52 protein-coding genes and 1 pseudogene (1 of these 53 only partly in view) are annotated in these 56120 nt (G+C 70.9%); 30 read left to right on the top strand and 23 right to left on the bottom strand.

The genetic code is table 11. The features are described from left to right. Positions 1 to 857: the 3' portion of a MaoC/PaaZ C-terminal domain-containing protein gene (locus H343_RS32080; protein WP_051265741.1), read on the top strand. It extends 241 nt beyond the left edge of the window; the window shows 857 of its 1098 coding nt (coding positions 242-1098); the start codon falls outside the window, past its left edge; its stop codon occupies positions 855 to 857. On the opposite strand, the gene H343_RS0121900 is transcribed toward H343_RS32080, so the two are convergent. After that, positions 790 to 1413, bottom strand: a complete 624-nt coding sequence (locus H343_RS0121900) for a TetR/AcrR family transcriptional regulator (RefSeq protein WP_028432897.1) — start codon at positions 1411 to 1413, stop codon at positions 790 to 792. The two genes, H343_RS32080 and H343_RS0121900, sit on opposite strands and share 68 nt — an antisense overlap. Before the next feature lie 242 nt (positions 1414 to 1655). On the opposite strand from H343_RS0121900, the gene H343_RS32085 reads away from it, so the two are divergent. The 3 genes from H343_RS32085 (at position 1656) to H343_RS0121915 (ending at position 4440) form a co-directional block, all read left to right on the top strand. Then, complete coding sequence (locus H343_RS32085) at positions 1656 to 2321, top strand: TMEM175 family protein (RefSeq protein ID WP_051265717.1); 666 nt, start codon at positions 1656 to 1658, stop codon at positions 2319 to 2321. Between the two features lie 177 nt (positions 2322 to 2498). Further along, positions 2499 to 3410 carry an MIP/aquaporin family protein gene (locus H343_RS0121910; RefSeq protein WP_028432898.1) on the top strand — a complete coding sequence of 304 codons (912 nt, stop codon included), beginning with the start codon at positions 2499 to 2501 and terminating at the stop codon, positions 3408 to 3410. A 241-nt stretch (positions 3411 to 3651) separates the two neighbouring features. Beyond that, a complete protein-coding gene (locus H343_RS0121915; protein ID WP_028432899.1) occupies positions 3652 to 4440 on the top strand; it encodes an acetoacetate decarboxylase family protein in 789 nt (262 codons plus the stop codon). Between the two features lie 11 nt (positions 4441 to 4451). Here the strand turns inward: H343_RS0121915 and H343_RS0121920 are convergent, their stop codons facing one another. Further along, positions 4452 to 5438 carry an oxidoreductase gene (locus H343_RS0121920; RefSeq protein ID WP_028432900.1) on the bottom strand — a complete coding sequence of 329 codons (987 nt, stop codon included), beginning with the start codon at positions 5436 to 5438 and terminating at the stop codon, positions 4452 to 4454. A gap of 239 nt (positions 5439 to 5677) precedes the next feature. On the opposite strand from H343_RS0121920, the gene H343_RS0121925 reads away from it, so the two are divergent. Next, a complete protein-coding gene (locus H343_RS0121925; protein WP_028432901.1) occupies positions 5678 to 6106 on the top strand; it encodes a DUF1622 domain-containing protein in 429 nt (142 codons plus the stop codon). Position 6107: 1 nt separating this feature from the next. Further along, the gene (locus H343_RS32090; RefSeq protein WP_051265719.1) at positions 6108 to 6350 is read left to right on the top strand and encodes a hypothetical protein; all 243 of its coding nucleotides are present in this window, start codon (positions 6108 to 6110) and stop codon (positions 6348 to 6350) included. A gap of 118 nt (positions 6351 to 6468) precedes the next feature. Here H343_RS32090 and H343_RS32095 read toward each other — a convergent pair whose 3' ends face one another. The 3 genes from H343_RS32095 to H343_RS0121950 all read right to left on the bottom strand — a co-directional run bounded on the left by H343_RS32095 (position 6469) and on the right by H343_RS0121950 (position 8733). After that, positions 6469 to 7704, bottom strand: coding sequence for a multidrug effflux MFS transporter (locus tag H343_RS32095; RefSeq protein WP_037904658.1), 1236 nt, complete (start codon positions 7702 to 7704; stop codon positions 6469 to 6471). Then, on the bottom strand, positions 7701 to 8207 hold the full coding sequence (locus tag H343_RS32100; protein WP_486587004.1) for a MarR family transcriptional regulator: 507 nt from the start codon (positions 8205 to 8207) through the stop codon (positions 7701 to 7703). Before H343_RS32100 ends, H343_RS32095 begins: the two co-directional genes overlap by 4 nt. Before the next feature lie 331 nt (positions 8208 to 8538). Continuing rightward, positions 8539 to 8733 carry a hypothetical protein gene (locus tag H343_RS0121950; protein WP_028432903.1) on the bottom strand — a complete coding sequence of 65 codons (195 nt, stop codon included), beginning with the start codon at positions 8731 to 8733 and terminating at the stop codon, positions 8539 to 8541. A 426-nt stretch (positions 8734 to 9159) separates the two neighbouring features. On the opposite strand from H343_RS0121950, the gene H343_RS0121960 reads away from it, so the two are divergent. Both H343_RS0121960 and H343_RS0121965 read left to right on the top strand, forming a co-directional pair. After that, positions 9160 to 10401 (top strand): carboxylate--amine ligase, encoded by a 1242-nt coding sequence (locus tag H343_RS0121960; RefSeq protein ID WP_028432904.1) that lies wholly within the window; start codon positions 9160 to 9162, stop codon positions 10399 to 10401. A gap of 40 nt (positions 10402 to 10441) precedes the next feature. Further along, the gene (locus H343_RS0121965) at positions 10442 to 12484 is read left to right on the top strand and encodes a hypothetical protein (protein WP_028432905.1); all 2043 of its coding nucleotides are present in this window, start codon (positions 10442 to 10444) and stop codon (positions 12482 to 12484) included. A gap of 87 nt (positions 12485 to 12571) precedes the next feature. Here H343_RS0121965 and H343_RS35000 read toward each other — a convergent pair whose 3' ends face one another. After that, a complete protein-coding gene (locus tag H343_RS35000; RefSeq protein WP_486587005.1) occupies positions 12572 to 12736 on the bottom strand; it encodes a hypothetical protein in 165 nt (54 codons plus the stop codon). A 37-nt stretch (positions 12737 to 12773) separates the two neighbouring features. On the opposite strand from H343_RS35000, the gene H343_RS0121975 reads away from it, so the two are divergent. Both H343_RS0121975 and H343_RS0121980 read left to right on the top strand, forming a co-directional pair. Beyond that, positions 12774 to 12998 carry a recombinase family protein gene (locus H343_RS0121975; protein ID WP_028432906.1) on the top strand — a complete coding sequence of 75 codons (225 nt, stop codon included), beginning with the start codon at positions 12774 to 12776 and terminating at the stop codon, positions 12996 to 12998. A gap of 369 nt (positions 12999 to 13367) precedes the next feature. Continuing rightward, positions 13368 to 15092 (top strand): protein kinase domain-containing protein, encoded by a 1725-nt coding sequence (locus H343_RS0121980; RefSeq protein ID WP_028432907.1) that lies wholly within the window; start codon positions 13368 to 13370, stop codon positions 15090 to 15092. A gap of 101 nt (positions 15093 to 15193) precedes the next feature. Here the strand turns inward: H343_RS0121980 and H343_RS0121985 are convergent, their stop codons facing one another. The 3 genes from H343_RS0121985 to H343_RS0121995 all read right to left on the bottom strand — a co-directional run bounded on the left by H343_RS0121985 (position 15194) and on the right by H343_RS0121995 (position 17746). Next, positions 15194 to 16582, bottom strand: coding sequence for a dicarboxylate/amino acid:cation symporter (locus tag H343_RS0121985; protein ID WP_028432908.1), 1389 nt, complete (start codon positions 16580 to 16582; stop codon positions 15194 to 15196). Between the two features lie 184 nt (positions 16583 to 16766). Beyond that, complete coding sequence (locus H343_RS34440; RefSeq protein ID WP_028432909.1) at positions 16767 to 17057, bottom strand: DUF4229 domain-containing protein; 291 nt, start codon at positions 17055 to 17057, stop codon at positions 16767 to 16769. 164 nt (positions 17058 to 17221) lie between these two features. Continuing rightward, positions 17222 to 17746, bottom strand: coding sequence for a GNAT family N-acetyltransferase (locus H343_RS0121995; RefSeq protein WP_028432910.1), 525 nt, complete (start codon positions 17744 to 17746; stop codon positions 17222 to 17224). A gap of 181 nt (positions 17747 to 17927) precedes the next feature. Between H343_RS0121995 and H343_RS0122000 the strand changes: the two genes are divergently transcribed. From H343_RS0122000 to H343_RS32130, 9 genes and pseudogenes are all read left to right on the top strand, one after another. Then, positions 17928 to 19037, top strand: a complete 1110-nt coding sequence (locus H343_RS0122000) for a DUF3344 domain-containing protein (RefSeq protein WP_051265721.1) — start codon at positions 17928 to 17930, stop codon at positions 19035 to 19037. A gap of 51 nt (positions 19038 to 19088) precedes the next feature. Next, the gene (locus H343_RS0122005; protein ID WP_028432912.1) at positions 19089 to 20333 is read left to right on the top strand and encodes a glycosyltransferase family 4 protein; all 1245 of its coding nucleotides are present in this window, start codon (positions 19089 to 19091) and stop codon (positions 20331 to 20333) included. After that, on the top strand, positions 20330 to 21949 hold the full coding sequence (locus H343_RS32105; protein ID WP_078506011.1) for a sugar transferase: 1620 nt from the start codon (positions 20330 to 20332) through the stop codon (positions 21947 to 21949). Before H343_RS0122005 ends, H343_RS32105 begins: the two co-directional genes overlap by 4 nt. 167 nt (positions 21950 to 22116) lie before the next feature. Beyond that, entirely contained in the window at positions 22117 to 23550 is a 1434-nt protein-coding gene (locus tag H343_RS32110) for an O-antigen ligase family protein (RefSeq protein WP_051265723.1), read from the top strand. Further along, positions 23547 to 25223, top strand: a complete 1677-nt coding sequence (locus tag H343_RS0122020) for a lipid II flippase MurJ (RefSeq protein WP_037904660.1) — start codon at positions 23547 to 23549, stop codon at positions 25221 to 25223. Before H343_RS32110 ends, H343_RS0122020 begins: the two co-directional genes overlap by 4 nt. Positions 25224 to 25362: 139 nt before the next feature. Beyond that, positions 25363 to 26040 (top strand): annotated as a pseudogene (locus H343_RS32115) (polysaccharide deacetylase family protein); the annotation flags it as partial. Between the two features lie 152 nt (positions 26041 to 26192). After that, positions 26193 to 27386 carry a glycosyltransferase gene (locus tag H343_RS32120; RefSeq protein WP_037904662.1) on the top strand — a complete coding sequence of 398 codons (1194 nt, stop codon included), beginning with the start codon at positions 26193 to 26195 and terminating at the stop codon, positions 27384 to 27386. 8 nt (positions 27387 to 27394) lie between these two features. Further along, positions 27395 to 28486, top strand: a complete 1092-nt coding sequence (locus H343_RS35655; RefSeq protein WP_051265725.1) for a hypothetical protein — start codon at positions 27395 to 27397, stop codon at positions 28484 to 28486. Continuing rightward, complete coding sequence (locus H343_RS32130; protein ID WP_051265727.1) at positions 28483 to 29670, top strand: GNAT family N-acetyltransferase; 1188 nt, start codon at positions 28483 to 28485, stop codon at positions 29668 to 29670. The genes H343_RS35655 and H343_RS32130 overlap by 4 nt, the downstream gene beginning before the upstream one ends. Before the next feature lie 104 nt (positions 29671 to 29774). Here the strand turns inward: H343_RS32130 and H343_RS32135 are convergent, their stop codons facing one another. Next, positions 29775 to 30998 (bottom strand): glycosyl hydrolase, encoded by a 1224-nt coding sequence (locus H343_RS32135; RefSeq protein WP_051265730.1) that lies wholly within the window; start codon positions 30996 to 30998, stop codon positions 29775 to 29777. A 144-nt stretch (positions 30999 to 31142) separates the two neighbouring features. Between H343_RS32135 and H343_RS32140 the strand changes: the two genes are divergently transcribed. Beyond that, positions 31143 to 32531 (top strand): hypothetical protein, encoded by a 1389-nt coding sequence (locus H343_RS32140; protein WP_051265732.1) that lies wholly within the window; start codon positions 31143 to 31145, stop codon positions 32529 to 32531. After that, positions 32516 to 33862, top strand: a complete 1347-nt coding sequence (locus H343_RS32145; RefSeq protein ID WP_051265734.1) for an NAD(P)-binding domain-containing protein — start codon at positions 32516 to 32518, stop codon at positions 33860 to 33862. The genes H343_RS32140 and H343_RS32145 overlap by 16 nt, the downstream gene beginning before the upstream one ends. 63 nt (positions 33863 to 33925) lie before the next feature. Here the strand turns inward: H343_RS32145 and mqnE are convergent, their stop codons facing one another. Beyond that, positions 33926 to 35092 carry an aminofutalosine synthase MqnE gene (mqnE, locus tag H343_RS0122060; protein WP_028432914.1) on the bottom strand — a complete coding sequence of 389 codons (1167 nt, stop codon included), beginning with the start codon at positions 35090 to 35092 and terminating at the stop codon, positions 33926 to 33928. A gap of 85 nt (positions 35093 to 35177) precedes the next feature. After that, a complete protein-coding gene (locus tag H343_RS0122065; protein ID WP_028432915.1) occupies positions 35178 to 35633 on the bottom strand; it encodes an Lrp/AsnC family transcriptional regulator in 456 nt (151 codons plus the stop codon). Positions 35634 to 35863: 230 nt separating this feature from the next. Between H343_RS0122065 and H343_RS0122070 the strand changes: the two genes are divergently transcribed. The 3 genes from H343_RS0122070 (at position 35864) to H343_RS0122080 (ending at position 38581) form a co-directional block, all read left to right on the top strand. After that, positions 35864 to 36535: a UbiX family flavin prenyltransferase gene (locus H343_RS0122070; protein WP_028432916.1), complete on the top strand. Its 672-nt coding sequence runs from the start codon at positions 35864 to 35866 to the stop codon at positions 36533 to 36535. Between the two features lie 151 nt (positions 36536 to 36686). Then, the gene (locus tag H343_RS0122075; RefSeq protein WP_028432917.1) at positions 36687 to 37853 is read left to right on the top strand and encodes a hypothetical protein; all 1167 of its coding nucleotides are present in this window, start codon (positions 36687 to 36689) and stop codon (positions 37851 to 37853) included. 95 nt (positions 37854 to 37948) lie between these two features. Beyond that, on the top strand, positions 37949 to 38581 hold the full coding sequence (locus H343_RS0122080) for a rhomboid family protein (protein WP_078506012.1): 633 nt from the start codon (positions 37949 to 37951) through the stop codon (positions 38579 to 38581). 82 nt (positions 38582 to 38663) lie between these two features. Here H343_RS0122080 and mqnP read toward each other — a convergent pair whose 3' ends face one another. Beyond that, positions 38664 to 39590 carry a menaquinone biosynthesis prenyltransferase MqnP gene (gene mqnP / locus H343_RS0122085; protein ID WP_028432919.1) on the bottom strand — a complete coding sequence of 309 codons (927 nt, stop codon included), beginning with the start codon at positions 39588 to 39590 and terminating at the stop codon, positions 38664 to 38666. Beyond that, positions 39587 to 41038: a menaquinone biosynthesis decarboxylase gene (locus H343_RS0122090; RefSeq protein WP_028432920.1), complete on the bottom strand. Its 1452-nt coding sequence runs from the start codon at positions 41036 to 41038 to the stop codon at positions 39587 to 39589. Before H343_RS0122090 ends, mqnP begins: the two co-directional genes overlap by 4 nt. Positions 41039 to 41196: 158 nt before the next feature. On the opposite strand from H343_RS0122090, the gene H343_RS34445 reads away from it, so the two are divergent. Further along, positions 41197 to 41742 (top strand): PLD nuclease N-terminal domain-containing protein, encoded by a 546-nt coding sequence (locus H343_RS34445; RefSeq protein WP_078506014.1) that lies wholly within the window; start codon positions 41197 to 41199, stop codon positions 41740 to 41742. Positions 41743 to 41830: 88 nt separating this feature from the next. On the opposite strand, the gene ccsB is transcribed toward H343_RS34445, so the two are convergent. From ccsB to hemL, 6 genes are all read right to left on the bottom strand, one after another. Continuing rightward, the gene (gene ccsB, locus H343_RS0122100) at positions 41831 to 42937 is read right to left on the bottom strand and encodes a c-type cytochrome biogenesis protein CcsB (RefSeq protein ID WP_028432921.1); all 1107 of its coding nucleotides are present in this window, start codon (positions 42935 to 42937) and stop codon (positions 41831 to 41833) included. After that, positions 42934 to 44907: a cytochrome c biogenesis protein ResB gene (gene resB, locus H343_RS32155; protein ID WP_078506015.1), complete on the bottom strand. Its 1974-nt coding sequence runs from the start codon at positions 44905 to 44907 to the stop codon at positions 42934 to 42936. The genes ccsB and resB overlap by 4 nt, the downstream gene beginning before the upstream one ends. Before the next feature lies 1 nt (position 44908). Beyond that, a complete protein-coding gene (locus H343_RS0122110) occupies positions 44909 to 45709 on the bottom strand; it encodes a cytochrome c biogenesis protein CcdA (RefSeq protein ID WP_028432922.1) in 801 nt (266 codons plus the stop codon). 7 nt (positions 45710 to 45716) lie between these two features. Beyond that, on the bottom strand, positions 45717 to 46319 hold the full coding sequence (locus H343_RS0122115; protein ID WP_028432923.1) for a TlpA disulfide reductase family protein: 603 nt from the start codon (positions 46317 to 46319) through the stop codon (positions 45717 to 45719). Positions 46320 to 46396: 77 nt separating this feature from the next. Beyond that, on the bottom strand, positions 46397 to 47041 hold the full coding sequence (locus H343_RS0122120; RefSeq protein ID WP_051265749.1) for a histidine phosphatase family protein: 645 nt from the start codon (positions 47039 to 47041) through the stop codon (positions 46397 to 46399). A 113-nt stretch (positions 47042 to 47154) separates the two neighbouring features. After that, positions 47155 to 48471, bottom strand: coding sequence for a glutamate-1-semialdehyde 2,1-aminomutase (gene hemL, locus H343_RS0122125; protein WP_028432925.1), 1317 nt, complete (start codon positions 48469 to 48471; stop codon positions 47155 to 47157). A 195-nt stretch (positions 48472 to 48666) separates the two neighbouring features. Between hemL and H343_RS0122130 the strand changes: the two genes are divergently transcribed. Continuing rightward, positions 48667 to 49221 (top strand): hypothetical protein, encoded by a 555-nt coding sequence (locus tag H343_RS0122130; protein WP_078506016.1) that lies wholly within the window; start codon positions 48667 to 48669, stop codon positions 49219 to 49221. Between the two features lie 165 nt (positions 49222 to 49386). Here the strand turns inward: H343_RS0122130 and H343_RS0122135 are convergent, their stop codons facing one another. Both H343_RS0122135 and H343_RS0122140 read right to left on the bottom strand, forming a co-directional pair. Continuing rightward, entirely contained in the window at positions 49387 to 49824 is a 438-nt protein-coding gene (locus H343_RS0122135; protein WP_028432927.1) for an SRPBCC family protein, read from the bottom strand. A 192-nt stretch (positions 49825 to 50016) separates the two neighbouring features. Further along, entirely contained in the window at positions 50017 to 50688 is a 672-nt protein-coding gene (locus H343_RS0122140) for a TetR/AcrR family transcriptional regulator (RefSeq protein WP_028432928.1), read from the bottom strand. A 155-nt stretch (positions 50689 to 50843) separates the two neighbouring features. Here H343_RS0122140 and H343_RS32160 point away from each other — a divergent pair, with 155 nt between their 5' ends. Genes H343_RS32160 through H343_RS0122155 form a run of 3 tightly spaced genes read left to right on the top strand, consistent with a single transcriptional unit; the run spans position 50844 to position 53531 of the window. Continuing rightward, entirely contained in the window at positions 50844 to 52394 is a 1551-nt protein-coding gene (locus tag H343_RS32160; RefSeq protein ID WP_037904664.1) for an FAD-dependent oxidoreductase, read from the top strand. Positions 52395 to 52403: 9 nt separating this feature from the next. Next, complete coding sequence (locus tag H343_RS0122150) at positions 52404 to 52739, top strand: YnfA family protein (protein ID WP_028432929.1); 336 nt, start codon at positions 52404 to 52406, stop codon at positions 52737 to 52739. Between the two features lie 30 nt (positions 52740 to 52769). Then, positions 52770 to 53531 carry an SDR family NAD(P)-dependent oxidoreductase gene (locus tag H343_RS0122155; protein ID WP_028432930.1) on the top strand — a complete coding sequence of 254 codons (762 nt, stop codon included), beginning with the start codon at positions 52770 to 52772 and terminating at the stop codon, positions 53529 to 53531. A 222-nt stretch (positions 53532 to 53753) separates the two neighbouring features. Here H343_RS0122155 and H343_RS0122160 read toward each other — a convergent pair whose 3' ends face one another. After that, positions 53754 to 54947, bottom strand: a complete 1194-nt coding sequence (locus H343_RS0122160) for an RtcB family protein (RefSeq protein WP_028432931.1) — start codon at positions 54945 to 54947, stop codon at positions 53754 to 53756. Positions 54948 to 55146: 199 nt separating this feature from the next. On the opposite strand from H343_RS0122160, the gene H343_RS0122165 reads away from it, so the two are divergent. After that, a complete protein-coding gene (locus H343_RS0122165) occupies positions 55147 to 56112 on the top strand; it encodes a hypothetical protein (protein WP_028432932.1) in 966 nt (321 codons plus the stop codon). The last annotated feature ends 8 nt before the right edge of the window (positions 56113 to 56120 follow it).

Raw genomic sequence — 56120 nt, forward strand, 5'->3', positions numbered from 1 at the left:
TCCCGCTGGCCATGGAGCTGATGGCCGCCGCCGCTTTCCCCTTCCCGCTGCTCGGCCTCGTCCACACCGGCATCGAACTCACCCAGCACCGGGCGCTGCGGGCGGACGACGCGGACGAGCAGCCGGAGATGGCCGTACGCGCGGAAGGGCTCGCCCCGCACCGGCGCGGCAGCACGTTCGAGGTGGTGACCGAGGCACGGCTGAGCGGGCAGCTCGTGTGGCACTCGCGCAGCACCTACCTGTGCCGGCATCGCACCCGCACCGCGGACGGGACGGACGCCGGGGACGCGGCTCGGGACACCGACGGGACGGACAGCACCGAAGGGGCGGGCGGCACACGCGCAACGGACAACCCCGCACGCGCGGCCGGCGGGCGGGAACCGGCCCGGGAACCCGCACCGCTGCCGGTGCACGACCTGTGGGACCTGCCCTCCGGCCTCGGGCGCCGCTACGGCGCCGTCTCCGGCGACCGCAACCCCATCCATCTGCACCCGCTGACCGCGAAGCTCTTCGGCTTCCCCCGGCACATCGCCCACGGAATGTGGACCTTCGCCCGTGCCCTCGCCGCCACGGAAGCGGCCGCCGGCGGCGAGCAGATCAGCGCCCGCGCACAGTTCAGGGCGCCGGTGCCGCTGCCCTCGACCGTCGCCTTCGGCCTCGCGGAGGACCACGGAGCGGCCCGGCCGGGCACAGCGCCGGCTCCCGGCGGGGCACCCCGGCACGTCACCCGCTTCGAACTGCGCGGGGCCGGCCGGGGAGTCGACGGGAACGAGGGGCAACGGCTGCACCTCACCGGTGAGGTGTCCAGCGGACCCCCGTCACCATCCGCCCCAGACCGGTCCAGCAGAAGTTCATGAGCGTGGCCGCGGTCTCCTTCGCCGACGGGGCGTCCTGACCACGGTCGTTCGCCCACACGGCGAGGGACTCCGCGGCCCCCACCATCGCGTGCGCGAGCCCCGAGACCTCCCGCTCGGCGAACTCGCCGTCGCAGCCCGCGTCCACGGCGGCCCGGCTCAGCAGCAGCCTCACCAGCTCCGTGATCTCCGCCCGCATCCCGGCGACCTCACTCGCGAAGGGCTCCCCCTGGGTGTTCGCACGGTGCAGCACGGACCAGCCGTCCGGCCGGGCCGCCGTGTGCGCGAAGAAGGCGCACAGCCCCTTCCACAGCTGCCGCTCCGCGGCGGCGTCCGGCTCCTGCGTGCCCTCCCGTACGGCCTCGACCAGCGCCGCACGCTCGCGCCGCAGACACGCCGTGAAGAGGTCTTCCTTCGACTTCAGGTACAGATAGACCAGCGGCTTGGAGACCCCCGCCTCCTCGGCTATGTCGTCCATCGAGGCGGCCTGGTAACCGTGACGCGCGAAGCCGACGACCGCGGCGTCCAGCATCTGCCGCTCCCGCACCTCGCGCGGCATCCGCCGGCGGCCCGCGCCGCCCTTGCTCTTCGTGCCCACCGCTACGCCCTCCACACCGCATCTCCCCACGGGCTCCTCCCACGTAAGCGTACGCGGACCCTCCGTCACCGCACCTCCGAGCGGCCGGCTGCCACCGTCCAGCGAGGGCGCACGCTCGCGCCCTCAGCACTTCGTGTGCGGTTCGCGGGCGCGGCGGGCGCGTACGTCCCGGGGCACGCGGCCGCACGTCTACGATCCCGTGCGTGGATCACACGCCCGCCCCCGCCTCGGAAGGCAGGGGCCTCGAACGCCTGGAGAACCTCTCCGACGGGGTCTTCTCCATCGCGATGACACTGCTGGTCCTCGACATCACCGTCCGGCGGGGGCTCAGCAACGCCGGCTTCCTCGAAGCCCTGCACTCCACGCTGCCCCATCTCGCCGCCTACGCTCTGAGCTTCGCCGTCATCGCCGAGTTCTGGCGCGACCACCGCCGCATCCTGGCGGCCTTCCCGTCGATGGACGGCACGGTCACGGGTCTGACACTGATCGGACTCGGCTTCACGGCGGTACTTCCCTTCCCCACCGCGCTGCTCGCCGAGTACAGCTACGAGCCCCTGGCGGTGGCCGTCTACGGATTCAACGTCGCCGCGCTCAACGCCGTCCATCTGACACTGCTGCTCACCTCGCACCGCCGCCTCGGACCCCCGCCAGACGGCACCGCGTTGCGCGCCCGGCGCCTCGACGCCGCCGACCTGGCCGCCAGCGTCCTCGTCTTCGGTGTCACCGTGCCCGTGGCCTTCGCCTCCCCCGCGTGGGCCAAGTGGGTCTGGCTCGCCCTGCTCCCGGCGAAGTTCGCGATCGGCCGCCGGAAGCGGAGCACCGAGGCCGCCTCGCCCTCCGTTCCCCTGACAGGCACTGACCGGCACTGACCGGTACTGACGGGCCGTCTCCCGCGCCACCCGGCTCCCGGGCTCACGGCCCACCCGTACGCCATCGGATTGACATACATAGTGACTCGCGGTCAGGCGCACTTCGCTGAGTGACCCTCTGCTTACGGTTTCGGAGAGGGGCGGGGCAGGGCTGTTCCATCCGACCAAGGAGAGCCGATGGCTGAGCACAGTGCAGAGCGAGGTACACGCCGACGCGGTTACGGGGAAGGCCTCAGCGGAGAGCTGCTCGCCGAGTTCCTGGGGACTCTTGTTCTTGTCCTGATCGGCTGTGGATCGGTCGCCGTCGCCGTCGTCGGACTCTCGGGCTCGGGCCGGCAGGCCGGCGAATTCGGCCCCTCGAACTGGCTGATCATCTCCTGGGGATGGGGCCTCGCCGTGGTCTTCGGCGTCTACGTCGCCGGAGGCATCAGCGGGGCCCACATCAACCCCGCCGTGACCCTCGGCTTCGCCGTACGCGGCCACTTCCCCTGGAAGAAGATCCTCCCCTACTGGGGAGCCCAGGTCGCCGGAGCGTTCGTGGCCGCCTCCCTCGTCTACGCGACGTACCACTGGGCCATCGACGCCTTCAACCAGAAAGAGGGAATGGGGAGGGAGGAGTCGCTGCCCACGTACTCCATCTTCGCCACGTTCCCGGCCGAGTACTTCGGTGATTCGTGGTGGGGGCCACTCCTCGACCAGATGGTGGGCACCGCCATCCTGCTCCTCCTCATCTGCGCGCTCATCGACCAGCGCAACACCGGCCCGCAGTCCAACATGGCCCCCTTCGTCACCGGCCTCATCGTCGTCGTGATCGGTCTGACCTTCGGCACGAACGCCGGCTACGCCATCAACCCCGCCCGGGACTTCGGCCCCCGGCTGTTCACCTTCTTCGAGGGCTGGGGAGACATCGCCTTCCCAGGGACCTTCGACTGGTTCAGCGGCTACTGGTGGATTCCCATCGCCGGACCGCTCATCGGGGGCGTCATCGGGGTCAAGGTGTACGACCTGTTCATCGCGAAGGTCATCACGGCGCGCGGCCCGGGAGAGCAGCCCGAGGGCCGCGTTCCCGAACCGGGCACGGGCGGGTGACCGGCGGCTCGGACTGAGAACTCCGATGGGCGGGGACCGCCGGTCCCCGCCCATCGCGTGCGAGCGGCCACCCTCGGCCCGCCGGGCGAAGTGGGGCACACCGGACTACATTGGTGCGAGTTCCCGCTTGCGGAACGACCGTCCGAGCACCCGGTCCCCACCGTCGTGACCTGCGAGAACGGAAGCCGCCGGCTCCGTTGGGCGCCGTATCCCCTTCCCCTCTCGTTCCGTGGAGGAGCACATGCTGCAGGGCTACACCGTTCCGCTGTCGCCGCGCGGGGAAGCGAATCTGGCCTCCGCACCGCCGTGGCACTACGCCGGAGACGTCGTCGGGGTGGAGTTCTGGACGGACCGGGCGGCGGCAGAGGCCACGCTCCCGGAAGGGCTGAGCCCCGACCCCGACTCCTCCGGGCGGGCGGTGGCACTGTTCTTCGACTGGCAGTACTCCGGAGAGCACGAGGAGTACCTCGACCCGGTGCGCAGCCAGTACCACGAGTTCTTCGTACTGATCGACGCCCGGTGGAAGGACCAGCCGGTCTCGTGGTGCCCGTACATCTACGTCGACAACGACGCGGCCATGGCCCGCGGATGGGTACAGGGCTTCCCCAAGAAACTGGGCGCCGTGCACCAGACCAGGGCCTACGCGTCCCCCGGCAAGGCCTCGCCGGTCCTCGCGGCGGGCAGCCGGTTCGGGGCATTCATGTCGGCCGCCGGACGTGGCCTCGCCGAGGCCATGGTCACGCTTCAGGAGCCGGTGAGCGACCCCGCGGCCATGCTCGGACGTCCCACGGTCAACCTCCGGCACTTCCCCCGGCTCGACCCCGGCCGCAACGGCAGGCCCGCCGTCCACGAACTGGTGATGGCGGTCTTCCACGATCAGCAGGTCGCCGACATGTGGGCGGGCTCCGGGGAGTTGAGCTTCTTCCCCGCCCCCGGTGAGGAGCTGGCCGACCTGGCCCCTGTGCGTACGGGCACGGGCTTCCGCGCGTCGATGTCGTACACGGTGACCGAGGTACGCGAACTGACCTGACGGCCGGGCCCTCACCCCAGAGCGGCGAGCAACTCCTGCTCGCGCCGGGCGCTGAGACCCGCACGCCGCTCCCGGTGCAGCCCCTGGCCGCGTTCCCACCGCAGCAGGTCCGCCAGCATCTCCGCCCGCGGCCGGTGCCTCAGCCCCGCGGCCTGCGCCGCGGACCCGCTGCGTGCCGAGAACCCTTCCCAGCCCGGCTCGGCCAGCCACATCGGCAGCGACTCCGTCCCCATGAAGCCGGCCACGCCCCTCTCGAGCAGCCAGGCCGAATCGGCGCCGACCACGGGCCCGGTGTGCCCGCCGGCAGCGCGGGACAGCTCGACCCACTCCCCGAAGGGAACAACCGGACCGACAGCGTCGTACGTGCCGCGGGTACCCGCCTCCGCGCTGTCGAGCATCCAGGCGGCGAGGTCCCGTACGTCCACCGCCTGCGTCGGCGCGGCCGGAGTGTCGGGAACCAGCATCGGCTCCCGCGGCCCCCGCGCGGCACGGGCGACCCAGTATCCGGAGCGTCCGCTGTGGTCCCCCGGCCCGCCGATGAGTCCGGCGCGCACGATGAGCAGACGGTCGCCCACGGCAGCCGTCGACGCCTGCTCGCAGGCCGCCTTCGCCTCCCCGTACAGCGAGCGGTCGACCTCGCTCCGCGCGGTCGGAGCGAGCAGGTCCGCCGACTCGTCCGCGTCCGGCACCGCGTGGGAGGCGTAGGCGCTGACGGAGGAGACACAGGCCCAGTGCCGCGCCCTGCCGCCCAGCACCTCCAGCGCCTCGCGGACGAAGCCCGGCTGCCACGACACCTCGATCACCGCGTCCCACTCCCGGTCGAGCAGCGGCGCGTACACCGAAGGGTCACGCCGGTCGGCGGCCACCAGCGTTGCCCCGTCCGCGACTTCGCCGCTCTCACCACGCGCGAGGCAGGTCACCCGATGACCGCGTCCCACCGCCTGCCGTGAAAGCTCCCGGCCCAACCACGCCGTCCCGCCCAGTACCAAGGTCTCCATCCCGACACCCAACCACCGCTAGCCCCCGTACCCGAGCGGGTTCACCGACAGCGGACCCGATCCCCGGCACCCGCCGGCCCGCGCCTCCGGAGGCCAAGGACCTCCGGCGCACCTCCGGCTCCTGACCGGCCGCTGGCGGGGCGGTGGACGGCAGCGGGTCCGGCGCCCTGTGTCGGCCATTGGACGGACCTGGGAGGCACTCGGCAGGATGGGCCCCCGCGGGCGGGTAACGGCCAGTCATGGTCCTGTCGTGGGAGGTACTGCCGGAGTCGGGTCTGCGTGAGGCGATCGGCGTCCTCGTACGTGTGGTGGAGACCGCGGGCGCGCTGATCATTTTCGTGGGGGCGGCCTGGGCGTTCGCGCGTTTCCTCGTGGCCGTGGTGCGTGGCAGGGGGCAACGGAGACGCTTCCACCGGATCCGGCTGACCCTGGGCCGGTTTCTCGTGCTGGGACTCGAATTCCAGCTGGCGGGCGACGTACTGCGTACGGCGGTGGCGCCCAGCTTCACCGAGATCGGACAGCTCGCCTCGATCGCCGCCATCCGGACGGCGCTCAACTACGTCCTGGGCCGTGAGATCGCCCATGAACGTGCCGAGCTCGAACGCGACGCGGAGGGCGGGCCGCACCAGGACACGGGAGCCGCCTCCGGCGCGCGGAAGGAGCCGTAGCGTGAACGCGGCGATCGAGGCAGCAGCGCTGCTGATCACCGCGGCCGGCGTCGTGGTCTTCCTGACGGCCTGCGCGACCACGCGCACCATCCGCGTCGCCCTGCCGCTGCTCCTGGACTTCCTCATGGCGGCCGGCCTGATGCGTCTCGCGGGCGATCTGTCATGGGGCAGCATCCTGCTGACGGTCGCGATCATCGCCGTCCGCAAGGCCGCCGCTTTCGGCGTCGCGGAGAAGAGCACATGAGCACGAGCGACTTCGACCCGAGCTGCTCCAGAAGGGTGAGAGCTCCATCGACCGACTGCCATCCACTGGTAGGGGCCGGCCGCAGAACTCGGGGACCACTGTTACTTCAATAGGCCGGTCAGTGGCGTTTCTTGACCAAGGCGAGACTGGCGAGGACCGCCAGAACCAAAGAAGTGGCCATGACGGCAGCCATGGGAGCCGGGCTGTGTGTGCCGAACAGACCGACGGCAGGTGAGGCTATCGCCCCTACGGTGAACTGCCCGCTCCCCAAGAGCGCAGAGGTCGCCCCCGGTGCGTGTCGGCCACGCTCTTGGGCCACGGTGGTGACCGCAGGAAAGAAGATGCCGAAGGCGCTGACGGAGACGAAGAGGCAGGACCAGGTGACAGGCACCCCCGTGCCGGCTGTCGCGTGCGTGATCAGCAAGGCGAGCGACCCGGCGAGCGCGGCCGTTCCTCCCGCGACCAGCAGTGACTCTGCACTCCAGCGAGTTGCGAGCCACCCGAAGGCAAGGCTTCCTCCCATGTTGCCAACTGCGTTGACTCCGTAGACGAAGCTGGAAGACGCCGGGGTGAGATGGTAAACACCCTGGAAGATGAAGGACGTGCCAGCGATGTATGCGAAGACGGCAGCCCCACCGAAGGCCACGGTCACAACACAGGCCGCCACATCACGTTGCAGAGCAACCTGACCGACTGATCGAAGGCTCGCCGCGAGCCCTCCCGGCGTACGTGCTGCGGGCTGAAGGGATTCAGGCACCCAGCGCAGCATCCCGATCGTGAGCGCCAGACCGATGGTCGTGAGCAGGACGAAAACCGACCTCCAAGGCGCGAAGCTCAGTAACAGCCCGCCGAGCAGTGGGGCCAGAATCGGCCCGAGCGCAGTGATCGCGCCCAACGCCGAGAACGTACGTGCCAGTTGCACCCCCTCGTAAAGATCCGTCACGACAGCTCGTGCCACGACGATCCCAGCCGCACCTGCAAGACCCTGGCCGGCCCGTGCGGCATTGAGGACCTCGATGTTCGGGGCCAGGGCACAGAGGCAGGACAATGCCGCGAACAGCGAAGTCCCCCACAACAGAACCGGTCGTCGGCCGACTGCGTCACTCAATGGGCCCCAGACGAGCTGTCCCACGATGACCCCGGCCAAGAAGGCCGTCAGGGAGACCTGAACTGCAGCCGCGTCCGTGCCGAGGGAGCGCGCCATCTCCGGAAGTCCGGCGACGTACATGTCCGTGGCCAGTGGGCTGGCGGCACTGAGTCCGGCGAGGATCAGAATGAGCCGGACATCGCGGCCATGTCGTGGAGTCGGCCCCTTGAGGCTCCGAACGGGGTCCGCCGGGTGCCCTGGGGTCATAGCGGCGGCGCCGCGCCATGAACATCGGGCTCACCGTCACGCGCGACCTGCGCCGTCGGCGAGGGTTCCGCCGCCGCGACCAGTTCCAGCAAGTCAGCTGCGATCCTCACCAGATCACGTTCCGCCGGCGTCAACGTCTGACTCAACGCAGCGGCTAGCCAGGCATTGCCTTCTCGCACATGCCCCGCCAGCGCTTCGCGGCCTGCGTCGGTGAGCGTCACGATCTGGCGGCGCCGGTCCTCCCGGCTACGGGACCGTGCGATGCACCCGTCCCCTTCCAGTTCGTTCAAGACTCGCGTCAGGGACTGCACCTGCAACCCCTCGACGAGCGCCAACCCAGTAGGGGTCATCGGACCGCTGTGCCTCAAGTTCGCCAGCACCGAAGCGGCCTGACGCGTCAGCCGGCGGCTCCCCGGCTGCTCGGCACGCAGACGGGAGGCAAGCCGTGAAACCGCCCATCGCAGCGTCTCTGCTGTCGTGTGATCGTCCTCAGATTCCCGCACAATACTAAGCTAACACTTGCAAGTAGGGCGCAGATACAGCAGTTATGCGCCAAATTAGCAAGTTTTTGCTTGTTACAAGCTTCGCACGCCACGCAGGAGTACCACCGGCTTCGCGTGCGCGAGCTGGAACTGACCGCCGACCACCTGGCAAAGCAGGGGAAGGAGAAGGAACGGCGACGCGAACTGCGCGCGCAGCAAGGCCCCCGAAGCAACGGAATGGAGAGCCGGCACCACCGCCTCATGGTTCTCCGGATCGCACGTGCCACGCGGAGTCCGAACGGCCGTGACGCGTAGCCCCGTTCCCCTGGCCGGCGTGCGGAGCTCCCGGGGTTCAACCCGCAGCGCGCACCGCTTCGGCGATCTCCTCGTCCGCCAGGGCCATGGCTGCGTCGGCCCGCCGGTACCAGACCTCCCGCCGGGCAGGGGCCAGGGTCGCCCAGGGGTGACGTTCGGCGGAGAAACCGAGCGTCGCGTACAGCGCCATCGCGTACCGCTCCCGGCGGTCGGCGTTGCCATCGGCCGTCACTCGGTCTCCTCGGTGCTGGTGTGCCGAACGAAGGTCAGCCATCGGTCACGTGCGTGTGCGGCGCCCCGCGCGCCGTCGGGACACCGGTGATCGGCCTCGACGCCGGTGCGAGCGCGAGGACTCTCGCGGTCGTCCCAGTCTGTACCCACGCCGGTCAATCGCCATGAGGGGGATGACATTTGCCGCTTCCTGCCCCGTCGGCGTCCTTCTCCAGCCTCGACGGCCACGGCGCCCCCCGGGGGCGGCGACCGGGACCGTCCGTTCCGGGGCTAGCGTGAGGCCTACCAGCACGAACGTGCCGTCTCCGTCCCCGTAGGGGAATGAGGCGCCCACGCGCGGGAACGAGGTTCCGTGCGTGGCAGATCGCCGGGCACGGTCGTGCCAGCCACGTCGTCAATCAGCGCCTGCGCCGAAGGAGAACGTTCCATGCCACAGGGCGAACCGGCCACCAGGAACCCCGAAAAGGGCTATGTCGCGCTCCTCGGCTGGAGTCTCAGCGCGGTGGAAGCCCTCGACCGGTTCGACCGGCGATATGTCGTCGTGGCGCCGGAGTGGGCCGAGGAGTACTGCGTCGACCACGGCATCCCCTACGTACCGTGGAATTTCGAACGGCTCAACGACCGCTCCATGGAGATCGCCGAGACTCTTCAGAACAAGGGTGTCGACGTCGCGATCCCGTTGTTCGAGGAAACGGTCGAATGGGCAGGCGCGATCAACTCCGTTCTGCTCGACAACCCGCGCTTGTACGGTCAGGCCATGCTGCTGCGGGACAAGGCGCTGATGAAGCGCCGCGCGCAACTCGGCGGTATCCGGGTCGGAATATTCGAGGAAGCCCACGACCGGGACGACGTGATCCGTTTCCTCAAGCGCGTCAATCAGACCCTGCTCAAACTGGACGGCGACCCGAACGACCCGATCCACCTCAAGGCGTTCGACAAGGCAGGATGCCTCGGGCACCGCGTCATCCGCACCCCGGACGAGATCGACAGCATTCCGGACGAGGAGTTCCCGGTGCTGATGGAATCCCACCTCGACGGCTGGGAGTTCGCGGTCGAGGCGTGGGTGCACAACGGGAAGATCAAGTTCCTCAACATCTCCGAGTACGTCACACTGGGATATTCGGTGTTCGCGCCGGCAACCCCGGAACTGGAGCGGTACCGCCCGCAGATCACCGCGCAGATCGAGAAGCTCGTCAAGACCTTCGACATCGAGTTCGGCTTCGTGCACCCGGAGTATTTCGTCACCAGTGACGGCGAGATGTACTTCGGCGAGGTCGCCTACCGGCCGCCGGGTTTCAAGGTGTTCGAACTGCTTGAGCGGGCATACGGCTTCAATGCCTACCATGGGCTGGTGCTGGCCTTCGACCCGAAGACGACCGAGGAGGAGATCGACGCCTTCTTCCCGCGCGAGGTCGTCGACGCCTCCGGGGTCGCCGGCTGCTTCGGTGTCTACCCGCGCCGCCGCGTCGTCAGCGCCCTGGAGATCCCGGAGGAGACAGAGGACCACGACTACTACGAGTCGCACGATCTTTCGACGCCGCTCGAGGAGACCGTCACCAAGAGGACCGCGTTCGGTACCCACTGGGGCCTGCTGTACTTCTTCGGTGATGACCCCTACCGGATGCGTGACCTGTTGAAGAAGCAGGAAGAGCTCGACTTCTACGTCTGACGACCCCGTGGACGCAGGAGACCAACCCGAGGGAAATCCTTTGAAACCGACCGCCGACGTCAGCGGTGAGGCCACGACGCTGGACAAGCGCGTGACCTCCCTCGACGACGCCATCCGGGCCATGGCCGAAACCCGCGACTTCGGCAAGCACACGAAGCTGCGACGGGTCCTGGAAGCATTGCGCCGGGTACTCATGCAGCCGGGCGGCCCCGCGGCGGTCCAGGCCAGGGCGCAGGCCATCGAGGAAGCCGGGGTGTTCCAGGAGACGGACTGGGCGTCACCGGAGATCCTGATCCCGTCGCTGGTCGGCCCGAGCCTGCACAGCGGAGCCGCGGACACCGTCGTCATGGAGGCGACCAGTGAGCTGCGGATACTCGCCGTCGCCCGCGGCGACTTCGCGCATCCGACGCTGTCCGCCGAGGACGCCCGCCACTTCCTGTCCCAGGTACTGGCGACGAACCTGGAGCTGCTGTTCACTCCGCCCAGCGAGGCCGAGCGAATCCAGCAGGGCAGGACCGCACAGCTCATCCGGGACCTGTTCCGGCACCTCGCCGACGAGATCGGTTACGACAGCGTCCTGGACAATCTGGTCGACGAGGTGTGGCGGATCCTGCGCCAGCGTCCGATCCAGGTCGAGGCGGTGAAGTCGCTGATCACCCGGATCGCGGTCTACCGCGACGACCCGGACGTCGCTCTCGGCGTGACGTCCGGGCAGGGCATCGACCGGCTCATCACGAGCCTGTTCGGGACCACCGAGGCGTGCCGGGAGGACCCGGGCATCGACGTCTTCCGCTCCCGGCTCGAGGCGATGGACGCCGGCGGCCTGCAGTACGAGGCCACGGGGTTCGCCCGGGCGATGCACGACACCGGCCTGGTGTCGCCGTACCACGCGGAGCTGCTCCGGTTCCTCCTGCGCGAGAGCGACTACCTCGTCGGTGAGGCGCTCGGGCTGTCCGACACCGGCCGGAACTGCCTGCTTCGCTACAGCCAACTGGTGCACCGGCTGATCGAAGTGGCCGTGCACCCGCAGACCGCGCAGAGCATCTACGGGCTGGCGCTGCTGCTCGACCGCGGCATCCTCTACGAGCCGCCGGTGGTGCCCGCGCTGTGGCGCCAGCTGGCGCTCGAACTCACCCCGGTCGCCCGGGAGCAGCTGACGACGGTTTTCGGCGACGAGCCGGGGCCGCAGGCGCGGCTGGCCGCGGGGGTGCTCTCGATGCTGGGCCAGCCGCTCGGCGTCGGTCAGGGCGACAACCCCACCTGCCAGTCGGCCCGCGCGCTGTCCATGTGGTCCTACAACGACCCGGACTACCTGCTGCAAATGGTCGCCTGGGCGGCCCGCGACGACGAGATCCTCATGCACTTCGAGGGCCAGCCGATCTCGTCGAAGGACAGCGCGGCCGGAGTCGCGAGCACGCTGCCGATGGACCTGGACCCCGTGTCACTGCTCGTCGTCCCCCACCTGGACCGTATCTACGCCGAGATGGGGCGGCGCTGCGCCACGCGCCCGGAGGACCCGCACCGTTGGGTCAATCCCGAGTTCCACGGCTGGTGGGCTGCCCGCGGATTCCACATCAACGTCGACGTCGCGACCGGAAACCTGGTCGACCTCGACGGATTCCTGCGGCAGTTCCACGCCGGCTACCACCCGTCCTACAACGGCGAACAGCCGCTGATCCATCCGCAGCCCGCCGGCGTCGCCGTCACCGACAGCGCGGCGCGCTACGTCGGCTGGCACGCGATCACGATCCTGCGGGTCGCACCGGACCCACAGGAAGTCATGCGGGTGTACTTCTTCAACCCGAACAACGACAGCGGCCAGGACTGGGGCGACGGCGTCGTCGTCTCCACCGCGGGCAACGGCGAGCGGTTCGGCGAGGCTTCACTGCCGTTCGACCAGTTCGCCTCGCGGCTCTACATCTTCCACGCCGACCCGCTCGAGCGCGGCGAACCGGAGCGGGTGCCCGCCGAAGACGTCGCGCGGATCATCGGCTACATCGAGCGCAGCTGGGGCAACGACCGGCTGTCCGCGGGGACGCTGCAAGCCCTCGAAGGCCCGCGCCCCTGTGAACCCACTGGGTGACCCGTAGCCGCAACCGCAGATCGACCGTTCGTCGGACTATGTCACCTCCGGTGAAGCCAGGGGCGCATGCGGTGTGACAGGACCGCGCTACGCCGCCGTGGCGGTCGGCCGGGCCTCCTGCTCGAAGCCGTCCAGGTCGATGCTGCGCGCACTCGCGTACTTGTCGCGGTCGAGGATCTTCTCCCGGGCGGAGAGCAGCACCGGTACGACCGACTGCCCGGCGACGTTCGTCGGCGCACCCCGACTATGCATGTTGGCCGGTGCGGTTGACCGACTGAGGGGGCATGTCATGGTCAAGCCCAGGCGAGTGGGGAGCTACGTCCGCATCAGCAAGGACCGCAAGGGGCAGGAGTTGGGCATCCAGCGCCAGGAGAAGGCGTGCCGTGAGCTCCGTGAGCGCTTGGGCCGGAGCGTACTGAAGGTCTATCCCGAGAACGACACGTCCGCGTCGACCACGGCCAAGAAGCAGCGGCCCATGTACACGCAGATGCTGCGCGACGCCCGGGAAGGGTGACACCTTCCCTGCGCCACCGGCCCGGAAGACCAATGGTTCAACACAGGTTTCAGCCGCAGGCAGGTGCGGAGGGAGGTGCCCTGTCACGGTCTCGTCGCCGTGCAGCAACAAGACGTGGTCCGTGCCGCTCACCTGCCAGAGTGGGCCGGGGGCAGGGGTAAATCGGCGCCAGAGGGGCGAGTTGACCTCTGGCAGGCGAGCACGTGCTCTCGCAGGCCGGGGCGCACCCTCCCCGGCACCTGTGGCAGGCAGTGGACGAAATTTCCGGTACTCAGAGTCACAACAGCGAGCGTTAGGCTACTCAGACGCTCAGAACGAGGATGCGCGCGCCCGGCATCAGGGGCGCTCGATGCCAGGAGGTTGTTTGTGGTGAGGGCGTTGGAGCCGGGGGATCCGCGTTCCGTCGGGGATTACCGGTTATCGAATCGTCTGGGCGCGGGTGGCATGGGCCAGGTCTTCCTCGGGATGTCACCAGGTGGCAGGCAGGTCGCGGTGAAGGTGGTGCATGCCGAGCTGGTGCAGCAGCCGGAATTCCGTTCCCGGTTCCGCCGGGAGGTTCTGGCCAACCGGCTGGTGAGCGGGGCATACACGGCCCCGGTGATCGACGCGGACGCCCACGCGCCCACTCCGTACCTGGTCACCAGCTATGTCCCCGGACCGTCACTCCAGCAAACCGTCGCCGACCTGGGGTCGCTGCCTCCACAAACGGTGATCGCGCTCGCGGCGGCACTGGCCGAAGCCCTGATCTCGATCCACTACGCGGGCCTCGTACACCGCGATCTCAAGCCCTCCAACGTGCTGCTCGCCGAGGACGGACCGCGGGTCATCGACTTCGGCGTCGCGCGTATTGACGAAGCCAGCAAGATCACCAGAACGGGCATGATGATCGGCTCCCCGGGGTTCATGTCTCCCGAGCAGGTCAATGGCTCAGAGATCACCCCGGCCAGTGATGTCTTCTCCCTCGGGGCGGTTCTGGCCTACGCGGCTACCGGCAGCAATCCGTTCGGCGAAGGCCCGGCCCACGCGTTGGGATACCGAGCCGTCTACACGGAACCCGACCTCGAGGCCGTCAAGTCGCCCGTCCTGCGCAGCCTCATCGCCGAGTGCCTGGCCAAGACCCCCGAAGAGCGCCCCGACCCCAAGGACATCCTCACCCGCACAAGCTTGGGCGGCGGACTGACCACCCTCCTCGACAGCGAAGCCTGGCAGCCCGCTGCCGACCGCGTCCGCGCCTCCGACCAGGCGGTCGCCAACGTCGAAACGGTCACTCGGAACGCTACTGAGTTCGTCGATGCTCCGGCGAATTCAGCACCCTCGACAGAGCCATGTCCGAAGCCGCGAAAACGCCCCGCTCGGCGCAAGGTACTGATTTCCGCTTTGGTCGCCACCGCCATCGCCGTGGGGGTACCGACCGGCCTCTATCTCAGTCGCGACGGGCAGGACACCGAAAAGGGTGATTCCCAGTCGCACAATCAAGGTCCGGACCCCATCGGTGCCTGGCCGCTCGACGAACGGTCGAAAGCCGCCGACAGCATCGGCAACAACGACGGAGCGACGTACAGGGTGCGCTGGGGAGAAGGGGACGGCGGAGCCGCCCTGTTCGACAGCCGGAGCGACGTCGTCATCCCTGACAGGGTCGTCAGTACGGGGCCGGGCAGGAAGTTCACCGTCTCCGCGTGGGTGTACCTCCGCAGGAAGCCCGGCTCGTTCGCCACCGCTGTCAGCCAGCTCGCGGGAGACACCAGCAACTTCTTCCTGCGGTACTCGTCCACTGATGGCCGCTGGGCCTTCGCAGACCGAAGTGGCGGTGCGACGTCACACGACCATCCCGAGATTTCGACCTGGACCCACCTCGTCGGCGTGCGTGAGGGCGGTGAACTGCACCTCTATGTCAACGGGGTCGAGCAGCGGTCCCACAAGGCAGCGCGCCCCGCTGTCGGAACTCCCGCCGACAAGCTGTTCATCGGCCGTGCCCATGGCGCCGACGGCAAGGCCAGAGAATGGTTTCCGGGCAGCATCAAGGACGTCCAAGTCTTCAACAAGGCGCTCTCCCCCGATCAGATCAAGATCCTCACGAAACAGAATGGAGAATGACCGCCTGAACCGGAGGTGACGACACGGCGCGGGAACACGGCAATTTCACAAACTTCAGGACAGCCACGCCAGTTGGCGGGCCGTGTTTGCCAGGACGCGCGCTACGCCGCCACGGCCGCCGGTTGCGCATCCCGTTCCGGGTCGAAGGAGTCCAGGTCGAAGCTGCGGACCCCCGCGAACTTGTCGCGGTCCAGGATCTTCTCGCGCGCCGACACCATCACCGGGATCACCGACTGCCCGGCGACGTTCGTCGCCGTCCTCATCATGTCCAGGATCGGGTCGACCGCCAGCAGCAGGCCCACCCCGGCCAGCGGCAGCCCCAGTGTGGACAGTGTGAGCGTCAGCATGACGGTGGCACCCGTCAGTCCCGCGGTGGCGGCGGAGCCGATGACGGAGACGACGACGATCAGCAGGTACTCGCGCAGGCCGAGTTCGATGCCGTAGAAGTCGCCGATGAAGATGGCGGCGATCGCCGGGTAGACCGAGGCGCAGCCGTCCATCTTGGTCGTCGCGCCGAAGGGCACCGCGAAGGACGCGTACTCCCGCGGTACGCCCAGCCGTTCCGTGACTCTCTGCGTGACGGGCATCGTCCCCACCGACGAGCGGGAGACGAAGGCCAGTTGGAGGGCCGGCCAGGCGCCGCGGAAGAACTGCAGGGGGTTGACCTTGGCGACGGTGGCCAGGAGCAGCGGGTAGACGCCGAAGAGGACGACGGCGCAGCCGATGTAGATGTCCGCGGTGAAGGTGGCGTACTGGCCGAGCAGTTCCCAGCCGTAGTCCTTGATCGCGGTGCCGATGAGTCCGACGGTGCCGACGGGGGCGAGCCGGATGATCCACCACAGTGCCTTCTGCAGCAGTGCGAGCACGGCCTCGCCGAAGGTGAGCAGCGGTGCGGCCTTCTCGCCGAGCTTGAGGGCGGCGACACCGACGACGACGGCCATGAAGACGATCTGCAGCACCTGCAGTTCGGTGAACGGCGTGATGATGTCGGTCGGGATGATGCCGGTGAGGAAGTCCAGCCACGATCCGGACTCCTCCGGCTTTGCGGCGTCGTCGGCGGAGAGTCCGGTGCCCGATCCGGGCCGGGTGAGCAGCCCGATGGCGAGGCCGATCGCCACCGCGATCAGCGAGGTGGCCATGAACCACAGCAGGGTCCTGGTGGCGAGGCGGGCGGCGTTGGCCACGTTGCGCAGGTTCGTGATGGAGATGGTGATCGCAAAGAAGACGAGCGGGGCGACGGCCAGCTTCAGGAGCTGTACGAATATCTCGCCGGTCTTGGTCAGGGCCGTCCCCAGCCAGGCGATGTCACCGCTGCGCGCGATCCAGCCCAGCAGGACGCCGAGGGCGAGGCCCGCCAGGATCTGCGCCCAGAAGGGGAACCTGGATATCCGCGGCCGCTCCGGCGCCGCGGGGGCGTCGGCGGAGGAGCCGGAGGACTCGGAGGGCGTCTTCGAGGAGGTCTCGGAGGGCGCGTCGGAGGACGAGGTCACGGTCGGCTCCCGCTCGGCGTTGGGACTTCGGCTTCCCCGGGAGGCTTCCCGTCGGGGATTACGACGACCCAGAACGTCCACCGCGGCGGCGGCCATTCCCGCACGAAGGCGGCAGGGGGTGTGACGGCCCTTACAGGCGGGACGTGACGTGCGAGGAAACGGACGCGGCCGGCGCCCGGCGGCGTCAGGTCGCGCCGTCCTCCTGCCGCTGGTTGGCGGCGAGCCGCTCCTTGGCCCTGTCCACACCGCCGACGATCTGCTCCGACATGGCCTCGCGCTGCCTGCGCAGCAGTACGAAGCTGAGCGGGGCCGAGATCACGAGCGCCATCAGTACGACCCAGAGCGGGTTCGACCTGCCGATGCCTTCGGGGATGATCCCGGCGTACGCCAGCACGGCGACGAGGACGAGGCAGCCGACGAAGACGCCGGCCCGCATGAGGGTGTAACGGAGCGTTGCGTGCGACTTGCTGCTCACGGGTTCTTCTCCGGACTTCTTCGTCGGTACGGCCTCGCGCCGCCCGTGCCCTCTCCGGATGCGCAGTGGATGCGCGCGTGGCACGGGACGGCTCGCGATCCAGTCAAACACAGCGCCGGGAGCGATCATCCCGGGCCCTCGTCCGGGGCCCGCTCACCGTGCAGTCAGGTGAGTGAGAGCCAGAGGATCACGTCGTCCCTGAGGTCGCCGTCGGCGACCTTGATCGCGTCCGGGAGGCGCCCGACCTCGCGGTAGCCGCAGCTGAGGTAGAAGCCCTCCAGGCCGAGACCGCCCCGGCACGTGAGCCGCAGGCCGGTGATGCCGTCCATGCCCCGCGCCTCCTTCTCGACGGCCGCCATCAGCTCGCGTCCGTACCCCTTGCCCTGGAGGCCGGGGTGGACCATCACCGTGTAGACGGTGCACCAGTGGCGCTTGAGCCGGTGGGAATTGAGGGTCAGGAACGCGCCGGCGGCGACCGTCCCCTGTTCGTCGCGGCCGACGATCATCCGTGTGCGTCCCGCGTCGACGGCGGCGAGGTGGTTCATCAGGTCGGGACGTATGTCCTCGGCCGTCGCGGGAGGTACGAAGCCGACCGCGCCGCCGGCATTGGTGACGTCCATCCACAACGAGCACAGCCCATCGCGCAGTTCACGCGTGATCGACGGGTCGAGTTCGTAGGTCAGAGGCATGCTGCCGACCCTAGCGCAGGGCAATCGTCCGGCCCCTTTCCCGATGCTCTGTTCGGCTTGATGGGAACGAGTGGATGTGCGCTAGTCAGTGAAAAAGGAAAGATGACCGGCGTGCCGCCCGATTTTCGATGATCGCCTTTGTAAAGGTCGCTCTGTTTCGTGACGGGAGGCGGAGTCATCCATGGTGAACAAGAGGAAAGCTGCTGCGCGCGGTCTGTGGTCCGCGGTGCTGTGCACGGCGGCGACGGTGTCGCTGTCCGCGCCGTCAGCCCCCGCGTCGGGCGCGGAGGACGGGGAATCGGTTCCCGTTTCCGGCCAGGCGCTCAAGGAGCGCTACCACGCCGTGCAGAAGGGCGGAATCGCCAGCGCGGCCAATTCGTCGATCACCTGCCGTGAAGCGGTGGGGGGAGCGGCGTCGTGCGGATCCGTTCAGAAGGGGGCGGCGGGCCGGAACAGCGACTACAAGATGTTCTACTCCGACGTCGACAAGGACCCCAACACCTACAACTCGACCCGGGCGGCACTGCGGATGCCGGAGAATTCCCGGGTCAGTTACGCCCGGCTCTACTGGGGCGGCAATCTCCGCGTCGGAGAGGTCAAACCGGCCAAGGACAACGGCCGCGTGCTGGTCGCCGAGCCCGGCGGCTCCTACCGGCAGGTCAAGGCCGACACGGTGAGCACGCACCGCCGCAGCGACGGCGCGGACGCGTACCAGTCGTCCGCGAACGTGACGTCCCTGGTGCGGAACAGCGGCCCCGGGACGTACACCGTGGCGCAGCTGAATGTGGCGATGGGCAACTCCAAGGCCGGAGCCTGGGGCGGCTGGACTCTCGTCGTCGCGTACGAGAACGAGAAGTCGCCGCTGCGGCAGCTCAGCGTCTGGGACGGTTTCGCCCCCTCGGGCGACGACTCGAAGAGCCTCCCGGTCGCCGGACGCCAGGCGAAATTCGCGCCCGGCGCGAAGGGCTCCGTCGGTGTCGTGGGCTATGACGGTGACCGCGGTTCCGGGAAGGAGTCGTTCACTCTCGCCGCGAACAAGCGGGCCGGTACACCGCTTTCGAATTCGGCGAACCCCCGGGGCGACACGTTCAATTCGACGATCACCGACCGGGGCCGCCAGGTTTCCGGCCGGGTCCCCGGCCACCGGAACACGCTCGGATACGACTCCGACGTCTTCGACGCGCAGCAGGCACTGCGCTCCGGCGGAAACCGTCTCCTTTTCCGCTTCTCGTCCGGCGGCGACGACTATCTGCTGGGCGCCCTCTTCTCGCAGGTCGAAACACGCCGCTGAAACGACCCCCGCCTGAGATCTGTCCGGTAGTGACGTTGAGGAGACGTTCGGGTGCTTCCACAGCGCAGTGAGGGAACGGGCCGGCTCACGGTCCTTCACCTGGCACAGCCGGTCGAAGGCGGGGTGGCGAGGGCCCTGACCGATCTGGTCGGGGCCCAGGCACGGCAAGGCGTCCGCGCCGTCGTGGCCTGTCCGGAGGGCGGCAGCCTGAGCGGACGGGCCGCGGCGGCGGGCGCGGAGGTGGAGCGCTGGGACGCGGTACGCGAGATCGGGCCGCGGGCAGCGGCCGAGACACGGCGGGCGTACGAACTGATCAGACGGGTGGACCCCGACGTGGTGCACGCGCACAGTGCGAAGGCCGGGCTGGCCGCCCGCCTCGCGCTGCGCGGCCGCGTCCCCACGGTGTTCCAGCCGCACGCGTGGTCCTTCGAGGCCGTCGAGGGACGCACCGCCCGACTCGCCCGTGCCTGGGAGCGCTGGGCGGCACGGTGGACGGACCGGGTGCTGTGTGTGAGCGAGGCCGAGCGCCGTACGGGAGAACAGGCCGGTATCCCCGCACGCTGGGCCGTCGTGCACAACGGGGTGGACTTCGACGCCTTCGACGCCTTCGAAGCCGGAGCGCGGCCCTCCTCGTACGCGGGGTCCGTGGCGCCCGCCGGAGAGGAGGCGGCGGCCCGCGAGCGCGCCGCGTCCCGTGCCGCGCTTCCGGCACTGCGGGCGGTACCGGAGGGCGCCCCTTTGGTGGTGTGCGTGGGGCGTCTCTGTCCGCAGAAGGGGCAGCGCACGCTGCTGGAGACCTGGTCCCGTGTCGCCGCCCGTGTACCGGACGCCTGGCTCGCCCTGGTCGGTGACGGCCCGGACGGGCGGGAGCTGCGCGCGGCGGCACCGGAGAGAGTGCTCTTCGCGGGGGCGAGCGCCCAGGTGGAGCGGTGGTACACCGCCGCGGACCTGACGGTGCTGCCGTCCCACTGGGAGGGCATGGCCCTCACCCCGCTGGAGGCGATGGCCTGCGGCCGGCCCGTGGTGCTCACGGACGTGGGCGGTGCCCGCGAATGTCTCCCGCCGGGTGCGGAGGAGCTCTGCCTCGTGCCGCCCTCCGACCCGGAGGCGCTGGCCGCCGCGCTCACGCATCTGCTGAAGGACCAGGGCCTGCGGGACTTCCTGGGTGAGGCGGCACGCAAGCACGTGCGCGCCGAGTTCGACGTACGGCAGACGGCGGCGTCCGTACTGCGTCTGTACGGCGAGCTCCTCGGCACCCCGGCCCTCGGCACGAGCGACGAGCAGGCGGCACGATGACGGCGGACAGCACCGACGAGCGGTCCCACGGCGCCGGCGTGGCGACCCGGCCGGCCGCCGGGGCGAACATCACCGTCCCTCCCCCCAAGACGTCGCAGGAACGGGCGGTTCCCTCCTCGGTGAACGTCCTGCGCCTCCGGCGCAACCGGCTGAGGCACCGGCACCGCGGCGCGGCAGCGCTGGCCTCCGCCGATGTGGCGGCCTCGGCGGCCGTCGTACTCGCACCGGGCGCCGGGAGCGCGGACCCGCTGCTGCTCGTCTCCGTCCTCTGCGGCGTCCTGGCCCTGAACGCGCGTGCCGGGCTGTACCGGCCCGGCCTGCAGGCCCACGCGCTGGACGAACTGCCGGCTCTGACGGCACGCGTGGCGGCGGCCTGGTGCGTGGCCACCGCGATCCTGGCCGCCTTCGAGCGGGCGGCCGCACTGCACTGGCCGGCTCTGCTGGCCGCGGTCTCGGTCAACGCCGCGCTCGCCGGTACGGCACGCGCCCTCGTGCACGGAGTGCGGCGCTCCAGGGCACGGCGGAGGCCCCGTGCCGCGCTCGTCGTCGGCAGCGGGAAGCTGGCGCGTACGGTCGCGGGGGTCTTCGCGGAGCACCGCCAGTACGGGCTGCGGCCCGTCGGCTTCGTCGACCTCGGTGCCGCGCGCTCCGAGGCCGTCCCCGCGGACGCCGACGGCCAGGACGACGAGACCGGGTCCGATGACGGCGCCGGTGACAGGGCCGCTGACGGGGCCGGTGACAGGGCCGCTGACAGGGCCGCTGACAGGCCAGGCCTGGCGCCGCTGCCGGTGGTCACCCTGCTGGAGGACGTGACCAGGGCGGTCATACAGAACACGGTCCGCGACGTGGTCTTCCTGTACTCGCCATGGGAGCAGTCGCAGAACGCGCTGCTGGCACGGCTGCTGAGCGAGCAGGGCGTGGCCGGGTGGCTGGTACGGCCCGGCTGCGCCGTCGGCGTCCACGGGACGCACGGCTCAGGGCCCGCCCACGTGTGGGGCTTCTCGTGCCGGCGCCTGTCCCTGGAGTGCCCCGGCTCCGGCTGGAGCTGGCGCAAACGGCTGCTCGACCTGGCCCTGGTCACTCCGGCTCTGGTGTTCGCGGCGCCGGTGCTGGCCGGGTGCGCGCTGGCCGTACGGTTCTCCGACGGGCCCGGCGTGATCTTCCGTCAGGAACGGGTCGGACTGGGCGGAGGCCCGTTCACGCTGCTGAAGTTCCGTACGATCCGGCCCGCCGACGAACGCGAGTCGGCGACGCTGTGGAGCGTCGCCGGCGACGAGAGGATGAGCGCGGTCGGCAGCCTGCTGCGCCGGACGTCGCTGGATGAGCTTCCCCAGCTCTGGAACGTGCTGCGCGGCGACATGAGCCTGGTCGGCCCGCGGCCCGAACGTCCCTACTTCGTGCAGCAGTTCAGCAAGGAACTGCCCGGTTACGCCCGACGTCACCGGTCGCCCGTCGGCATCACCGGGCTCGCGCAGGTGCACGGGCTGCGCGGCAACACCTCCATCGAGGACCGTGCCCGCTTCGACAACCACTACATCGAGACATGGTCGGTGTGGCAGGACGTGCGGATCATGGTCCGGACCGTGACGTCGTTCTTCCGCCTCGAAGGGCGGTGAGCGCCGTGACAGCCGTACTGCCCGAGAGCCGCCGTCCGCCGCTCGACGACGGGCCCCGACTGCCGCAGCGGGCCCGTCTCCCGGACGGGACGGCCCCGACCGGCCCGAGACCGCGCTCGTCCTGGACGGGCAGCAGGCACAGGCGGTTCTGGAGGCACTGGGCCCCGATGGTGCCCGTCGCCGCCACGCTGCTGACGCTGTGCGTGCCCCTCCAGACCGGCGACGCCAACTCTTCGGGCAAGGTCACCGCCGCAGACGCGGCCTCACTGGTGCTGGTGGTGTGGTGCCTGCTGAGGCTGCTGCGCGGACGCGGCGGCCGGCTCACGCCGAGGGCGGCGCTGGTGCTCGGGGCACCGGCCTTGGCTCTCGCCGTGGCCACCGCCGCGTCCGCCGATCCGTCCGCGAGCATGCCCGGGTTCGTGCGGGGCCTGCAGATCTTCGTACTGGTACCCGGGGCAGTGCTTCTGCTGCTGCGCGACACCCGGGACTGCCGGATGCTGTGCGGGGTCTTCGTACTGGTCGCGCTGGTCCAGGGGGCCGTGGGCGTCGCACAGAACCTCACGGGCACCGGCGCCTCGTACATGGGCCAGGACATCCGTGCTGTGGGCACCTTCGGCGCGAGCGACGTGATGGGGATGTCCACGGTGGTCTCCTACGGGCTTGTCGCTGCGCTGGCGCTGTGCCTGGCCGATCCCCGCGACAGCCCCCGGTGGCTGCGCCGGGGCGCACTGTGCAGCACGGCGGCGCTCGTGGTGCCGCTGGTCCTCTCCTACAGCAGAGGGGCGTGGATCGCCACGGCCGCCGCGTGCGCCGTCGTGCTGCTGCTGGCCGCGCCGCGCAAGGCGCTGCTCGGACTTCTCGCGCTGACCGCCGCCACGGTGGTGCTGGCCGGGGGCTTCGGCGTCGGCTCCTCGATGATCGAGGAACGCCTCGGCAGCATCGTCGACGTCAACTCCGCGCCGGACAGGTCCGTCAACGACCGCTACAGCCTCTGGTCCGCCGCCACGAAGATCTGGCTGAAGGAACCGGCCACGGGCGTGGGACCGAGGAACTTCGCCACGCACCGCGACGGGCACGCCCCCATCGGCCTCTCCTCCGGCAGCGACACCGCGGGCGCGGGCAGCGGCTTCTCGAAGGAACCGCTGCTCTCGCCGCACAACCAGTACCTGCTCGTGCTCAGCGAGCAGGGCCTGGTCGGCGGAGTGGCCTTCGTGGGCGGCGGTGCCGTACTCGCGGGGGGCGGCCTGCGGCGGCTGAACGCGGCGCGGCGTGCGGCGGGCCGCGCGGGTACCACCGCCCGGCCGGGTGCGGGGGACTGCGGACTCGTCGCTGTCGGACTGGTCGTCTGGCAGGGCGTCGACTTCCTCTACGCCGACACCGGCGGGCCCTCGACCGTGGCCACCGCCATGGTTCTGGGCACGGTGGCCTGGTGGGCGCTCGCCCCCTCCGCCTCTCCCCCGGCCTCTCCCTCCCCATCGGCGGCGGGGGCCACGGGGGCCGCAGCGCCCGGGGTGTCCTGGGCGGAGGGAGCGGACGGGGCGGACGGGGCGGACGGGGCAGACAGTTCGGGCAGGACGACCGGCGAGGCACCCCGCCCATGACGGAGACGCATGCCTCCCCCGCTCCGCACGGCGCACCGCCGTCCGCCGGGAAGGGCGGCGGCCCCCCTCCGCTGGGCAGGTTCCTGGCACGGGCGGCCCTCATCACCGCCGCGTTCACGGCGGCGGGCGCCTTCTTCGGACTGGTGCGCGACCAGGCAATCGCGGGCCTCTTCGGCGCCGACGCCGCGACCGACGCGTTCCTGATCGCCTGGACGGTCCCGGAACTGGCCTCGACGCTGCTGATCGAGGACGCGATGGCTCTCATCCTCGTCCCCGCCTTCAGCCTGGCCCTCTCCCACCGGGCGGCGGCCCGTGAGCGTCCGGAGGAGGAGGGCCCGCCGCCCGGACCCGACCCGGTGTGGGGCGTGGTGACGGCGACGCTGCCGCGCCTGGCCCTGGGGCTCGCCACTGCCGCCGCCGCCTTGGTGTTCGCCGCCCCGCTGCTGGTGCGCGCGCTGGCACCGGGACTGCCGGACGCGCGTACGGCCGTCGACTGCATGCGGCTGACGTCGCTGACCGTGGTGACGTTCGGCCTCGCCGGGTACTTCAGCGCCGCGCTGCGCGCGCACCGCCGCTTCGTCGCACCCGCCGCGATCTACGTCGCCTACAACGTCGCGATCATCGCCGTCATGTTCACCGGGCACTCCGCCTGGGGGGTGCGGGCCGCCGCCGTGGGCGTCGCGGTCGGGGGGCTGCTGATGGTGCTCGTCCAGCTCCCCTCCTTTCTCGCCCGGTTGCCCGGCCGCGAAGGCCGGCGCTCCGCACGGGCCTCCCGCCGGCCGGCCGGCGGAGGCGGGGCGGGAAAGCGCGTCGCCCTGCTGGGCTTCGGGATGCTCGCGCCGGTCGCGGTCTTCGCCCTGACGCGTCAGGGCCAGGTGCTCCTCGAACGCTTCCTGGCCGCACCGCTGCCCGCCGGCGCCATCTCGCACCTCAACTACGCGCAGAAGGTCGCGCAGATGCCGATGGTGCTCTCCCTCATGGTGTGCACCGTCACCTTCCCCGTCGTCGCCCGCGCCATGGCCGACGGGGACCGGCTGCGCGCGCGGCGGCGCGTGGAGCGCGACCTCGCGCTGGTGGGGATCGTCGTGCTGCTGGGGGCCGCCTACGTCACCGCCTGTGCCCCGCAGATCATCCAGCTCCTCTTCCAGCGGGGCGCCTTCGACGCCCAGGACACGGCGGACACGGCATCCGTGATGCGGGTCTACTGCTGCGGCCTGCTCGGACACAGCATGGTCGGCGCCCTGGTGCGTCCCTTCTTCTCCGGCGCCCGGCCGACGTGGTACCCGGCCGCGGCAATGGGCGCCGGGCTGGCCGTCACCGTGATCGCCGGTGCGTTCGCGGTGCGCCACTGGGGTGTTCACGGCATCGCCGCCGCCAACGCCGTGGGGATCACCACCGCGGCGCTGCTGCTCCTGCACGGGCTGGGCGCCCGCGTGGTCGCCATCGACGTCCGCCGCGTGGCGGCCGGACTGGCCCGGCTCCTGCTCGCCGGTGCCGCCGCCGCGGCGGCGGGCTGGGCCTCGGCCCGGATCGTCCCCGAACCGCTGGCCGCGGCCCTGGCCGGCGGAGTGACCGTGCTCGTCGTCTTCGCGTCCGTGGCTCATCTCGTACGGGCGCCGGAAGTGCCGCAGCTGTTCGCCACCGTCAAACGAAGGCTCGCCCATGTCCACTGAGTTCCGTACCCGTCTGCCCGCCCTGCCCCTCCCCGGGCCCCAGCGCCGGGTGCCCGCTCCGGCCGCCGCGCGGACGCCCGTCCCCCGGCCCTCCACCGCGTCCGTCGGTTCGCAGCGGCGACGGCCGCCCTGGGTGCTGATGTACCACTCGGTCTCGAGCTGCGCCGACGACCCGTACCGGATCACCGTCTCCCCGTACCGTCTCGACAGGCAGCTCCGGTGGCTGCGCGACCGCGGACTGTCGGGTGTGAGCGTCGGTGAGCTGCTGCGCGCCCGCGCGGCGGGCCGCGGAGAAGGGCTCGTCGGGCTCACCTTCGACGACGGCTACGCGGACTTCGTGGACACCGCCCTGCCGCTGCTGCGCAGACACGGCTGCACGGCCACCGTCTTCGTGCTGCCGGGCCGGCTGGGCGGTGACAACGCATGGGACGAACTGGGCCCGCGCAAGCCGCTGCTGAGCGCCGACGGCATCCGCACGGCGGCGGACGAGGGGATGGAGGTCGGCTCGCACGGTCTGCTGCACACCGACCTGACCACGGCCGACGACGCCACGCTGGAGCGCGAGACGCGGCACAGCCGCACCCTCCTCGCCGACATCACCGGCACCGCGCCGGACGGCTTCTGCTATCCCTACGGAACGGTCGACGCGCGCGCCGTCGAAGCCGTGCGCGCCGCCGGTTACGGCTACGCCTGCGCCATCGACCCGGGTGCCCTCACCGGGGTGCACGCCCTGCCGCGGGTGCACATCGACGCCTCCGACACGTCCGTGCGGATGTTCCTCAAGCGGGCGCTGCACCCGCTGCGCCGCAAACCCGTGCCGCGTACGGCTGCTCCGGGAGGGGCGGGGGACGGCATCCGTGCGGGTACCGGTGACGGCGCCGGAACGGAAGCCGTACCCGCGAACGGCACTCCGGCGAACGGCGCTCCGACTGAAGGCGTTCCGGCTGAAGGCGAAGGTGGCGGGGCCCGATGAAGGTCGCGCACATCATCACCGGGCTCGGAGTCGGCGGCGCGGAGCAGCAGTTGCGGCTGATGCTCCGGCACCTGCCGGTACGCTGCGACGTCTTCACCCTGACCGAGCCGGGTGCCGTCGCCGAAGGCATCCTCGCCGACGGCCGACGCGTCACCCATCTGGGCATGACCGGCAATCTCGACGCCACCGTCATGCCGCTGCTCGTCCATCTGCTGCGGGGCGGTGGATACGACCTCGTCCACACCCATCTCTACCGCGCCTGCCTGTACGGACGTCTCGCCGCGCGGCTTGCGGGCGTGGGCGCCGTCGTCGCCACCGAGCACTCGCTCGGCCACAAAGCGATCGAGGGACGGCGGATCAACCCCGGGGTACGCGCCCTGTATCTGGCGGCCGAGCGGCTCGGTTCGGCCACGGTCGCCGTGTCCGACACCGTCGCGCATCGGCTGCGGCGCTGGGGCGTCCCGGCGTCACGCGTGCACACGGTGCCCAACGGCATCGAGGCCCGGCGCTTCCGCTTCGATCCCTCTGCGCGCGCCGCCACGCGTGCACGGCTCTCCATCCCGGACGACGCCTTCGTGGTGGGCGGCGTGGGAAGGCTCGTGCCCGGCAAGCACTTCGAGACGCTCGTACGGGCCGTCGCCATGCTGCCCGGCGTGCGCCTGCTGCTCGCGGGTGACGGGCCGGAGCGCGCCACGCTGCGGGAGATCGCCGCCGGGCTGGGAGCGGGGGACCGCGTCCATCTGCTCGGCGAGTGCGACGGGCCGGTCGGCTCGCCCGGCGACGGCTCGTGGGAGATCCCCGAACTGCTCGCCGCCATGGATGTCTTCGTCTCCCCCTCGTCCGAGGAGTCGTTCGGGCTGGCCGTGCTCGAAGCGCTCGCCTCGGGCCTGCCCGCCCTGTACGTCACCTGCCCGGCGGTCGAGGACCTGCCGCCGGGCGGGACGCCGGGGGCGCGGCGCATCGGTACGGGCCTGCCCGAACTCATCGCGACGCTGCGGGAGTACGAGCACACCGGCGCCGTACGGATGCCCGTGCCGCCCGTCGTGGACCGCTACGACATCGTCCGCAGCGCGGAGCGGCTGATGTCCCTCTACAGCGCCGTGACCCGCACACCGCAACTGACCGCACCGGCGCCGCCGGCGGCGGCTTTCGCGCCGGTGCCGTCGTCCGTACCCCTGACAACGAGGTGAGTTCTGCCATGCCCGAAGCCGCACAGGGAACAGCCGAGTCCCCGACCGCGGACAGCCCGACGTCCGAGGGCGCCACTCGCACGTCCGAGCCGGAGCACACCGCGGGCGCCACGGTGCCGGAGAAGGACACCGGCAGCGACAAGGAGACCGGTGCCGGCACCGCAGCCGTGGCGCGGACGGCCACGGCTGACGAGGAGGAGCCGGACGCCCCCTCGGACGCTGGGCCGGAAGCCCCCTCGGAGGCAGTGCCGGACGCCCCCTCGGACGCCGGGCCCGGCGAGCCCGACACCGAGGCCGGGACCGCCACCGAGCCGGCCGCTCCCCGTCCGCGCAGGCTCAGGCGCGGCCGGTCCCGCTCCCGCGAGCGCAAGGCCAAGCCCGGCCGGACCCGGGACCGCAACCGCAACCGCACCCGCACCCGCACCCGCACCCGCACCCGCGGCAGGTTCAGGGCCCTGCTGCGTCGCGTGCCCCGCTGGTGGCCCCTGCCGCTGTGCCTCGTGCTCGGCGGTGCCGGGGGTGCTGCCTACTCCATGACGACCCCGCCGCAGTACGCCGCCATCAGCTATGTCGTCGTCTCACCCTCCGGCCAGTCGGAGGCATCGGGGGCTCTCGGCTACGCACAGGCGTACGGCAAGATCGCCACCGACCCGGTGGTCCTGGCCGAGGCGGAGTCCGACGCCGGGCAGCGCAGCAGCGCGCTCCGCGACAGCATCGAGGCCAGCACCTCGCCCGATGCCCCGATGGTTCAGATCACCGCCACCTCCGCCCGGCCCGCACAGGCGGCGAAGAACGCCGACGCCGTGGCGAAGGCGCTCGCCCACACGGCGAAGCAGTCCGTGAAGAGGACCGGTGCCAGGCTGACCGTCCTCTCCGACGCCGTGGCGCCGGGGGCGCCGGTCTCGCCCTCCTCCAGGGTCGCCGTCGCCGTGGGCGCGTGCGCGGGCGGGCTGATCGGCGGGCTCGTACTCCTCGCACGTCCGCAGCGGAGTCGCCGCCCGTCCGTGCCGGACACCGCCGTACCCGGCACGCCACCCCCGGCGCAGTCCGGTTCCGGACGTGCGGAGAGCGACAGCGACGCCCGTACGGAGACGGCATGACGGCCACGGCAGTGGCCCCGGAAGAGGCGGCGGTCCGGATCTGCCGCGACCCGGCGGAGTTCGGCTCCCTGGCCGCGCAGTGGGAAACGCTGCGCGGGAGGTGCCGTCCGGCCACGGCCTTCCAGAGCCACGCCTGGCTGCACTCCTGGTGGCTGTCGTACGGCAGGCCCGGCCGGCTCCGTGTCGTACTGGTGCGCAGGGACGGCGAACTGGTCGCCGCCGCGCCGATGATGCTCGTCCACCGTCCGCTGCCCACGCTGGTCCCGCTCGGCGGCGGCATCACCGACTTCTGCGACGTCCTGCTGGACGACGACTGCCCGCAGGCGCACTCCGCGCTTGCCGGGGCCCTGTACCGGGCGGCACGCGGTGCGGTGATCGACCTGCGCGAGGTGCGTCCCGGCGCGGCGGCCGAGCGGCTGTACGAGGCGTGGCCGGGACCGCGGCGGCGTCTGCGGGACTCGGTCTGCCTGGAGCTGCCCGGTGTCCCGATGGACGCCCTGCTGGAGCGGCTTCCGTCCGCGAGCGCCAAGCGGACCCGCCGGAAGCTGAAGAAGATCGACAAGATGGGCATCCGGGAGCGCGCGGTTCCGCCCTCGGAGGCGGTCGCTGCCGTACGGACGATGCTGCGCCTGCACGAACTCCAGTGGGAGGGCCGCGGGGTGACTCCCGAACATCTGCACCCGCGCTTCCGCGAGCATCTGGAGCGCAGCGTGAAGGCGCTGGCGGAGGGCGGCGCCGCTTCCCTGACCGAGTACCGGATGGGTGAGGAGACCGTCGCGTCCGACATCACCTTCACCTCGCAGGACATGGTGTGCGGCTACCTCTACGGCGCCCACCCCCGGCTGCGCGCAGAGAGGGTCGACATCACCACGATGCTGCTGCGGCACGACGCGACCTTCGCCGCGCGCAGCGGACGCGGAACGCTCAACCTGCTGCGCGGCACCGAACCGCACAAACTCCGGTGGCAGCCGGAGTCCGTCGCCAATCAGCGTCTGGTGCTGGCCCGCCGTGAACTGGCGCCCGCGCTGGGTCTGCACACTGCGAAGATCGCCGGCAGGGCTCTCGCGGCCGGGATGGTGCGCCAGCGGTCCGAGGGCGGACGGGGGTGGCGCAGCCGCACCGGTGTCCGCAAGGCCGGTGCCGGCGGGGCGCGGAACACGGAGGGAGCGGACGGGGCGGAGTGAGCAGACGGAGGGGGCGGGGCGGACGGAGGCAGGGCAGGCAGGCAGGCAGGGCGGACGGGGCGGCACAGTGAGCGCTCCGCCGCCCGCGGAGCCTCAGCGCCGGGTCACCAGTCGGGCAGCAGGTCGTCGTAGGGGATGCAGTCGTCGGCGACCTTGAAGCAGTCCTCGTCCCGTGGAGCTCTCGTGGGCGGCGCGGTGGGTGCGGGCGACGTCTGCGAGGGCGAAGGGGACGGAGAGGGTGAGGGTGCGGGGCTGCTGCCGGTGCGTCCGAAGAGCGCCGCACGGTACGCCTCCGCCGAGCCCGGGTTGTCCCGGCACTGCCACACGCCGTGCGGGCAGTAGTCGGTGATCGTCTGGTAGAGCGGCTTGTGCCGGTCGAACCATTCGAGCATCCGGTGGACGTACTCGGGATTGTCGCCGTTGCGGAAGAGTCCCCACTCCGGGTACGAGATGGCCTTGCGGTGCTCGGCGGCGAAATCCACCTGGGCCTGGAGGCCGTACGGTTCGCGCACGTGGTCCTCGAAGGACCGGCCGGCGGGCTGGTCATAGGTGTCCATGCCGATGATGTCGACGACGTCGTCGCCGGGGTAGCACTCGGGCCAGGGGATCGCGTCCAGGCCGCGGGCGGGTGTGAAGTCGAACCGGAACCGCTGGCCGGGCACCGACCGCATCATGTCGACGATGCTGCGCCAGTACCGCTTCCACGCCTGCGGGTCCGGCCCGCAACGGTGGCTGTACGTCGTGCCGTTCATCTCCCAGCCGAGCACGATCACCGTGTCGGGGGCCTTCATCCGCACCAGTCGCTCGGCGAGTGTGCGGTAGTGCTTGTCGAAGCGGCCCGACGCACCGGCGCGCAGCAGCTTCTGCACCTCGTCGTCGCCGAGGTTCTCCTCGTTGCGCTCCAGCATCGGCACGTTGAGTACGAACAGACGGTCGCGCTGACCCCGGCGCCACTCCGTCCAGGGTTCGAGGAATCGCGGCTGTCCCTCGATGTTGGACCACAAATCACCGGGCAGATAAGTATGACCGACTCTCAGGTCTGATCCGCCGAGCCACTTCTTCAGCCCCTCGATGGCCCTCACTCCCCGCGCGTCGGAGCGGAGGAATGCCCCCACCGGAGGCAGCGGGGCCGCGCTCGGCGCGGTCGCCGGAGCCGAGGGGGACGGGGCCTGCGGGCCGGTGCTCGCCTCGGCCGGAGCGGCGGGCCGGATGAGGGACTCGGGCCTGAACTCCGGCAGTCCCGGAATGACGGTGCAGGACGCCAGGAGCCCGGCGGCGAGGAATCCGCCGCAAACTGCTTTGAATGCGCGGCCTTTCGGGCGCCCCATCTTTCCTCCAGGTCTGTCGACGACAGCTGTCGTCGCGAAACACGCTTTCCAGACCTCACCCCCAAGAACGGTGCAGTGCGATCTGATAGCCCAATGGATAGATTTTCTCCCCTTTTGTCTCATTCATGACGCAAGGACATACCCATGCCGCTGTTCGACACGGACGTCCCCGTTCTCTTCGTCCGGCTCGACCCCAACCCGTTCCACCACGGAACGCTGGGGGCGCTGCGGTCCCTCGGCCGTGCGGGGATCGAGGTGCACCTCCTCGCGGAGCCGGCGGGAGGCCCGGTCAGCCGCTGCCGGTATCTGCACCGGGTGCACGCCCTTCCGTCCCGCGAGCAGCCGGAGACGCGGCGCGAGGGGGAGCTGGAGGGGGTACTGCTGCGCGTCTCGGAATCGGTCGGAAGACCGGCGGTGCTCATCGCACTGGACGACCGCAGTGCCATCGAAGTCGCCGCGCTCGCCGGGCGGCTGGCAGGCCGGTATCTGCTGCCGGAGATGGCGCCCGGTGTCCCGGGCCGCGTCGCCGACAAGGCGGAACTCTCCCTGCTCTGCCGCGACACGGGCATCGCGCACCCCACCACGGTGGCGCCCGGCTCCCCCGCCGAAGCCGCCCGTGAGGCCACGGCGCTGGGTCTGCCCGTGATCGCGAAGTGGAGCCGGCCCTGGCTGCTGCCCAGTGGCATGCGCAGCACGACCCTCGTACGGACGCCCGCGGACGCGTACCGGCTGTGCGAGCGCAGTGCTCTGGCCGGAAGCCAACTGCTGCTGCAGCGCCTCCTCCCGGGAGGGCGCGGCACCGACTGGTTCTTCCACGGGTACGCGGCCGGAGGGAGCGTCCTGCTCGCGGGCGGAGCCGGGCGCAAGGAGCGGTCCTGGCCGCCTCGTACCGGGCTCACCGCGGTCGGCACATGGCTCGCCAACCGCGAGGTGGAGGAGGCTGCGGCACGCCTCGCGGCAGCGGTGGGCTACCGCGGCGTCCTCGACCTCGACTTCAGGCTGGACACCGAGACCGGCGCGTACCACCTGCTGGACTTCAACCCGCGGCCCGGTGCCCAGTTCCGGCTGTTCACGGACGAGTCGGGGCTGGACGTCGTACGCGCCCAGCACCTCCACCTGACCGGGCGGACCGTTCCGCAGCAGCGCGGCGGCCCCGGCCGGGTCTTCGTCGCCGAGAACTACGCGCTGCTCTCCGCGATGGCCACCGGCGTGCCACCTCTGCGCGCCGGAGGGGACGGGGGCCGCGAACCGGAGCGGCCCGCCGCCCGGGAGACCCGCCGTGTGCGCGGTGAGGACCGCGGACCGGTGGAGCGCGCCTGGTTCGCCGCGGACGACCCGGTTCCGTTCTTCGCCATGGCGGGCGCCTGGCTCCTGCGCTGCGCAGGAAAGTTCTGGCCGCGCCCCGGGCCGTCACGGCCCCGCACCCTCCCGGGATCAAGCCCGGGGCCGCCGGCCGCACCGCATTCCCGCACCCCTCGTGACGAGCGATCAGTCAGTGATCAGAGAGAAGGAAACGCATGTACGACCTCGTAGTGGTGGGCGCAGGCCCCTACGGCCTCTCCATCGCCTCGCACGCTGCCGCCGCCGGACTCAACCTGCGCGTCCTCGGACGGCCCATGGCCTCGTGGCGCGACCACATGCCCCAGGGCATGTTCCTCAAGTCCGAGCCCTGGTCCTCCAACCTCTCCGACCCGGCCGGCACCCACACACTGGCCGCGTACTGCGCGTCACGCGGCATCACCGTCGAGCACGGACGCCCGCTGTCCATCGGCACGTTCACCGAGTACGGACAGTGGTTCGGCACCAGGGCCACCCCGGTCGCCGACGAGCAGACGGTGACCTCCGTCGTTCCCTGCGCCCGCGGATTCCGCGTCGAGACCGCCGAGGGCGAGGTGCTGGTGACACGGACGGTCGTCGTCGCCGTCGGCGTCATGCCGTTCGTGCACAAGCCCGGTCCGCTGCGCAAACTCCCCTTCGAACTCGCCTCGCACAGCAGCCAGCACCGCGAACTGTCCAAGTTCAAGGGCAAGGACGTCACGGTGGTCGGCGCCGGACAGGCGGCGCTGGAGACGGCGGCGCTGCTCGCCGAGGAGGGAGCGCACGTACGGGTCGTCGCCCGCGCCGACCGCGTCAACTGGAACTCGCCTCCACAGCCGCTCCAGCGCTCCGCGCTGCGTGCGCTGCGCGACCCGCACAGCGGGCTGGGCACCGGCTGGCCGAGCTGGGCATGGTCGGAGTTGCCGTGGGCCGTGCGCAAGCTCCCGGCGAGCCTCCGGCTGCACATCGCCCGTAACGCGCTCGGGCCGGCCGGCGCGTGGTGGCTGCGCGACAGGTTCGAGTTCGCCGTGCCGGTGCTGCTGAGCAGCCGTCTGCACTCCGCGGAGCTGGTGCGGGACCAGGTGCGGCTCCGCCTGGAGTCGGCCGACGGTGCCGTGCGGACGGTCGAGACGGATCACGTCGTGGCCGCCACGGGCTTCACACCCCGGCTGTCGCGGCTGCGGATGCTGGACGAGCCGGTACGCCGCATCCTGCACCGGGTGGGCACGAGCGACGCCCCGGAGCTGAACGCGCGCTTCGAGTCCTCCCACCCCGGGCTGTTCTTCGCCGGGCTGCTGACCGCGCCCGCCTTCGGCCCGTCGATGCGCTTCGTGCACGGCGCCACCTTCACCGCGTCCCGGCTGGTCCAGGGCGTGCAGCGGCGGCTGGCCGAACCGCGGCTGGCGACCGTGCCGCACGCGGCGCGCTCCCGGACCGCCACCGAGGAGAAGGCGGCCGCACACCTCGCCGGGCAGGCCGTGCCCGGGCCGGGCACGAGCCCGTCAGACGCCGAGCACCCGGGAAGCAGCCGACCTCAGCGGGCCTGAGTGAGAACACGGCACCGCCGGGCACACACGGTCCCGGCGGTGTGCGTGGTCCGTCCTCGTGCGTCAGATACGCATCGGTTGGGGCGCCTCGCGGCGCTCCGGGTCCGGGCCGTCGTACTCACGCAGGATCTCGTAGCGCGTGTTGCGCTCGACCGGCTGGAAGCCCGCGTCGCGGATCAGGTCGAGCAGGTCCTCGCGGGTGAGCTTGTCGGGGGTGCCGTAGTTGTCGGCGTCGTGAGTGATCTTGTACTCGACGACCGAACCGTCCATGTCGTCCGCGCCGTGCTGGAGCGCGAGCTGGGCGGTCTGCACTCCGTGCATGACCCAGAAGACCTTCACGTGCGGCACGTTGTCGAACAGCAGACGGGAGACGGCGAAGGTCTTCAGCGCCTCCGCGCCCGAGGCCATGGTGGTGCGCGCCTGGAGCCGGTTGCGCACCTTGCCGTCCTGCATGTCGACGAAGTCGTGCTGGTAGCGCAGCGGGATGAAGACCTGGAAGCCGCCTGTCTCGTCCTGCAGTTCACGCAGGCGCAGCACGTGGTCGACGCGGTGACGCGGCTCCTCGATGTGCCCGTACAGCATCGTGGAGGGCGTCTTGAGCCCCTTCTGGTGTGCGAGGCGGTGGATGCGCGACCAGTCCTCCCAGTGGGTGTCGTGGTCGACGATGTGCTGCCGCACCTCCCAGTCGAAGATCTCGGCACCGCCGCCCGTCAGCGACTCCAGGCCCGATTCGATCAGGACGTCGAGGATCTCGCCGGCGTCCATCCCGGAGATCTTCTCGAAGTGCTGGATCTCCGTGGCGGTGAACGCCTTCAGCGACACGCTCTCGGGCAGCGCCTCCTTGAGCGCGCTGAGCGAGCGCGGGTAGTAGCGCCAGGGCAGCGTCGGGTGGAGGCCGTTGACGATGTGCAGCTCGGTGAGGTTCTCGCCCTCCATGGCCTTGGCGAGCTTCACCGCCTCCTCGATGCGCATCGTGTACGCGTCCTTCTCGCCGGGCTTGCGCTGGAAGGAGCAGTACGCGCACGAGGCCGTGCACACGTTCGTCATGTTGAGGTGGCGGTTGATGTTGAAGTGAACGACGTCGCCGTTCTTGCGCGTTCGCACCTCGTGGGCGAGACCGCCGAGCCACGCCAGGTCGTCGCACGCGTAGAGGGCGAGGCCGTCCTCGCGCGTCAGCCGCTCACCTGCGCTGACCTTCTCCTCGAGTTCGCGCTTGAGTCCAGCGTCCATGCGTCGCCCTCCTGGGATGTCTGCTTCGAGCGCCTTGTGGAGCCTACTCCCCGCCTGTGCGGGGCGGGGGACCGGTGTGGTCCGCTCAGGTCTCCTGGGGAAGTTCACCGACCCGGTTCTCCCACTTCGTGGACAGCACGACGGTCGTGCGCGTACGGGAGACGCCCTTGGTACCGGAGAGCCGCTGGATGAGGGCCTCCAGGGCGTCCACGTCCGAGGCGCGCGCCTTGAGCATGTAGGAGTCGTCGCCGGCGATGAACCAGCAGTCCTCGACCTCGCTCAGGTCGCGCAGCCGTCCCGCCACCTCGTCGTGGTCGGTGGCGTCGGTGAGCTGGATGCCGATGAGCGCCGTGACTCCCAGACCGAGGGAGCGTGCGTCGACCGTCGCACGGTAGCCGGTGATCACACCGGCGGTCTCGAGCCGGTTGATGCGGTCGGTGACACTCGGGCCGGAGAGTCCGACGAGCCTGCCCAGCTCGGCGTAGGAGGCCCTGCCGTTCTCACGCAGCGCCTGAATGAGCTGCCTGTCCACCGCGTCCATGGGTCCTGGTGCCTTCCGTTGCCGAATGCTCGGGGTCTCCCCGCTGAAGGTGGGGGAAGCGTGGCTCCGTCATTTCTCCGGTAACGAATCTAAGGCATGGGGCCCGCTCGCCCTCAGACACCTCTCCCCAAGCGCCCGAGAGGGCATGCCGGCGGCCGCGCTCCCCGTGCGCTCCGGCGCACGCCCGCCCCCGGCTTCCGGGGACGAGGCCCACGCGTACGCTCGACGGCGTGACCGCAACGACCGACCGCCGCCCCTGGGTCGTCGGCGTCTCCGGCGCCTCGGGAACGCCGTACGCCGCCGCCGTGCTCCGCGCGCTGCTGCACGCCGGGGAGGACGTGGACCTCATCGTCAGCCGGGCCGCACGGCTGACGATCCTCGACGAGACCGGGCACCCCTTCCGCGACGGTCACGCCCAGGAGGACCTGCGACGCTGGCTCTCCCGTGGCGCCGACGGCGCCGCCGACGCCTTCGACCCGGACGTCTCGGCCGTACGCCACTGGCCCGCCGGTGACCTCGCCGCGGGCCCGTCCTCCGGCTCGTACCGCGTGAAGGGGATGCTGATCGTCCCGGCGAGCACCGCCTGTGTCGCCGGAGTCGCCCTCGGTCTCTCCAAGGACCTGCTGCAGCGCGCGGCCTCAGTCACGCTCAAGGAACGGCGTCCCCTCGTCGTCGCCGTACGGGAGACACCGCTGCACGGGCAGACGCTCAGACACCTGGTCTCGCTCGACGACGCGGGCGCGGTCGTACTGCCGGCGTCGCCCGCCTTCTACGCGGGCGGCAGCACCGCCCAGCACCTCGTCGACTTCGTCGCGGGCCGCGCGCTGGACTCCGCGGGTGTACCGCACAAGCTCTACCGGCGCTGGGAAGGCGAGTTGGGGGACCCCGACCGCCGCCCCTGACAGGGTGCGAGTGCGACCGGAGCCCGGGGCCACGGGGTTCACGGGGCTCCTGGGGCCACCGGGGTTCCCGGGGCCGCATGCGCCGCACTCTCCCGCCGGACTGTTCCGCTCCGACTGGCATTCCCGGCCGCCGATGCTGTTGGGTCGGGTCATGCAGTTCTCCCGTAAGCACCACCGCCGCCGTCTGCGGCTCGCCGCCGCCGCGGGAGGAGCCGCGCTGCTCACTCTCTCCGTCTCCGCGTGCAGCGCGACGGAGCGCCTGACGACCGGCATGAAGGTACGCAGCTCCGTGGTGAAGCTCGGCGACCAGCCCGCCGCCACCGTCACCGCCTCCGTGGACGGATCGCCGGAGCAGGCCTACCGCTTCCTGGCACAGGTACGCGGAGGGACCGGGGAGGAGAAACTGCGCAAGGACGCCGTCAGGCTCGCACGGGCCGAGGTGACGCTCGCGGCCGGCTCGGGCGACGACGACACACCGCTGAAGGAGATGCCGGCCTCCGACGCGGCCGACGTGGCGGCGGCGATGAACTTCGGCGGCACGGACGCCCTGGCGGTCAAGTCCGTGCGGGACAGGCTGTATCTGCGCGTCCGTCTGAAGTCGCTGGTACGGCAGACGGACGGCCCGCGTGACGCACGCAGGGCCGCGTCGGAGATCGTCGCGCTCGCGGACGATCTGCCCACCACACTCGGTGCGGCGAAGGACGCGCTGAAGGGCGAGTGGGTGCGGGCCGACCCGGACACCTTCGACGACTTCGCGCGTACGGCCGAGATGCTGGCGGCACGAGCGCAGGAGAAGAGCCGCGCGGAGGAGCCGGAGAAGGACGAGCATGAGGACGGCGAGAGCGACGAGGCCCGGCGCAGCCGGGAGATCCGCGACGCGGTGACCGTCGGCTCGGCACTCGACGGTCAGTCGCAGCGCGAGTTCGTGAGCGGTGTCCAGGAGCTGCTGCGCGAGCACGCCACGTTCGCCGACAAGGGCGAGCGCGACGGCGCGGAGCACGTACGGCTCACACTTCCGGGGCGGAAGGCGGCCGACGACCTCGTCGCCGCGCTGCGCCCGCTCGGTGCCGAGATCGCCCCGTCCCGCGTGCCCGGGCGGGACATCACCGCGGACCTCGCCATCCGGCGCGGACAGCTGACCACGCTCACCCTCGACCTCGGCCAGTTCACGGGGAAGGGCGTCCACCTCCCCCTCAGGCTGGACTTCGGGAGCGGCGGCGCCGTCTCGGTCAGGCCGCCCGGCGGCACGAAGGAGCTCGAGCCGCAGGACCTGGTCGCGGCGCTGATGTACGGCGCCCTGGGCACGGAGAACTTCTGACGCCATCCTGGAGAATGGAACTCCGCGTGGCCCGTGCCGCGTTTCCCGTGTGACAGGCACCGGCCCTGGCCCACTCTCTCTCAGGGGGAGACCCGATGGCGTACGGATCAGGCTCCGACATCAACAGCACCAGCAGCGGCAGAGCCACGGGCGGAGGCGCCAAGTCGGCGGCCAAGCTGATACTGCTGTGGACGGGGCTGCTGTGGCTGCTGGAAGGCGTGGACCACGTCACGGGGCACGCGCTGGACACCTTCGGCATCATGCCGCGTCAGCAGAGCGAGCTGGTCGATGTGATTCCGGCGGCGTTCATGCACTTCGGCTTCGGCCACCTCGTGGCGAACACCCTGCCGCTGCTCGTCCTCGGCTTCCTCGCGGCGCTGCGCGGCACCGCCCGGTTCCTGGCCGTCGCCCTCACGATCATCGTGGTCAGCGGGGTCGGAGTGTGGCTGGTCGCTCCCGAGGGGAGCAACACCGCGGGCGCGTCGGGCCTGATCTTCGGCCTCTTCGGTTATCTGCTCGTGCGGGGCTTCGTCGACCGCCGCATCACCGATGTCGCACTGGGCGGCGTCGTCGCGGTGCTCTACGGATCGATCCTGTGGGGAGTGCTGCCCACCGACAGCGGCATCTCCTGGCAGGGACACCTGTTCGGGCTGATCGGCGGTGTCGTGGCCGCCTTCCTCACATCGAGCAGTCGCGCGGCGTCCGGCGCCAAGCCCGACTGGCACTGAGGCCGCGCGGGAGCGCGCCGCCGGGACGCCCGGCCGCGCCCCGGCGCGTAGCCGGACCGGCGTCCGGGCGCGTCGCCGGCGCTCAGACGCCCAGCCCGCGCACCGTCAGGTCCAGCAGCGCGCACACGAACAGCGCGATGCCGATGAAGCCGTTGACCGTGAAGAAGGCACGGTTGAGGCGGGAGAGGTCGCCGGGCTTGACTATCGAGTGCTCGTAGACGAAGGCGCACGCGACGATCAGCAGGCCGAACCAGTAGAAGACCCCGGCCCCCGTCAGCGCTCCGAACCAGCACAGCAGCGCCACCGTGACGACATGAGCGCCGCGTGCCCCGTACAACGCGGCGGCGATGCCGAAGCGAGCGGGGACGGAACGCACGCCGTGCGCCCGGTCCGCGGCGACGTCCTGACATCCGAAGATCAGGTCGAACCCGCCGATCCACACCCCGACCGCCAGCCCCAGCACCACCGCGTCCCAGGACCACGCCCCGGTCACCGCGATCCATGCGCCGATGGGGCCGATGGCCTGGGCGAGACCGAGGATGGCGTGCGGGAAGTCGGTGAAGCGCTTCCCGTACGGATAGACCACCATCGGCACGACGGCGACGGGTGCGAGGGCGAGGCAGAGCGGGTTGAGCAGGGCGCAGACGCCGAGGAAGACGGCGAGGGCGACCAGCGCGCCCGCCCAGGCTGAGCGTACGGACAGCGCGCCCGTGACCAGCTCCCGTCCGGCGGTGCGCGGGTTACGGGCGTCGATCTCGCGGTCGATGATCCGGTTGGCGGCCATGGCGAAGGTGCGCAGGCCGACCATCGCGACGGTGATCAGCAGCAGCTCCCGCCACAGCACGGTGCCGCCCGCCTCGAACATGGCGGTGAGCGCGGCGATGTAGGCGAAGGGCAGCGCGAAGACCGAGTGCTCGATCATCACCAGCCGCAGGAACGCCTGCACGCCGCCGTGGCGCCGGGGCAGCTCCGCGCGTGCGCCGTCGCCCGTCGCGGCTTCCCCGCTCACAGGCCGTACTCCTTCCAGCGCTGTGTGACGCGCTCGGCGACCTGCGGATCGGACTCGATCATGTGCGGCCATCCGCCGTCGCGCGTGTACCCCTCCTCGGGCAGCTTCTCGGTCGCGTCGATGCCTGCCTTGCCGCCCCAGAACTGCTGGTACGAGGCGTGGTCGAGGTGGTCGACGGGCCCTTCGACGACTGTCAGGTCGCGGGAGTAGTCGACGTTGCCCAGCGCCCGCCACGCGACCTCGTGGAGATCGCGTACGTCGCAGCCCGCGTCCACCACGATGATCAGCTTCTCCAGGGAGAGCATGTGGGCGCCCCAGATCGCGTGCATGACCTTCTGGGCGTGCTTGGGGTACTTCTTGTCGATCGAGACGATCATGCAGTTGTGGAAGCCGCCCGCCTCGGGCAGGTGGTAGTCCACGACGTCCGGCACGATGATCTTGAACAGGGGCAGGAAGAACCGCTCGGTCGCCCGCCCCAGCGGACCGTCCTCCGTCGGGGGACGGCCCACCACGATCGACTGGAGGACCGGCCGCCTGCGCATCGTGACGCAGTCGACCGTCAGCGCGGGGAAGTCCTCCTGCGGCGTGTAGAAACCGGTGTGGTCGCCGAAGGGGCCCTCCGGCAGCGTCTCTCCGGGCTCCAGCCAGCCCTCCAGCACCACCTCGGCGTTCGCCGGCACCTGCAGCGGCACCGTCCTGCAGTCGACCATCTCCACCCGCTTGCCCTGGGTGAAGCCCGCGAAGAGGTACTCGTCGATGTCGCCGGGCAGCGGCGCGGTCGCCGCGTAGGTCACGGCGGGCGGGCAGCCGAAGGCGATGGCGACGGGCAGCTTCTCGCCGCGCCGGGCCGCGACCTGGTAGTGGTTGCGGCTGTCCTTGTGGATCTGCCAGTGCATGCCGATGGTGCGCCGGTCGTGCCGCTGGAGCCGGTAGAGACCCAGGTTGCGGACGCCGGTCTCCGGGTGCTTGGTGTGCGTCAGCCCGAGGTTGAAGAAGGAGCCGCCGTCCTCGGGCCAGGTGAACAGCGCGGGCAGCCGCTCCAGGTCCACGTCGTCGCCGTGCAGCACGACTTCCTGCACCGGCCCGTCCTTGGCCTTCTTCGGCGGTACGTGCGCCATCGCGCCCAGCTTCCCGAACGCCTCCCGCATGCCGACGAAGCCCTGCGGCAGCTCGGGTTTGAGCAGCCCGCCGATCTTCTCGCTGATCTCGTCGTAGGACTGGAGACCCAGCGCCTTCAGCAGCCTCCGGTCCGTACCGAAGACGTTCATGGCCAGCGGCATCGAGGAACCCTTGACGTTCTCGAACAGCAGCGCCGGGCCGCCGGACTTCTGCACCCGGTCGACGATCTCACCGACTTCCAGGTACGGATCGACCTCGGCCTTGATGCGTTTGAGGTCCCGGTCCCGCTCCAGCGCCCGCAGCAGCGAGCGGAGATCGTCGTAAGCCATGCGCCCAGTATCCGCCATGGCTTCACGCCCTCGGGCGCCCGCCCCCGGCGCCCGCCCCGCACCGTTACGCTTGCCCTGTACTCAACCGCGTACGTGAACCGCACCAACCGCTCTACTGGCCCGCCGCGCCGAGTCAGCTCGCCTAGGGGGCGTCCCGCATGCTCAGGTATCTGCCGTTCCTCCTCGTCCTTGCGGTGTGGATCTTCGCTTTCATCGACTGCCTGAACACACCGGAGAAGGAGATCCGCAAGCTGCCCAAGGTGGCGTGGGTCATCATCATCCTGCTCTTCGGACAGGTGCTGCTGGGCCCCATCGCCTGGTTCGCCGTGGGCCGTCCCCGCAAGAACGCGCCGTACGGGGCCACGCGTCCGCAGGAGCGCCGCTGGGTCGCCCCGGACGACAACCCGGAGTTCCTGAAGTCCATCAACGAGGGCAGGAGCGGCCCCCGCAAGGACGACGACGGCACGGGGCTGAACGACGGCGGCGACGCCCGCAAGTCCACCGAGGGCACGGAAGAGGCCGCGGCCCCCGGTCCCGGCAGCGCGAACGGCGACGGCAGCGGCGGGACGGGCGCGAACGGTGACGGCGACCGTCCGGACGCCGCGCGGCAGGAGGCCGAACTGCGCCGCCGCGAGGAGGAGTCACAGCGGCGTCGCGAGAACGGCGCGGACGGTACGGACGACGCACCGCCCCAGGGCCGCTGAGCGGCACAGAGACGTCGGAGCGGGCACGTCGGCGCGGGCACGGCGGCGCGGGCACGGCGGCCCGGAGGACCCGGAACGGGCGAGGGGCTCAGCCGACGCCGGCGTAGCTGTGCTTGCCGTTGAAGAAGATGTTGACGCCGTAGTAGTTGAAGAGGAAGCACGCGAAGGCGAGCAGCGCCAGACAGGCGGCCTTGCGGCCCTTCCAGCCGGCGGTGGCGCGGGCGTGCAGGTAGCAGGCGTAGGCGACCCAGGTGATGAAGGACCAGACCTCCTTGGGGTCCCAGCCCCAGTAGCGGCCCCACGCGTCGCCCGCCCAGATCGCGCCGGCGACGATGGTGAAGGTCCAGAACGGGAAGACGGCCGCGTTGATCCGGTAGGCGAACTTGTCGAGAGAGGCCGAGGAGGGCAGCCGCTCCAGCACCGAGGTGGCGAAGCCGCCCGGGGTGCCGCCGGCGAGCAGCTTGCTCTCGTAGCGGTCCCGGAAGAGGTAGAGGGCCGTCGCGACGGCGCCGAGGTAGAAGAGCGCACCGCAGACGATGGCCAGCGAGACGTGGATCCACAGCCAGTACGAGTGCAGTGCGGGCACGAGCTGCGCGCTCTCCGTGTAGAGCACGGTCACGGCCAGACCCAGGTCGAGCAGCACGGTGGTGACCAGCGGCAGCCCGATCCAGCGGACGTTCTTCTTCGCCACGAGGAAGGCGAGGTAGGCGCCGACGGCGACCATGGAGAAGGCCGTGGAGAACTCGTACATGTTGCCCCAGGGGGCGCGCTGCACCGACAGCGAGCGTGCGAGGACACCGGCCGCGTGCAGCAGGAACGCGAGCGTCGTCATGGAGACGGCGATCCGCCCGTAGAGGTCGCCCTGTTCGTCGCCGCCCGCGGCGCCCGGCCCGTCGGGCAGGTCGCCCCGGCGGCCCGCCGAGGAGCGTACGACGACCTTGGGGCGCTCCAGCACCGAAGTGGCGCCGCCCGTACGTACCTTGACGGCGGGGGCCTCCGGGCCGGCTGCCGCGTCGCCGCCCTCGTCCTGATTCCCGCTGAGCGCCGCGGCCGTGCGGGCGACCTTGCTGCGGCTGCCGAAGACCCACTCGGCGATGTGCGCGACGAAGGCGAGGGCGTAGACGGCCATCGCCGAATAGATCAGCCAGTTGCTGATCTCGGCGAGACTCTCGTTCGTTGCGGCAGCGATGTTCACTGGCGTTCTCCTCGGGACGAGGCTTCGGCGCCGCCTTCGTGGCCGGCTTCGGAGGTGGTCGTTTCGGGCGGGGTGGATTCCGCGGGGCCGGACGTGGCGGCGGACGGAGGCGCCCCGGCGCCGGCTTCGGCTTCCCCGTCGGTGTCGGCTTCGGTGTCGGTGTCGGCTTCGGTGTCGGCTTCCGTGTCTTCGTCCGCGCCGGCCTCCAGGCGCTCGGGAGGCGCGTCGGCCTGGAGGCTGAAGGCCAGATCGCCCAGCTCCTCGGGAAGTCTCGCGGACTCGCTGCGGCCGAGACCGGCCATCTCCACGACCGTACGCCCGTCCGCACCTGTGACGGCCCGCACCCACACACGGCGCCGCTGGATGAACAGCGACCCGGCCAGGCCCGCGATCGCGGCGAGCGCGCCGCCCAGCGCCCAGCCGTTGCCCACCTGGTGGACGACCTGGAACTGGGCCCACTTCCGTACGCCCTCGAACTTGAGCGAACCCCCGCCGTCGGGGAGCTTCATCGACTCCCCGGGCAGGATCTTCTTCGCGAGCGGACTCCCGTCCGAGGTCTTGAACTGCTTCATCCGCTCCGTGTCGAGCTGGTAGACGCTCTGCGCCGCCCCGTAGTCGAGCCCGAGGTCGCCGTGGTAAGCGGTGAGGAAGAGCACCGGATACTGCAGGGCCGGGGACTGCGAGAACATCGTGCCCGCGCCGGAGCCGCCGAAGGTCGGCACGAAGAAGCCCTGGAAGCCGAGCTGGTCCCTGCGGCCCTTCCCGTCCCGGTAGTCGGTGACCTTCACCACCCCGGACGAGGTCAGGTTGCCGTCCTGCGGAAGGAAGGCGACGGGGCCGCGGTAGGCGGTCCGGCCCTTGCCGTCCTTGACGGAGACGACGGGGGCGTAGCCGTTGCCGTTCAGATAGACCTTGGTGTCTCCCACCTCCAGCGGGTGGTTGACCCTGATCGAGTCCTTCTTCTCCTTGCCGTCCGCGCCCTGCCAGTACGAGATGTCGGCACGGAAGGTGCGTGCCGTCCCCTTCTCGGGGCCGCTCTCCTCGTACGTGGCGTGGAACTCCTCGAGGCTGAAGCCGAAGGAGTCCAGCTCCTCCGTCTCGAAGAGGGAGCCGGACTTGAAGTCGTCGTACTGGGTGAGGGTGTTGGAGAAGCCGTCACCCTGGACGATCAGTTTCCCGCCGTCGGACTTCCACAACTGCCCGGCGGCGAAGGCCAGCAGCAGCACGATCAGGGCGATGTGGAAGACGAGGTTGCCCGCCTCCCGGAGATAGCCCTTCTCGGAGGCAACCGCGTCGCCCTCGCTGTGCACGCGGAAGCGCCGCCCCTTCAGCAGCTTCGCCGCGCCGTCCAGCGCTTCGTGCGGGGGGACGTCGGTGTTCCAGGTGGTGTAGACGGGCATCCGGTCCAGGCGGCGCGGGGCACGCGGCGGCCTGCCCCGGAGCTGACCGGTGAACTGCCAGGTTCGCGGGACGATGCAGCCGGCCAGTGAGATGAACAGCAGGATGTAGATCGCCGAGAACCACACCGACGTGTAGACGTCGAAGAGCTGGAGCTTGTCGTAGACCGGCGAGAGCACGTCGTGCTTCTCGCGGAACTCCTGGACCTTGACGCTGTCGACGTTGGTCTGCGGGACGACGGAGCCGGGGATCGCGGCGAGCGAGAGCAGGAAGAGGAGGATCAGCGCGACCCGCATCGAGGTGAGCTGCCGCCAGAACCAGCGGGCCCAGCCGATGACGCCCATCGAGGGGACGTTCAGCCTGTCCTCGCTCGGCGCGGTGGACAGCTGGGACTCGGCCTCCCGCGCAAGCCTCCGCTCCTCGGCCGGACCGCCCGAACCGGCCCCGGCGGCGTCGGTGGCCCCGGCGGCGTCAGCGACCCCGGTGGCTTCGGTGGGGTCGGTGGCGCCGGGCTCCCGGTCGGTCGCCCCCTCGGCGCCCGCGCTGCCGGTGCCGCTGTCCGTCGTACGCATCTCAGATTCCCACGGTGTAGTCGGACGACCAGACTTGCAGGTCGTACACGATCCGGTCCCAGACCCCCGTCACAAGCAGGAGGCCGACGAGGACCAGCATCCCGCCGCCGATCCGCATCACCCAGACGTAGTGCCGCTTCACACGGTCGAAAGCGCCCAGTGTCCGCCGGAAGGCGACGGCCGCGACGACGAAGGGCAGGCCGAGTCCGAGACAGTACGCGACGGTCAGCAGCGCACCGCGTCCCGCGCTGGCCTCGCTGAAGGCGAGAGTCTGCACCGCGGCGAGTGTCGGTCCGATGCACGGCGTCCAGCCGATGCCGAAGAGCACGCCGAGCATGGGGGCGCCCGCCAGCCCGACGGCCGGCCTGCGGTGGATGCGGAACTCCCGCGACGTCAACCGCGAGAGCGGGCCGCCCAGCACGCCCATGAACGCCAGACCCAGCAGTATCGTCAGCGCCCCCAGCACACGGGAGATGATCACCCGGTGCTCCTGCAGCGTGGCGCCGAATCCCCCGAAGAGGGCGCCGCCGGAGACGAAGACCGCCGTGAAGCCGAGCACGAACAGCCCGGCGCCCAGCAGCATCCGGCCGCGGCGGGCCTGGGCGAGGTCCGTGCCGCTGACCCCGGTGACATAGCTGAGGTAGCCCGGAACGAGCGGCAGTACGCACGGGGAGAAGAAGGAGACCAGACCGCCGAGCACCGCCACGGGCAGGGCCAGCAGCAGCGCTCCGCTGAGGACCGTCCGGTTCACCCCGGTCGAGGTCGCGGCGGCGGCATCGGCGACGGCGGCGAGCGCGCTCATGGAGCGGTCACTTCTCCGCCATCAGGGGATCGAGCGCGGAGCGCAGCTCCTTCTCGCTGAGTTCCTTCAGAGCCCGTACGGCGATCTTCCCCTCGCGGTCGAGGATGAGCGTGGAGGGGATGGCCTGCGGGGAGAGGCTGCCCTTGGGGAAGCGCAGGATCAGCTTTCCGCTGGGGTCGAAGAAGCTCGGGTACTCGACGCCGTAGTTGCGCTCGAAGGCCTTGGCGTTGGCGCGGTCGAGATCGCGGGTGTTGATGCCGACGAACTGCACGTCCTCGCCCTCGGTCTCCTTCGCGACCTTGGCGAGGTTGGGGGCCTCGGCCCGGCAGGGGGCGCACCAGGAGCCCCAGACGTTCAGGACGACGATCTTCCCCTCGTAGTCGGAGAGTTCGAGCCGCTTCCCGTCGACACCTTTGCCCGAGATGTCGGGTGCCGCCTGCCGCTCCCCGCCGGGCACCTCGGTGATCTTTCCGGTGCCCTGCACGAACTTGGTGTCCCCGGAGGACGTCCCCGTCTCCTCGCCGCCGCATCCAGCCAGCACCGACGCACCGGCTGCCACCGCGGCGATCAGCAGGGCAGGGCGGCTTCGGAAGGCGCGGGTCCGACTCATGTGAAAAGTTTCGCATGAGCGCAGAGGGGATCTTCCACGCCCCCCTCGCCCGGTACGTACGGCCCGCACGGCCGCCCTCAAGCGCCGCGGCCCCCCGCGCCCTTGACGCGCTTGGCGTGCGCGCGCAGGTGCGGCGGCACGAGATCACGGGCGGGTTCCGTGTAGCCGACCGAGACGATCTCGTCGCCGCTGAAGGTGAAGGAGGTCAGCGACGCGAGCGTGCACTGCCGGCGGCGCGGGTCGTGCCAGAGCCTGCGCCGCTCCACGAAGCTGCGCAGCGTCCAGATCGGCAACTGGTGGCTGACGCACACCGCCTCGTGGCCGCGCGCCGCGTCCCGTGCCGCGTCCAGGGCGGCACGCATCCGCACAACCTGATGCACATAGGACTCGCCCCACGAGGGACGGAACGGGTTGAACAGGTGCCGCCAGTTCGCGGGCCTGCGCAGCGCGCCGTCGCCGACACCCACGGTGGTGCCCTGGAAGACGTTGTCCGCCTCGATCAACTGGTCGTCGGCGCCGACGACCAGGCCGTGTGTCTTCGCGATGGGCGCCGCCGTCTCCTGCGCGCGCTCCAGGGGAGAGGCGACGACGTGCGTGATGTCACGGTCGGCCAGGTGCTCGGAGACCCGCTCGGCCATCCGCCGGCCCAGCTCGGACAGGTGGTAGCCGGGCAGCCGGCCGTAGAGGACGCCGCTCGGATTCTCCACTTCGCCGTGGCGCATGACGTGCACGACCGTGACCGTCTCGTCCGCCGCCGCGGCGCCCTCCTGGCCGGATCTCGCCCGGTCGTTCCCCTCCTCCGGGCCGCCGGAGGGAGCGGGCGCAGGTCCGGCGCTCACTCGGACGCCTCCGCGGCGGCGCGGGCGGCGTCGGGCAGGGCCCGGGCCACCCGCTCCAGCGCCCCGTCGTCGTGCGCGGTGGAGACGAACCAGGACTCGAAGGCGGACGGGGGCAGATGGACACCCTGGGAGAGCATCGAGTGGAAGAACGCGGTGAAGCGGAACGCCTCCTGGGCCCGTGCTCCTTCGTAGTCGGTCACCGGGGAGTCCGTGAAGAACACCGAGAACATGTTGCCCGCGACCTGGAGGCGGTGTGCGACACCCGCCTTGGTCAACGCCTCGGTGACGGCGCCGCGCAGCTGCTCGGAGGCCGCGTCCACCGCCGCGTACGCCGCCTCGTCCAGGAGGCGCAGCTGGGCCACACCGGCGGCTGTCGCGATCGGGTTCCCGGAGAGGGTGCCCGCCTGGTAGACGGGGCCGGACGGTGCGAGGTGCTCCATCACGTCACGTCGTCCGCCGAAGGCCGCGGCCGGGAATCCGCCGCCCATCACCTTGCCGAACGTCATCAGATCGGGGGTCACGCCGTCGATGCCGTACCAGCCCTGCCTGCTGACCCGGAAACCCGTCATCACCTCGTCGGAGACGAAGAGCGCGCCGTGCGAGCGGCACAGCTCCTTCAACTGCCGGTTGAAGCCCTCCAGGGGCGGCACGACACCCATGTTTCCGGGCGCGGCCTCGGTGATGACACAGGCGATCTCGTCCGGCTGCGCCTCGAACGCGGCCCGTACGGCGTCGAGATCGTTGTACGGCAGGACGATCGTCTCGGACGCCTGCGCCCCCGTCACACCAGGGGTGTCGGGCAGCCCGAACGTCGCCACTCCCGAACCGGCCGCCGCGAGCAGCGCGTCCACATGCCCGTGGTAACAGCCCGCGAACTTGATCACCTTGGCGCGCCCTGTGAACCCGCGCGCCAGCCGGATCGCCGACATCGTCGCCTCGGTGCCGGAGGAGACCAGCCGCACCTGCTCGACGGGCGCGATCCGGTCGGCGATCTCCTCGGCGAGAGCCACTTCGCCGGCTCCGGGCGTACCGAAGGAGGTGCCGTTGCCGACCGCGTCCTGGACGGCCGCGATCACCTCGGGATGAGAGTGGCCCAGAATCATCGGCCCCCATGAGCAGACGAGGTCGACGTACTCCCTCCCGTCCGCATCCATCAGGTACGGACCGGCGCCGGACACCATGAACCTGGGCGTACCGCCCACGGCGCGGAAGGCGCGGACCGGAGAGTTCACGCCTCCGGGTGTCACGGCGGCGGCGCGGTCGAACAGCGACTGCGATACTGGGGCGTCGTAGGAGTAAGTCACAAGAGCCATGGTGTCAGAGGCTTCTGAGCCGCGAACGTGTCCCACCGGCACGTACGGCGGGTGCGGGCGGTGCCGGAAGTACCGGCCGGGCAGCACGGGGTTCACCCGGGCGCTGCGGGCGCGTTTCACGCCCCGCAGGACGGGGAGGTCTCTGACACGATGATCGGGTTGCGCGGCGGTGGCCGCGAGTGATCGGGTGGTGACATGCAGCGCGGTGGTGGACTCGGCGAGGGTACCGGGGACCTCGGTCCGGAGCGCGCAAGAGGACGTCACCGTAGAGACGCGGCGGAGAAGGACACTGGGATCAGCAAGGGTGGCGGCCGAGTGGGGGTGACCTACAAGTACTTCGGTGCCCCGGACGGAGCGACCGCGGCGCGGGTCCCTGTGTCGATGCGTCCCGAGGAACTCGGCGGGGACGAACTGGGCCACGGCATGTTCACCAAGATCAAGCCGGAGACGATGGCCGCGATGGTGCTCACGGGCATCGAAGGCATACCGCTGCACAAGGTGCCGCCGCTCGAACTCGTCGTGCTGCACCCCGACTACGCCGTGGTGAAGCTTCCGATGACGGTCGTCGACCCGCTGCGCGGCATCGGCGAGGAGTCCGTGGGCGCGGCGGCATTCATCTGGTCCACCGTTCCCGACCGGGCCGGCCCGCAGGACGCCTTCAACGTCTACCAACTCCTGCACGAGTGGCAGGACTTCTCCGACCGGCTGCACATGGCCGGCCACCAGCCCTACTGCCTCGTGTGGCCGTGAACCGCCCCCGGCGGCCGTGATGTTCGCCGTTTCGCTTCCACCGGCCCGCGCGTGGGCGTGCGATGTGCGCCGGGCGTGCGGATGGGCGCGCCCAGCCGTACGCGTACGGGCGCACACACCCGGTCCGGTGCGTGCGCCCGTCGCACTGGCTGCTCCGCCCGCTGATCAGCCCTTCGCGGCCTTGCCGGCCGCCTGCTCCGCGATCGTCTTGAACTCGCCGAGGTCGTAGTTCGTCAGCGCGGCATCGAGATTGGTCAGCGCTCCGAGCCGCTCCACGAAGCCCTCCGGGGTGTACTCGATCTGCAGCGTCACCCGGCTCGTCGTGTCACCGAGGCGGTGGAAGGTGACCACTCCGGCATGGTCGACGCCCTCCGTGGTCTTCCACGCGATGCGCTCCTGCGGGATCAGCTCGGTCACTTCGGCGGTGAAACTCTTGTCCGCACCGGGAAGCGAAAGCCACCACGAGAACGAACGGTTGTCGATGCGGACGACTCTCGCCACGTGGCTGAGGAACTTCGGCCACTCGGTGACATCGCTCCACAGCGCCCAGCTCACCGATACAGGAGCTTCGACGTCGACAGTCTCCACCAGGGAGGAGGACACGCTACGACACCTCTCATCAGGTCGGAATCACGATTCGCTGCTGAGTACCCCTGATGAGCGACTCAAGGCATCGGCCGCGGCGCTGATTTCGGCCGGCGGCCACGCACCTGCGGAGTGCGGCCGTGGCTTTGGCGGTGGCGGTGGCGGTGGCCGTGGCTGTGACGGGCCGGAGCACTTGGCCGGGCCGCGCGGCTACGGCCCCTCGGCCGTGAGGTAGCGCTGAACCACGGGCCCGAGCCAGCCGACGATCTCCTCACGGCTCAACTCGACCGCCGGGGGCAGCTTCAGGACATACCGGCTCAGGGCCATGCCCAGTATCTGCGACGAGAGCAGCGCCGCCCGCGTGGGGACGTGCGCCCCGCCCGGACAGACGTCGGCGACCAGCGGGGCCACCTGATCGCGGAAGACGGCCCGGAGACGCTCGGCTCCCGCCGCGTTGGTCACACCGACGCGCAGCAGCGCCGTCAGTGTCTCGTCACCCTCCCAGCGCTCGACGAAGTGCCGTACGAGCAGCGAGCCAACCTCCTCGCGCGGAACCTCGGTCAACCGCGGCAGCCGCAGGTCGAATTCGCAGGCCGCGGCGAAGAGTCCCTCCTTGTTGCCGTAGTAGCGCATGACCATCGAGGGGTCGATGCCGGCCTCACGTGCTATGGCGCGGATCGTCGCCCGCTCATACCCGTCGGCGGCGAAGCGGTCGCGCGCGGCCAGCAGGATCGCCGCCCGCGTCGCATCGGAGCGCCGCTGCGGGCGGGGCTCCGCCCCGGCGGTGCCGGGTGCGGTGGCCGGGGGAAGCGGGGCGGGGTGCGGGGCCCCGGCGACGACTCCCGCGGCGCCCGCGTCGGCCGCGGCCTTCTCCTCATCCATGCCAACAACTGTAGGCCACCATGTGTTGACAGGCCAGAAGAGCCCGCTCTACCGTTGCCAACGAGCGTTGACCAACAGTCGTTGGCACCAGTAATCGGCACCAGATCGTCGGCACCAGATCGTCGAACAGGGCACCGGATCCCGGGGAGGACGCCATGACGCGCAGCAGCAGCACCGGTACGCACGGCACATCACCCGCCGGTTCCTCCGACGTGCTCGTCGTGGGCGCGGGCCCCACGGGGCTGCTCGTCGCGGGGGATCTCGCCGCGGCGGGGCACGACGTCACCCTCGTCGAGCGGCGTGACGCCACCACCGGCAACCTCTCCCGCGCACTCGTCGTGCACGCCCGCACGCTTGAGCAGCTCGACGCGCGTGGCCTCGCCGACGAACTGGTGGGCACGGGCGGGGCGGTCGACCGGCTCAGGCTCTTCGGCCGCGCCGAGCTGGACCCCACGAGACTCCCCGGTCGCTTCCCCTTCGTGCTGGTCACGGGGCAGTTCGAGGTGGAACGGCTGCTGGAGAGGCGTGCCCGCGAAGCCGGTGTGACCTTCCGTCTCGGCACAGAGGTGACGGGGCTCCGACAGGACGACGACGGCGTCGAGGTGGACGTCACCACGGCGGGGGACGGGGCCGGACGGGGCAGGGGGACGGAAACGGGCACAGGCACGGAGACGGGCACAGGCACGGGGACCGACACGCTGCGCGCCTCGTACCTCGTCGGCGCCGACGGCGTGCACAGCACCGTCCGTGGAGCCCTCCGGCTGCCGTTCCCCGGCAAGTCCGTTCTCCGCTCGATCGTTCTGGCCGACGTCCGCCTGACCGAACCGCCGTCGTCGCCCTTCCTCATCAACGCCACCGGGGATTCATTCGCCCTGATCGGCACCTTCGGGGACGGCTGGTACCGCGTGATGGGCTGGAACCGCAACCGCCAGCTCCCCGACAGCGAACCCGCGGACCTGGAAGAGGTCCGGGACTTCACCCGGCAGGCGCTCGGCTCCGACCACGGCATGCACGACCCACGCTGGATCTCCCGCTTCCACAGCGACGAACGGCAGGTCCCGCACTACCGGGTCGGCCGGGTCTTCCTCGCCGGCGACGCCGCGCACGTCCACTCCCCCGCCGGGGGCATGGGCATGAACACCGGCATGCAGGACGCCGCCAACCTCAGCTGGAAGCTCAGTGCGGTGCTACGCGGCCACGCACCGTCCACGCTGCTGGAGAGCTACCACGAGGAGCGCCACCCGGTGGGCACGATGGTGCTGCGCGCCAGCGGAGGCATCATCCGGCTCGCGCTCGCCCGCTCCGCCGCGGCCCGCGCGTTCCGCTCCGCGGGCGCCGAACTCCTCAACCGGGTCCGCCCGTTGTCCGACCGCGCGATCCGGACCGTATCGGGAATCGGTATCTCCTACCCCGCCCCGCGCGGCTCCCACCGGCTCGCCGGCACCCGCGCACCGGACCTGGCGCTCACTTCCGGACGTCTCCACGAAGCCTTGCGCCAGGGCGACTTCGTCCTGGTGACCCCCGCGGACAGCCCTCCTCCGGCCGCCGGCCGCGCCGTCCACGCGCACGAGAAGGGGACCGGCACACGCACCCTGCTGATACGTCCCGACGGCTACATCGCCTGGGCCAGTGACCGGCCCGACCCCGAGGGTCTGGACCGCGCACTCAGCCGGTGGACCGGCGCACCTGCGGCCCGTACGGCGTAGCCTGCGGCCATGCTCGTCACACGCTCCCTGGCCCTGTTCGCTCTCGCGGCGCTCATGGAGATCGGCGGTGCCTGGCTCGTCTGGCAAGGAGTGCGGGAACACCGGGGCTGGATCTGGATCGGCGCGGGCGTCGTCGCGCTGGGGATCTACGGCTTCGTCGCCACTCTCCAGCCCGACGCCAACTTCGGCCGGGTCCTGGCCGCGTACGGGGGCGTCTTCGTCGCCGGGTCGCTGGCCTGGGGCATGGTCATGGACGGCTTCCGGCCCGACCGGTGGGATGTGACGGGAGCCCTGGTGTGCCTCGCCGGAGTCGCGGTGATCATGTATGGCCCGCGCGGGGGCTGAGTCACGGCGACACGACGTAGCCTCTGTCCCATGACAACCCGAACTGCCGTCATCAGCGGCGCCAGCAGTGGCATCGGCGCCGCCACCGCACGCCAACTGGCCGCAGCCGGTTACCGGGTGGTCCTCACCGCCCGGCGCCGGGACCGTATCGACGCCCTGGCGGAAGAACTGACCGCCGCCGGGCACGAGGCCGTCGCCCAGGGGCTCGACGTCACCGACCGGGCGGCGGTGGACGCCCTCGCCGCCGGACTCGACCGCTGCGACGTCCTGATCAACAACGCGGGCGGCGCGCTGGGCACCGACCCGGTCGCCACCAGCGATCCCGCCGACTGGCGGCGGATGTACGAGGTCAACGTCCTCGGCGTGCTGCACCTGACACAGGCCCTGCTGCCCGCCCTGGCCGAATCGCCCTCCGGCGAGGGCACGGTACTGGTCGTCTCCTCCACCGCCGGCCACGCCACCTACGAGGGCGGCGGTGGCTACGTCGCCGCCAAGCACGGCGCCCACGTACTGGCGGAGACGCTGCGCCTGGAGCTGTGCGGCGAGCCGGTGCGCGTCATCGAGATCGCGCCCGGCATGGTCAAGACCGACGAGTTCGCCCTCACACGCTTCCGCGGGGACGCGGAGAGGGCCGCCAAGGTGTACGAGGGGGTGGCCGAGCCGCTGACCGCCGAGGACGTGGCGGACACGATCGCATGGACCGTCACGCGCCCGCCCCACGTCAACATCGACCTGCTGGTCGTACGGCCGCGGGCGCAGGCGTCCAACTCCAAGGTCCACCGCGAACGCTGACGCCCGCGAACGCCGACGCCCGCGGCCGCAGAGGCGCCCGCGGCGCACGCCCCGTCCCCCGCCGGCAGGTTCACGGGGCGTGCGCCTCCCGGGCGCGGGCCCGGCGCGGGGACCTCGGCTGCGGGGGCCTCGAGTGCGATGACCTCGGCTGCGGGGACCTCTCGAAGATCCTTCCCCCGCGGCGTCCCCTCCAGGATGCCGCCGCGGCGCGGCCGTTCCGGCTCAGCCCTTCACGCAGACGACCTGCTTCAGCTTCGCCACGACCTCCACGAGGTCGCGCTGCCGGTCCATCACCTTCTCGATCGGCTTGTAGGCACCGGGGATCTCGTCCACGACCCCCTGGTCCTTGCGGCATTCCACGCCCCGCGTCTGCTCCTCCAGGTCCCGCGCGGAGAAGCGCTTCCGGGCGGCGTTCCGGCTCATCCTCCTGCCCGCGCCGTGCGACGCGGACTGGAAGGACGCGGCGTTGCCGAGCCCCCGCACGATGTACGAGCCGGTGCCCATCGAGCCGGGAATGATGCCGTACTCGCCCTCGCCGGCCCGGATGGCGCCCTTGCGGGTCACCAGCAGGTCCGTGCCGTCGTAGCGCTCCTCCGCGACGTAGTTGTGGTGGCAGGAGATGACCGGCTCGAAGGTGGGTCTCGCCTTCTTGAACTCCCTGCGCACGACGTCCGTCAGCAGCGCCATCATCACTGCGCGGTTGTGCCTGGCGTACTCCTGCGCCCAGAACAGGTCGTGCCGGTACGCCGCCATCTGCGGTGTGTCCGCGATGAAGACGGCGAGGTCGCGGTCGACCAGGCCCTGGTTGTGGGGGAGGCCCCGGGCCACTCCGATGTGGAAGTCGGCCAGCTCCTTGCCGATGTTGCGCGACCCGGAGTGGAGCATCAGCCACACCGACCCCTCCGTGTCGAGGCAGCATTCGAGGAAGTGGTTGCCCGCTCCCAGCGTCCCCATCTGCCTCGTGGCGCGCTCCTGCCGGAACTTGACCGCTTCGGCCACGCCGCCGAAGCGCTTCCAGAAGTCGGCCAGCCCGCCCGTCGGGCAACCGTGCAGCCGCGCGGGGTCCACCGGTTCGTCGTGCATCCCGCGCCCCACAGGGACGGCCTGCTCGATCTTCGAGCGGAGCCGGGAGAGGTCGCCGGGCAGATCGTTCGCGGTGAGAGAGGTCTTCACCGCCGACATGCCGCAGCCGATGTCGACACCGACAGCGGCCGGGCACACGGCACCGGACATCGCGATGACGGAGCCGACCGTGGCGCCCTTGCCGTAGTGCACGTCCGGCATGACCGCCAGCCCCTTGATCCAGGGGAGAGTGGAGACGTTGCGCAGCTGCTCCATGGCGACGTCTTCGACGGCGGCCGGATCGGCCCACATCCGGATGGGCACCCGGGCCCCCGCGACTTCGGTGTAGGACATCTCACTCAACTCCCCCGTGGGCAAAGTCCGGATAGCACGCCAAACTCATAAAAGGGAAAAAGCAGACTTTGCGCAACATAAACATCGGCGGACCGGACGGCCCCGTCGTGCGTGCGGTAGACATTGTCCTCTGGAGCCCCGTCACGGCGGCAACACGTTTTCACCGGACAGCAGCAGGACCGAGCGTGGAGGCAGGACAGTGCAACGGAGGGCAAGGACGTACGTCACCGGCGTCGCGCTGGTCGTCATGCTCTCCACAGGGCTCACCGCCTGCACATCCTCACCCGAGGACAGCGGTGAGGACACGAAGGGGGGCGAGAACACCGCCAGCGCGCCCCCGCCACCGCCCGGCAAGTACCAGACGCTCCCGGAGCCCTGCGGATCGGTGGACGTCGGCACCCTCAAGAAGCTGCTCCCCGGCGCCGAAGCCGCGCAGGACGCCTCCGGCAGCACCTCCGGCAAGGGCTCGGACGGCGGCGAGGACGCCTCCGCGTACGAGGGCAAGGCCGTCGTCACATACGACACGGACCGGAGGGCAGGCTGCCGCTGGAAGAGCGCCAACAGCCTCGCCACCCGCCACCTCACCGTCGACTTCGAACGCGTGGTCTCCTACGACCCTTCCGTGAGTGACGACGAGCAGGCCCAGCTCCTGTGGGACGAGCGTGCGGGCCAGGCGGAGATCCCGACGGCGAGCGACGCCCCCGACGACGACGACGACGGCGACAGCGCCGACGGCGCCGGTTCCGGGGACGGGGACGGTTCCGGAGACGGCAGTGCGGCGGAGGAGAACGGAAGCGGCGAAGCCGGCAGCGGCGAGGACGACGGCAATGGCGGCGACAGCCCGGACGGCAGTGAGAAATCCGACACCGGCTCGCCCGGCCCCGATGAGTCCGAGGACGGCTCCTCCCCGTCCCAGGAGGGGGACCTGTCCCCCCGTATGCTCGACGACATCGCCGACAACGCCTACATCGACGACGAACTGGACACAGGTGACTCCGGCGTCCACCGCGACATCACGCTCGTCTTCAGAAGCGCGAACGTGATCGCCACGGTCAAGTACGACCAGTGGCTCACCGACAAGCAACGCACTCCGGACAGCGCCGAGTTGCAGGAGAAGGCCCGTACCGTGGCCCAGGAGCTCGCGGCGGGCTTCTCCGACGACTGACGCGGACC

The organism is Streptomyces sp. TAA204, from assembly GCF_000424965.1.

What these genes read in the sequence shown, in the direction of transcription:
- H343_RS0121900 (WP_028432897.1), bottom strand. Translation starts at nt 1,413, where the DNA reads ATGCCGCGCGAGGTGCGGGAGCGGCAGATGCTGGACGCCGCGGTCGTC.
- H343_RS0121910 (WP_028432898.1), top strand. Translation starts at nt 2,499, where the DNA reads ATGGCTGAGCACAGTGCAGAGCGAGGTACACGCCGACGCGGTTACGGG.
- H343_RS0121915 (WP_028432899.1), top strand. Translation starts at nt 3,652, where the DNA reads ATGCTGCAGGGCTACACCGTTCCGCTGTCGCCGCGCGGGGAAGCGAAT.
- H343_RS0121920 (WP_028432900.1), bottom strand. Translation starts at nt 5,438, where the DNA reads ATGGAGACCTTGGTACTGGGCGGGACGGCGTGGTTGGGCCGGGAGCTT.
- H343_RS0121925 (WP_028432901.1), top strand. Translation starts at nt 5,678, where the DNA reads ATGGTCCTGTCGTGGGAGGTACTGCCGGAGTCGGGTCTGCGTGAGGCG.
- H343_RS32095 (WP_037904658.1), bottom strand. Translation starts at nt 7,704, where the DNA reads ATGACCCCAGGGCACCCGGCGGACCCCGTTCGGAGCCTCAAGGGGCCG.
- H343_RS0121960 (WP_028432904.1), top strand. Translation starts at nt 9,160, where the DNA reads ATGCCACAGGGCGAACCGGCCACCAGGAACCCCGAAAAGGGCTATGTC.
- H343_RS35000 (WP_486587005.1), bottom strand. Translation starts at nt 12,736, where the DNA reads ATGCATAGTCGGGGTGCGCCGACGAACGTCGCCGGGCAGTCGGTCGTA.
- H343_RS0121975 (WP_028432906.1), top strand. Translation starts at nt 12,774, where the DNA reads ATGGTCAAGCCCAGGCGAGTGGGGAGCTACGTCCGCATCAGCAAGGAC.
- H343_RS0121995 (WP_028432910.1), bottom strand. Translation starts at nt 17,746, where the DNA reads ATGCCTCTGACCTACGAACTCGACCCGTCGATCACGCGTGAACTGCGC.
- H343_RS0122000 (WP_051265721.1), top strand. Translation starts at nt 17,928, where the DNA reads ATGGTGAACAAGAGGAAAGCTGCTGCGCGCGGTCTGTGGTCCGCGGTG.
- H343_RS32105 (WP_078506011.1), top strand. Translation starts at nt 20,330, where the DNA reads ATGACGGCGGACAGCACCGACGAGCGGTCCCACGGCGCCGGCGTGGCG.
- H343_RS32110 (WP_051265723.1), top strand. Translation starts at nt 22,117, where the DNA reads ATGGTGCCCGTCGCCGCCACGCTGCTGACGCTGTGCGTGCCCCTCCAG.
- H343_RS0122020 (WP_037904660.1), top strand. Translation starts at nt 23,547, where the DNA reads ATGACGGAGACGCATGCCTCCCCCGCTCCGCACGGCGCACCGCCGTCC.
- H343_RS32120 (WP_037904662.1), top strand. Translation starts at nt 26,193, where the DNA reads ATGAAGGTCGCGCACATCATCACCGGGCTCGGAGTCGGCGGCGCGGAG.
- H343_RS35655 (WP_051265725.1), top strand. Translation starts at nt 27,395, where the DNA reads ATGCCCGAAGCCGCACAGGGAACAGCCGAGTCCCCGACCGCGGACAGC.
- H343_RS32130 (WP_051265727.1), top strand. Translation starts at nt 28,483, where the DNA reads ATGACGGCCACGGCAGTGGCCCCGGAAGAGGCGGCGGTCCGGATCTGC.
- H343_RS32135 (WP_051265730.1), bottom strand. Translation starts at nt 30,998, where the DNA reads ATGGGGCGCCCGAAAGGCCGCGCATTCAAAGCAGTTTGCGGCGGATTC.
- H343_RS32140 (WP_051265732.1), top strand. Translation starts at nt 31,143, where the DNA reads ATGCCGCTGTTCGACACGGACGTCCCCGTTCTCTTCGTCCGGCTCGAC.
- H343_RS32145 (WP_051265734.1), top strand. Translation starts at nt 32,516, where the DNA reads ATGTACGACCTCGTAGTGGTGGGCGCAGGCCCCTACGGCCTCTCCATC.
- mqnE (WP_028432914.1), bottom strand. Translation starts at nt 35,092, where the DNA reads ATGGACGCTGGACTCAAGCGCGAACTCGAGGAGAAGGTCAGCGCAGGT.
- H343_RS0122065 (WP_028432915.1), bottom strand. Translation starts at nt 35,633, where the DNA reads ATGGACGCGGTGGACAGGCAGCTCATTCAGGCGCTGCGTGAGAACGGC.
- H343_RS0122075 (WP_028432917.1), top strand. Translation starts at nt 36,687, where the DNA reads ATGCAGTTCTCCCGTAAGCACCACCGCCGCCGTCTGCGGCTCGCCGCC.
- H343_RS0122080 (WP_078506012.1), top strand. Translation starts at nt 37,949, where the DNA reads ATGGCGTACGGATCAGGCTCCGACATCAACAGCACCAGCAGCGGCAGA.
- H343_RS0122090 (WP_028432920.1), bottom strand. Translation starts at nt 41,038, where the DNA reads ATGGCTTACGACGATCTCCGCTCGCTGCTGCGGGCGCTGGAGCGGGAC.
- H343_RS34445 (WP_078506014.1), top strand. Translation starts at nt 41,197, where the DNA reads ATGCTCAGGTATCTGCCGTTCCTCCTCGTCCTTGCGGTGTGGATCTTC.
- resB (WP_078506015.1), bottom strand. Translation starts at nt 44,907, where the DNA reads ATGCGTACGACGGACAGCGGCACCGGCAGCGCGGGCGCCGAGGGGGCG.
- H343_RS0122110 (WP_028432922.1), bottom strand. Translation starts at nt 45,709, where the DNA reads ATGAGCGCGCTCGCCGCCGTCGCCGATGCCGCCGCCGCGACCTCGACC.
- H343_RS0122115 (WP_028432923.1), bottom strand. Translation starts at nt 46,319, where the DNA reads ATGAGTCGGACCCGCGCCTTCCGAAGCCGCCCTGCCCTGCTGATCGCC.
- H343_RS0122120 (WP_051265749.1), bottom strand. Translation starts at nt 47,041, where the DNA reads ATGCGCCACGGCGAAGTGGAGAATCCGAGCGGCGTCCTCTACGGCCGG.
- hemL (WP_028432925.1), bottom strand. Translation starts at nt 48,471, where the DNA reads ATGGCTCTTGTGACTTACTCCTACGACGCCCCAGTATCGCAGTCGCTG.
- H343_RS0122130 (WP_078506016.1), top strand. Translation starts at nt 48,667, where the DNA reads ATGCAGCGCGGTGGTGGACTCGGCGAGGGTACCGGGGACCTCGGTCCG.
- H343_RS0122140 (WP_028432928.1), bottom strand. Translation starts at nt 50,688, where the DNA reads ATGGATGAGGAGAAGGCCGCGGCCGACGCGGGCGCCGCGGGAGTCGTC.
- H343_RS32160 (WP_037904664.1), top strand. Translation starts at nt 50,844, where the DNA reads ATGACGCGCAGCAGCAGCACCGGTACGCACGGCACATCACCCGCCGGT.
- H343_RS0122150 (WP_028432929.1), top strand. Translation starts at nt 52,404, where the DNA reads ATGCTCGTCACACGCTCCCTGGCCCTGTTCGCTCTCGCGGCGCTCATG.
- H343_RS0122155 (WP_028432930.1), top strand. Translation starts at nt 52,770, where the DNA reads ATGACAACCCGAACTGCCGTCATCAGCGGCGCCAGCAGTGGCATCGGC.
- H343_RS0122160 (WP_028432931.1), bottom strand. Translation starts at nt 54,947, where the DNA reads ATGTCCTACACCGAAGTCGCGGGGGCCCGGGTGCCCATCCGGATGTGG.